The sequence below is a fragment of the Pantoea sp. M_10 genome, from assembly GCF_008631515.1.
GTDB lineage: Bacteria > Pseudomonadota > Gammaproteobacteria > Enterobacterales > Enterobacteriaceae > Pantoea > Pantoea anthophila.
The window spans coordinates 1-56063 of the sequence record NZ_VWUL01000001.1 but is presented as its reverse complement, the minus strand read 5'-3'; the positions used below and the strand labels follow the sequence as shown (position 1 = coordinate 56063).

The following is a 56063-nucleotide window of genomic DNA, read 5'->3' as shown; positions in this document are numbered from 1 at the left end:
ATAGAGGTAGCCTTTCGGAATATGGAAACCAAAGCCTTCTGCCACCAGCGACAGACCGATCATCAGCAGGAAGCTCAGGCAGAGCACCACCACCGTCGGATGCGCGTTAACGAAGTTAGTTAATGGTTTGGACGCCAGCAGCATCACACCCATCGCAATCACCACGGCGGTCATCATTACCGGCAGGTGGTTCACCATACCCACGGCGGTGATAACGGCATCCAGTGAGAAGACCGCGTCCAGTACCACAATCTGTGTCACCACGGCCCAGAAGCTGGCATAACCGCGGTTCCCGCCGCCCTCGAGCTGACGGTTCTCCAGCCTTTCGTGTAGCTCCATGGTCGCTTTGAACAGCAGGAACAGGCCCCCGGCCAGCAGGATTAAATCACGACCGGCAAAGCTGAAACCGCCGACGCTGAAGAGCGGCGTGGTGAGCGTAACCATCCAGGAGATCAGCGAGAGCAGACCCAGACGCATCACCAGCGCCAGCGACAGGCCGATCAGGCGCGCTTTATCACGCTGCTTCGGCGGCAGTTTGTCGGCCAGAATGGCAATAAACACCAGGTTGTCGATGCCCAGGACGATTTCCAGTACGACAAGCGTCAGTAAACCCGCCCAGATTGAGGGGTCGAATAAAAATTCCATTATTTATGACTCCTGAACAGGGAAAAGAGTAAGCCGGTGGCTGTCGGCGCAGCGAGGCGTGACATCCGGTTCGTCGGGAAAACAGAGAAAACGCCGTCAGGCGAAAGGTGACGCGCCAGCAGGCGCAAAGAACAGATTAAGCGACGTCGGTGACGATCCATAAAGGTGGGCTGAAGCCCGACACTCCTGAGTAATAAACAGAAGGCTAATGTATCAGGTCGGTAAATGGCGTCAAAAAATTTTCTTATTTTTACAATCTGCAATGAGGTTGATCGTATGCATAAAACGATTCACTCGTTCTGCCGTGGGGTAAATAACTGACCAATGTCACAAAATTTATTTTTTCGATCACTAAAATAAATCGCGACCTAACCGCCTTAACGGTGTTAACCGATGATTTCTGGCGCTCAGCCAGTCATCGCCAGCACCCTGTTAAAAATAACCGAAACGATTCTGACAGGGCCATTTACTCAGATGAGCTTCTTTAGTGAACGGAGGTAGCACGTGACCATTGCGATTGTAATTGGTACTCACGGCTGGGCAGCGGAACAACTGCTTAAAACGGCAGAAATGCTGTTAGGTGAGCAGGAGAACGTCGGCTGGATAGACTTTGTGCCGGGTGAAAATGCAGAAACACTGATCGAAAAATATGAAACGCAGCTGGCAAAACTGGATACGACGCAGGGGGTACTCTTTTTAGTCGATACCTGGGGTGGCAGTCCATTTAATGCGGCCAGCCGTATCGTGGTGGATAAACCGCAGTATGAGGTCATCGCCGGGGTCAATATCCCGATGCTGGTCGAAACGCTGATGGCGCGCGATGACAACCCGACGCTCGACGAGCTGGTGGCGGTAGCGGTTGAGACCGGCCGTGAAGGCGTTAAAGCGCTGAAAGCCAAAGAGGAGGCACCCGCGCCCGCCGCCGTGAAACCGGCTGCGCCCGCACAGCCGGCTACGCCGATGGCCCCCGGCGACCATATGAAGATCGGGCTGGCGCGTATCGATGATCGCCTGATCCACGGCCAGGTCGCGACGCGCTGGACCAAAGAGACAAACGTTCAGCGCATTATTGTGGTCAGCGATGAGGTGGCAAAGGATCACGTCCGCAAAACCCTGCTGACGCAGGTCGCGCCGCCCGGCGTGACGGCGCATGTGGTCGATGTCGATAAGATGGTTCGGGTGTGGAATAACCCTAAGTATGGTCAGGATCGGGTGATGCTGCTGTTTACCAACCCCACCGACGTTCTGCGCGTGGTGGAACAGGGTGTCGATATCAGGACCGTCAACATCGGCGGGATGGCGTTCCGTCAGGGAAAAACCCAGGTCAATAATGCGGTTTCGGTGGATGAAAAAGATATCGCCGCCTTCCGCAAACTGAATGAACGCCATATCGAACTGGAAGTGCGTAAGGTTTCCAGCGATCAGAAACTGAAAATGATGGATCTGATTGCGAAAGTAAACGCGTAACAGAAGAGCTGCTGCGCCTGCGTTTCCGGGCTCATTTTCGCTATCCTGCTGAGGACAAGAAGTATGATGGAAATAACCTCGCTACAAATTATTCTGATTTTTATTGTTGCCTGTATTGCCGGCATGGGATCGATTCTGGATGAGTTCCAGTTTCACCGTCCGCTGGTGGCCTGTACCCTGATTGGTATCGTGCTGGGAGATATGAAAACCGGCATTATCATCGGCGGGACGCTGGAGATGATTGCGCTGGGCTGGATGAACATCGGTGCCGCCGTGGCCCCCGATGCCGCTCTCGCCTCCATCATCTCTACCATTCTGGTGATCGCAGGCGGTCAGAGTGTGGGAGCCGGTATCGCGCTGGCCATCCCGCTGGCCGCAGCCGGACAGGTGCTGACCATCATCGTGCGAACCCTGACCGTCGCCTTCCAGCATGCCGCGGACAAAGCCGCAGAGAAAGGCAACCTCACCGCTATCTCCTGGATCCATGTCTCTGCCCTGCTGCTGCAGGCGATGCGTATCGCTATCCCGGCGCTGATTGTGGCGATCTCCGTCGGCACCAGTGCGGTTCACGCCCTGCTCAGTTCGATCCCTGAGGTAGTCACCAATGGTCTGAATATCGCGGGCGGCATGATTGTGGTGGTCGGTTACGCCATGGTCATCAACATGATGCGCGCGGGCTACCTGATGCCCTTCTTCTATCTCGGCTTTGTCACCGCGGCCTTTACCAACTTTAACCTGGTGGCGCTGGGGGTCATTGGTGTGGTGATGGCGGTGCTCTACATTCAGCTCAGCCCGAAATACAACCGTGTAGCGGGGGCCCCTTCCGGCCCGGCGACCGCGAAAGATCTTGATAACGAACTCGATTAAGGAACAGGTGATCACATGGTTGATATTACGAAAGTCGAAAAGAAACTGACACCCGGTGACGTCCGCGCCGTCTTTATGCGCTCGAACCTGTTTCAGGGATCGTGGAACTTTGAACGTATGCAGGCGCTGGGCTTCTGCTTCTCAATGGTGCCGGTGATCCGCCGTCTCTATCCGGAGAATAATGATGAGCGCAGGCAGGCAATCAAGCGCCATCTGGAGTTCTTCAACACCCACCCTTATGTGGCCGCGCCGGTGCTCGGCGTTACCATGGCGATGGAGGAGCAGCGTGCCAACGGCGCGCCTATCGACGACGGTGCCATCAACGGCCTGAAAGTCGGTCTGATGGGCCCGCTGGCCGGTGTCGGCGACCCGATCTTCTGGGGCACCGTGCGTCCGGTGTTTGCCGCGCTGGGTGCCGGCATCGCGATGAGCGGCAGCCTGCTGGGCCCTCTGCTGTTCTTTGTGCTGTTTAACCTGGCACGCCTGCTGACCCGCTACTACGGCGTGGCGTATGGCTATCGCAAAGGGATCGATATCGTCAGCGATATGGGCGGCGGATTTCTGCAGAAACTCACGGAGGGCGCCTCGATTCTGGGCCTGTTTGTGATGGGCGCGCTGGTGAATAAGTGGACGCACGTCAACATCCCGCTGGTGGTGTCGCGTATCACCGACTCCACCGGTAAGACCACCGTCACCACGGTGCAGTCGATCCTCGATCAGCTGATGCCAGGCATCGTGCCGCTGCTGCTGACCTTCGGCTGTATGTGGCTGTTGCGCCGTAAGGTCAACGCGCTGTGGATTATCGTCGGCTTCTTTGCCATCGGTATTTTTGGTTACTGGATCGGCCTGCTCGGTCTGTAATCTCACCCGGCCGGGCGCGCTGGCGCCCGGCTTTTAAGCGTAGTGAGCTGAGCCACAACCGGCTGAGCTCACCCCGTTTGAGGCCAGATGTTATGTCATTAACTGATGCGCTGATCGCGCTCTGCATTGCCGCCCTGCTGCTGTTTGCCCTTTATGACGAGGTAATTCTGCCGCGTCGACGCGGGCCCGTCCGCTTGCGGGTCGCCCTGCAGCGACGGCACAAAATCGACAGCCTGATTTTCATCGGGCTGCTGCTGATTCTGCTGGGAAACAACATTAGCCATCACGGCCCGCAGCTCACCACCACCCTGCTGATGGTGCTGAGCTTTCTGGCGTTCTGGCTTTTCTGGCTGCGCAGGCCCACGCTGCTGATGAAAGCCGAAGGGTTATTTTATGCCGGTGTCTGGATTGATTACCGGCGGATTCAGGGCATGAATCTCTCTGAAGATGGCATTCTGGTCATTCAGCTGGAGCAGCGCCGGCTGCTGATTGCGGTGCAGCAGCTCGACGATCTGGAGCGCATCTATAATACGCTGGTTGAGGCGCGCTAGTCGCGCTGCCACTGCGTCAGGGTAAAGTCGGCATCACAACTGAACGACTCGCTCTGCTGCAGCGTCTCCCAGACCGCCTCCCGCGCCCGCCACGCAAAAGGCGTCATCTGCAGCAGAGTCGTTGCGGCCCCGCCCGTCAGCGCCATCGGATAACGCAGCGTATGCTGCGCCACCTGCCGGAAGCCCGGGTAGTTTTTCTGCTCTGGCGCATGCAGCTGCACGTCGCGATAGATCAGGGCTTTGAACTGCTGCAGATGATGCGGTCCCGGCGTTACCGTCAGTACCGTGCCGCCGGGCTTCAGGACGCGGGCCAATTCCGCTTCATTGCAGGGCGCGTAAATCCGCACCACGGCATCCAGCGAGCCATCGGCAAAAGGCAGACGCTGGCTGGAGGCCACGCAGAACCGCACCGCGGGATAACGCTTAGCGGCGAGGCGGATAGCCATTCTGGCCACATCCAGGCCATACACCTGTCCGCCTTCCCCTGCCGCCTCTGCCAGCGCAGCGGTGTAGTAACCTTCACCACAGCCGATATCCAGAATCTGGCTCTCCGGCAGGTTCAGCACCGGTTGCAGCAGCGCGACGACCTGCTCACGCAGCGGCTGATAGTAGCCCGCCTGCAGGAATTCCCGTCGAGCCTGCATCATCTCTGCACTGTCACCTGGCTCGCGCGACCGTTTATGCTGAACGGGCAGCAGATTGACATACCCCTCTTTCGCCTGATCAAACTGATGGCGATTCTCGCAGGACCAGCTGCGGGCATGGAAAGACAGAGGAGAGTGGCAAAGCGGGCAAATCAACGACATAGGGGACTCCGGCATCAGATAACGCGGCGCAGTGTAACCTTATCGTTTACGCATCGGAAGCATAAAGAAAGCCCCGGCCGACCGGCCAGGGCTTTGAGAATCCATATCAGGGTGCGATGCACCGAGGCGGAGTCGAATCAGATAGCAGTGACGTTAACAGCTGCCGGGCCTTTCTGGCCATCCTGAATTTCGAACTCAACGCTCTGGCCTTCAGCCAGGGTTTTGAAACCATTGCCCTGGATGGCAGAGAAGTGTACGAACACATCTTTGCTGCCGTCTGCAGGGGTGATAAAACCAAAACCTTTAGACTCGTTGAACCACTTAACCTGACCTTTAATCTTTGCCATTTTGCAAATTCCTTTAGATGTTTATTTAGCCCGAAGGCTGTCTTACAGAAAAACCAGAGACGTTACTGCATGAGGCACTAATTAAGGTTCGGCAAGGAAGCGGTATTCAACGTCAACGTCTTTACTCGTACTTCTTCACTGAAGATGCCATGCATAAACAGAACTGTACCTCGTTTAACCCACGAATTGTTATCACATATCCTAAAAACAATGGCAAGCCATTTTTAAAGTCTCAGAGAGGCAGCACGCACAATTGCCAGAAGGCTCACACAGCCTGTTCTGTCACGGCGCTAAAACCCGGCATAAATATAATGAACCCGCAGGTTCATTTCCTCCGGATGCCTTCTCGTCCGGGCTAACTCAATGGATACCATAAGAAATTAATATTTCACAAATATGGCAGTAAGCGAATTGATAAGCGAAGCGACAGGAAAGCGAAGCAGCAATAACCTGACGTTAATCCTGTACGACACTTTTTATTTGGTACAGGTATCTTCTCTCCTGCACCAAAAACAGGAAACTGCCCTGAGCTCTGCTCCAAATAAAAGCAGCCGCACGAATCCGGCTTATTAAAAATTTAACCATTAATGTGATAAAAAAAGATTTCTGTTAAAAAAAGCCGGTGTAACCGTCTTCCCCGGCTCCAGGATTATTCCTGGGGTGGATTATTCAGGCTGCGGCTTTCGCCTATTCGCCAGGGCGCGAAGCTGCCCTGCTCCTCCTCTGCCCGCCGCAGTGCCGCAGCCAGTTCCTGCGGAGGCGCATCCAGTGCCTCATCAGCCAGTTCAAATACGCCCCAGTGGATAGGCAGCGTCAGCGGTCTGCCCGCCGCCTGCCAGAGTGCCACGGCCTGATCGGGGTCCATATGCTGGCCTGCCATGAACCATTTCGGTGCATAGGCACCAATCGGTAAGGCTGTCACGCTGAAGGGGCCAAGCCGGGCGGGGATCGCCAGCAGGCTGTCGCTGTAGCCACTGTCACCGGAGAACCAGAAGCGCACGGAGGATGATCGTACGACCCAGCCGCACCAGAGCGAACGGTTGCGATCGCGGGGCGACCGCATACTCCAGTGACGCGCCGGAACCGCATCAAAACAGAGATCGCCCACCCTGACCTGCTGCCACCAGTCAGCCTGATGTACCTGCTGCACTCCCCGGGCGCGGCACCACGCCGCCAGGCCCAGCGGTACAACAAAGGTGGCCTGCGGGAAACGCCGGACGATCGCTTTGACCGTCGGCCGATCCAGATGGTCGTAATGATTGTGAGAAATCAGCACGACATCCAGATGCGGCAGGTCAGCAATGCTGAGCGGCGCAGGGGTTTTGCGCTGCGGTCCGGCAAAAGAGAACGGCGAGGCGCGGGATGAGAGGGCGGGATCGATCAGAATGTAACGCTGATTGAGCCGCAACAGCACGGCGGCATGGCCCAGCCACCAGAGGCGATCGTCACTGCCGCTGAGATCGGCGGGTTGCCACCACTCTTCAACAAAAGCGTCATAGCCCTGTTGCGGTGGCATCGGAAGACCCTGCGCTTTTCGCTCCCGACGCCAGCGCCGGAGATCGCCAGGCTGACGCTCTTCCGGCTCCGGGTTACGGAAACCCTCTGGCGTATGGTGCGCTTTGCTGCTGTCATACCACGGATTCTTCCCGCTCATCCCGCCTCTCTGTTCTGATTAACGTTCCGGGATTAACCGGATAAAGTCGCGCTTCTCCCGCTCATCCTCGGGTTTTTTACTCTCCGCGCCAGGCTGCAGCTCAATCAGACGGCGCAGCAGCTGATTCTGTTTTTTCTGCTCTTCCAGCAGCGATTCCAGCAAACGGATCTGCTCACCGGCTCGAACGCTGGCACGATTAACGAAGAACCAGGCGATAAACGCCACAATCAAAATGATGACCAGGAGGCCATAGCTGACCAGGGGGCCCGGATTTGCGGCTAACTCATTCATAACTGCCTCATAAAACAAAGTGAAAACGCCAGAACACGACAACCGCGTATTCTACCTGTCGCCATCACAAAAGATAATGGGGTTAACGGCAAAGCAGAATTTGCCGTTTCAGTTATCTCTGATCGATTCCCGCCGAAAAGCCAGGCATGCTGCTATCATTCTGACCGGCAGCACCAGGTGGAGCGCTGAGTTACCTTTCACAAGGAGATACAATGAAACTGTTTATTCGCATGGTAGGCTTGCTGGCGGTGATCTGGCTGGCGATGCTCTTTACCGGTTATGGCGTGTTAACCGGCAGCACTAAGAATGCAGCAGGACTGGGCCTGCAGTGCAGCTATCTTACCGCACGCGGTGTGATTAACGCCCAGTATCTGCACACGGACAGCGGCGTGGTCGGCGTAACCGATTGTCCGCTGCTGAAAAAAAGCGGAGAAGTGATCGATAACTGATGAAAACGCGGGCCGCATGGCCCGCGCTGTTCAGAAAGGATAGGCGTGAAAGCCCATTTCCGAGGAAATCGTACGCGCCGCCCGCTGCAGCATCTCCACATAATCCTGACGCGCCTCTTCTGAAAAACGGATCGTGGGAAAAGAGAGGCTGAGGCCGGCAATTACCACCCCGAAGCGATCAAAGACCGGCACAGCGAGGCAGCGTAACCCCTCCTCCTGCTCTTCATTATCTTCGCCATAACCCTGCGCCTTCACCTCGTCCAGCGCCGCCAGCAGGGCGTCCGCGCTCATCAGCGTATTCGGCGTGCTGCGTCTGAACTCTACCTGGCGCAGAATCTCTTCCGTTTCCTCGCGGTCGCGCCAGGCGAGCAGCACCTTGCCAATCGCGGTGGAATAGAGCGGATTGCGGCGACCAATGCGCGAATACATGCGCAGGTTATAGAGCGAGTCGATTTTATGGATGTAGACAATGCTCTCCTCTTCCAGCGCGCCCAGATGCACGGTCTCACGGGTCAGACGCGACAGCTCCCGCATCTGCAGATCCGCGCTGCGGATCAAATCGACATTCTGCAGCGCTTTCGCCCCCAGCTCGAACAGTTTGAGCGTCAGGGAGTACTTTTCGCTCTCACCTTCCTGGGTGACATAGCCCAGCGTTTTCATGGTTTGCAGAAAACGGTAGACCGTGCTTTTTGACATCATCACGCGCTGCGCCAGCTCAGTGATGCTGTGGTCGCGCTCTTCACCCAGCGCCTGCAAAATGCCAAACACTTTCAGCACGGAGGAGACGGAATCGGGCTGTTTGCCATTTTCAGCAGAGGACATCGCGCACCTTGTTCAATCAGTTACAAAAATAAGACAGAACGCCAGTATAGAGTGACGCAGCGGAAAGCGGCAATGATTTCACCCTGGTGTCGCCGGTCACGCGATCTTTTTCACCTCCGGACGCTGCAATTTCGCGTCAACTTCATTAGCATGATGATATTCACCCTCTTTAGTAATTAACCTATGACACTCTCTCCTCCTCAGGATGGTTTACCCGGCGCTCAGCGCTATATGGCGATTATCACCATCGCGCTCGGACTCACGATGGCGGTATTAGATGGCGCGATCGCCAACGTGGCGCTGCCCACCATCTCACGCGAACTGAACGCCAGCCCGGCGCAGTCCATCTGGATAGTGAACGCCTATCAGATTGCGATTATCGTCTCGCTGCTGTCGCTCTCCTTCCTCGGTGACATGCTGGGCTATCGTCGCGTGTATCAGACAGGTCTGGCGCTGTTTATTGTGACGTCGGTCTTCTGCGCCTTCTCCACCTCACTCACCATGCTGACCTGCGCCCGCGTTCTGCAGGGGCTGGGCGGCGCGGCGCTGATGAGCGTCAATACCGCCCTGATACGCATTATCTATCCGCAGCGCTATCTGGGGCGCGGTATGGCCATCAACTCGCTGGTGGTGGCGGTTTCGACGGCGGCGGGCCCGACGGTGGCGGCCGCCATTCTGTCGGTGGCGAGCTGGAAATGGCTGTTTCTGATTAACGTCCCGCTGGGTGCCGTGGCACTCTGGCTGGCGCTGCGGACGCTGCCCGATAATCCACAGAAAGCCACTACGCAGAAATTTGATGTGCCCAGCGCCATCATGAACGCCCTGTTCTTTGGGCTGATCATCTCCGCATTGAGCGGTTTTGCGCAGGGTCAGAGTCACCTGCTGGTGCTGTCAGAAGTGATCGGACTGCTGGTTATCGGGTGGTTCTTCATCCGTCGCCAGCTCGCGATGACGGTGCCGCTGTTACCGGTTGACCTGCTGCGTATCCCGATTTTCAGCCTGTCGATGGGGACGTCGGTCTGTTCGTTCTGCGCGCAGATGCTCGCCATGGTGTCGCTGCCCTTCTTTCTGCAAAACGTCCTGCAGCGTGATGAGGTGGCCACTGGTTTACTCCTGACGCCCTGGCCGCTGGCCACCATGGTGTTTGCGCCGATTGCCGGCCGGCTGATTGGGCGGGTGCACGCCGGGCTGCTGGGGGGCATCGGTCTGGCGATGTTCGCGCTGGGGCTGTTTCTGCTTGCCTGGCTGCCGGCGAATCCCGGCGACGGCGATATCATCTGGCGCATGATGCTGTGCGGTGCCGGTTTCGGGCTGTTTCAGTCGCCCAACAATCATACCATTGTCACCTCAGCGCCCCGCCATCGCAGCGGCGGTGCCAGCGGCATGCTGGGTACCGCGCGTCTGCTGGGTCAGAGTGCGGGAGCCGCGCTGGTCGCGCTGATGTTTAATCTGTTTGATGAGCAAGGCACGCACGCCTCGCTACTGCTGGCGGGCAGTTTTGCCGCCATGGCCGCGCTGGTCAGCGTGTCACGCATGACGCAGAACCGCGCCTGAGGGCCGAAAAAGAAAAGGCGACCCGGGGGTCGCCTTTTTTATGCCGCTCAGGGCTATTTCAGATACTGGCCGCTGCGCAGGGCTTCAATACGTTTGTCCAGCGGGGGATGCGACATAAACAGCTCGCTGAACGACTTGCCTTTGCCGTTGATGCAGAACGCCATCATGCTGCTCGGCTCCTGCGGTTCGTAGCTGGTTTTCAGACGCTGCAGCGCCGCAATCATCTTCTCACGGCCGACGAGCTTCGCTGAACCGGCATCGGCGTGGAACTCGCGGTGACGGGAGAACCACATGGTGATAATGCTGGCAAGAATACCGAATACCAGCTCCAGCACCATCGACACCGCAAAATAGACCAGCGGGTTGCCGTTGCTGCTCTCTTCGCCATCGTCACGGTTGCCGGACATGAAGCCCGCCGCGATCTGCGCCAGAATACGGGACACGAAAATCACGAAGGTGTTCACCACACCCTGAATCAGGGTCATGGTGATCATGTCGCCGTTCGCGATATGCGACACTTCGTGCGCCAGGACCGCTTCAGCCTCATCGCGGCTCATGTTCTGCAGCAGACCGGTTGAAACCGCTACCAGCGAGGCGTTACGACGTGCACCCGTGGCAAAGGCGTTGATGTCAGGCGCGTGATAGATCGCGACCTGTGGCATCGCAATGCCCGCCTGTTGAGCCTGACGGCCGATCGTCTCCATCAGCCAGCGCTCCGTTTCATTGCGCGGCTGTTCAATCACTTCACCACCCACCGATCGCAGTGCCATCCACTTCGACATCAGCAGTGAAACAAACGCACCGCCGAAGCCAAACAGGCCTGCCATGATCATCAGGCCCTGGACACTGCTTGACTGGATCCCTGTCAGGCTGAGAATCAGCCCGAATACCAACATCACAGCCAGGTTGGTCATCAGGAAAAGAGCAATACGCATCATAATCGTTAATCTTCCTCAGTAGTTCACGCGCCTATACGCGGATAGATATCCTATGTGCATTGGGCCGCTTTTCAAGCGACCTTAACGTTTAAGTGCCTAAAAAGACATAACTTTACATTTTGTCACGCCTGCTGCGCCGACCGTCACGCTGGCACGATTACAGCGGCTAATGATTACGGCGGAATGGCCCTCCCGCAGGCAAAAAAAAGCACCGCCAGGCGGTGCTTTTTCTCATCGCAGCGGGTTATTTCGCCGCGGGCGCTTCCGGCTGGGATTTCTCCAGCTGCGCCAGATCGTTCGCAATCTTCACCGTCTCATCGAGGTAAGGATCGGGCTCTTTATAATCTTTCGGCAGCTCGTCCAGGTTTTTAAGCGGTTTTTTGCCTTCAGCCTGATAACGCGCGTTGATACGCTCCAGACGTAACGCATCATCTTCGTGATTCTCTTTCTCGCGCTGAGCAAGGTTGAGCGACACAATGTTGCGTTTATCTTTCAGGGCATTGAAACGCGCAATGTCCTTCATGATGTACTGGAACTCACGATCCTGGGCAATACGTTCAGCGTGCTGCTTCGTCAGCTGCGCCACCAGCGGTTTGACGTCGCCGGTTTTGACGTAGGTCGCCGCTTTGATGCTGTCCCACGGCAGTGCGTTATCTTCGAACTTCTCACCGGTTTCAGCCGCTTCCACCCCGGTTGGCATCAGCAGATCGGGCGTGACGCCTTTACGCTGAGTACTGCCACCGTTAATCCGGTAGAACTTCTGAATGGTATAGGAGACGGAGCCTAACGCCGGCCACTCCGGACGCAGCATCTGATCGTAGATGCGGTTCAGAGAGCGATACTGCTGCACGGTGCCCTTCCCGAAGGTCGGCTCGCCGACGATCACTGCACGTCCGTAATCCTGCATCGCCGCAGCGAAGATCTCAGAGGCGGAGGCACTGAAGCGGTCAACCAGCACCACCAGCGGCCCTTTGTAATAGACTACGCCGTCGTTGTCGCTGTCTTCACGCACCCGACCATTGTTGTCGCGCACCTGAACAACCGGACCACTCGGAATAAACAGACCGGAGAGCGAAACCGCTTCGGTCAGCGCACCGCCGCCGTTGGTCCGCAGATCGATCACGACACTGTCAACGTTCTGCTTCTGCAGCTTCTGCAGCTGAACCTTCACGTCATCGGTGAGACCGACATAGAAACCAGGAATGTCGAGCACGCCCACTTTCTGTTTATCGACATTCTTGATGCTCATTTTGACGGCGCGATCTTCCAGACGGATTTTCTCACGCGTCAGCGTCACGGTGCGGGTTTTGGTGCCCTTACCGGCTGGCAGGATCTCAAGGCGCACTTTGCTGCCTTTCGGTCCTTTGATTTTCGCCACCACGTCATCCAGACGCCAGCCAATCACATCTTCCATCGGCTTGCCGGGCTGACCGACGCCGACGATGCGATCGCCCACCGTGATGGATTTACTTTTCGCTGCCGGTCCACCCGCAACCATCGAGTTGATGACGGTGTAGTCGTCATCCATCTGCAGCACGGCACCGATCCCTTCCAGAGACAGGCTCATCTCGGTGTTGAACTGCTCGGTGTTACGTGGCGACAGGTAGCTGGTGTGCGGATCGATTTCGCGGGCAAAGGCGTTCATCACCAGCTGGAAAACGTCCTCACCGTTGCTCTGGGCGAGACGGCGAATCGCGAAGTTATAACGCTTGGTCAGAACGTCGCGAATCTCCTGGTCGGTTTTACCCGCCAGCTTCAGGCTCAGCTGGTCATATTTGACCTTGGCATCCCACAGAGCATTCAGCTCGGCTTCATCTTTCGGCCAGGGAGCCTTGCCGCGGTCAATGTCGATAGTGTCATTGCCGCTGAAGTTCATCGGACGCGCCAGCACCGTCAGCGCATACTGATAGCGCTCAAAACGGCGTTTCTGCGCCAGATTATAGAGATCGTAAAAGAGATCCAGCTTGCCACTGCGCAGCTCATCGCCGACGGTGGTTTTTTTGCTGGCAAACTGCTCCACATCCGACGCCAGCAGCACATTGTGGCTGTAGTCGAGCATGTTCAGATAGCGATCGAAAATCTTCGCTGAAAAGTTCTGATCCAGGTCGAACTGGCGGTAGTGGGAACGGGTGAAGCGTGAGGTGACACGCTCACTGACCGTCGGGTCCTGCGGGTCTTCGTGAAGCTGGGGGATCTGATCGGCGCGGGTGATATTCTCCGCGCCGAACGTTGGGCCTGCTAACAGCAGGCCCGCAATAAGTCCAACTTTGAAAAGGGTGTTCATGCCGGGGTTAGCCTCCGTTTCAGAACTGCAAGTGTTCTGCGCGCACAATCATTGCCATGCCGGAAGCGAGCTGGACCCGAACGCCGTCTTTCGATACTTCAAGAACGGTAGCGTCCATCGCACTTTTGCCTGCTTTAACTTTAATACTCTGGCCGGGTTGCAAAGTTGAGGTATCAGTGATGGGTCGGGCTTCCTGCTCCGGACGTGGGGCTGGTTTGCGATGCTGTGAGGCGGTCGCACGCGGTGCAGCAGTCTGCGGACGCGGTTTGCGTGCGGCGTCGCCCTCGGCAGGCTTACGTGCAGCAGGCTTGCGCGCACGACGCGGTGCCGCGCCCTCTTCGCTTTCACCCGCTTCACGACGGGCGGCACGCTGCTGATCGCGCTGTGCCTGAACACGCGCTTTCGCTTCTTCAAGCTGCTTACGCGCATGCTCGACGTGCTGCTCATCCAGCACGCCACAGGCGTTACCGTCGAGATCGACACGGATAGCACCGGCTTTGATGCCGTAGAGATAACGCCAGCTCGACGTATAAAGACGCAGCGCGGAACGCAGCTGTGTTTTGCTCAGGCTCATTTCGCCCTGAACACGCTCGACCAGATCCTGAAAGATACCGATTTTGAGCGGACGCGCTTCACCTTCAGCGCTAAAGCAGTGCGGAAAGCGCTCCGCCAGAAAAGTGATGACTTCTTTACTGCTATTCAACTTAGGTTGATTTTCCATGAAATTTCCTGATTACAACGGGTTTGCCGACCAGCGCAGGCATGAACAGGCGACATTATAATGACAACATCGCTAAATGCCATGTGATCCAGTCGATTAGCTGCGCGTCAGCTGCAGATATTTTTCTAAGTCGCTGTTCGCAAGCACTTCACAAAGCCCATCAGTCAGTGTGACCAGCCCTGATTCGTCATCGCTGTCAAAACGATTGTAATCCACGCTGTCGATGTCCAGCACCCCAACCACAGTGCCATTCACTTTCAGAGGAATCACAATCTCAGCGTTGCTGGCAGCGTCGCAGGCGATGTGGCCCGGGAAGGCATGCACATCATCCACGCGTTGCACTTTCTCTTCTGCCAGCGCCGTGCCACACACACCTTTACCGACCGGAATGCGCACACAGGCGATTTTGCCCTGGAACGGGCCCAGCACCAGCGTATCGGCTTCCGTCAGCAGGTAGAAACCTGCCCAGTTCACGCCATCGAGACGTTCATACAGCAGCGCGCTAAAGTTTCCCATCGCGGCGAGAAACGCCGTTTCGCCCGCCAGCAGGGCTCGCATATCGCGATTTAGATCGGCGTAAAAGGCAGTTTTGTTCATTATTCAACCGTTACCAATGACATCTGAACGGGTTTATTGAGACCGTTCGTTAAAAATAAGTTTTAATTATCCAGAGCGACAAGGTGAATCATAGCGTTAGTTACTATAACCTTAGCATTCTGTGGATCGAAGCGTGATGCCCGAGACAGGCACACAGACAATGTCTTAATGACCGATATCTGTTACTTCTGACGAGCGAAAATTGCACCACCCTATGAAAATTCACGCTATCAGCCAGACATTGCCTCACGCACGTTATCAGCGTTGCCCGCAATGCGATACCCTTTTTTCCTTACCGGATGTGAAATCGCATCAGGCGGCCTACTGTCCGCGCTGCAACGCCCGGATAGTCAGCGGTCACGACTGGTCGATGACACGTCTGATGGCCATGGCCGCCACCATGATGGTGCTGATGCCGTTCGCGTTTTCCCTGCCGCTGGTGGATATCCGTCTGCTGGGGATGCGCATCAATGCCAGCGTGCTGGAGGGCGTGATTCAGATGACGCAGCAGGGGGATGTCCTGACGGCGTCAATGGTGGCCTTCTGCACCCTGGGCGCGCCGATCACCCTGGTGGCCGGCATCTGCTATCTCGGTATCGGTCACCGGCTGGGCATGAACCTGCGGCCTGTGCTGCTGATGCTGGAGAAGCTGAAAGAGTGGGTGATGCTCGATATCTACCTGATCGGCATTGCCGTGGCGTCGATTAAGGTGCAGGACTATGCTTCGCTGGAGATTGGGTATGGGCTGGCGGCTTACATCGCCCTGACGGTGCTGAGCGTGCTGACGCTGATCCATCTCAATATGGAGCAGCTGTGGGAGCATTTCTACCCGCAGCAGCCCGGCAATATGGCGCGTGACGAGATGCAGGTCTGTCTGAACTGTCACCATACCGGCCTGCCGGACGAACGGGGGCGCTGCCCGCGCTGTCACACGCCGCTCGACTTCCGTCGCCGCCACAGCCTGCAAAAATCCTGGGCGGCGCTGATTGCCTCGATTGTGCTGCTGATCCCGGCGAACCTGCTGCCTATTTCCGTGGTGTACCTCAACGGATCACGGCGTGAGGACACCATCTTCTCGGGCATTCTGTCGCTGGGTGAAGGCAATGTGCCGGTCGCCGCGATTGTGTTTATCGCCAGTATTCTGGTGCCCTTTACCAAAGTGCTGGTGATGCTGACTCTGCTGCTCAGCATCCATTTCCGCTGTGAACAGGGGCTGCGCACCCGCATCCGGTTACTGCGGTTTGTCACCTGGGTTGGCCGCTGGTCAATGCTGGATCTGTTTGTCATTTCGTTAACCATGTCGCTGGTCAATCGCGATCAGCTGCTGGCTTTTACCATGGGACCGGCGGCGCTCTTTTTTGGCGCCGCCGTTATCCTGACCATTATGTCTGTTGAGTGGCTGGACAGCCGCCTGCTCTGGGATGCACATGCAACAGGAAACGCCGACTACACCGACTAACGCCACGCTGCGCAATAAGCGTAAAGTTTCGCCCTTCTGGCTGCTGCCGATAATTGCGATGCTGATCGCCTGCTGGCTGCTCTGGACCAACTACCAGGAGCGCGGCACCACCATCACCATCAATTTCCAGACGGCGGATGGGATTGTGCCGGGCCGTACCCCGATCCGTTATCAGGGTGTGGAAGTGGGCACCGTGCAGGGCATTAATCTCAGCGACGACTATCGCCGCATTCAGATCAAAGCCAGTATCAAGAGCGATATGCGCGACGCGCTGCGCGAAGACACCCAGTTCTGGCTGGTGACGCCGAAAGCCTCACTGGCTGGCGTGTCGGGACTGGATGCGCTGGTCGGCGGTAACTATATCGGGATGATGCCCGGCAAAGGGAAACCCAGCGAGGCCTTTACCGCGCTCGATACCCAGCCGAAATATCGGGTGAACACCGGCGAACTGCTGATCCATCTGCATGCCCCCGATCTCGGCTCGCTTAACACCGGTTCGCTGGTCTACTACCGCAAGATTCCGGTTGGCCGGGTCTATGACTACAACATCAACAGCAAATCCGACGGGGTGGCAATTGATGTGCTGATTGACCGTCGCTTCACCCATCTGGTGAAAACCAACAGTCGCTTCTGGAACGTCTCCGGCGTCAATGCTGATGTCAGCCTGAGCGGTGCCAAAGTGCAGCTGGAGAGTCTGGCGGCGCTGGTGAATGGCGCGATTGCCTTTGACTCCCCGGAAAATGCCGGAGAGGCCAAAGCGGAGCAGAACTACCGGCTCTACCCTGACCTGGCGCACAGTCAGCGCGGCGTGCTGATTACCCTGGATCTGCCCAACGGCAATAACCTTAAAGCGGGCAGCACGCCGCTGATCTATCAGGGACTGGAGGTCGGCACGCTGACTAAGCTCAACCTGCAGGATGGCGGCAAGGTGACCGGCGAGCTGACGATTGATCCGTCGGTGGTCGGTCTGATGCGCAGCGGCACCCGCATTGAGATGCACAGCCCGAAAATCAGCCTGACCGATACCAGCCTCAGTGCGCTGCTGACCGGTAACACGCTGGAACTGGTTCCCGGCGAAGGTGAGCCGCAGCAGCACTACACCGTGCTGGCGTCAAATGAGACGCTGCTGCAGAAACCCAACGTGCTGACGGTCAGGCTGAGTGCGCCGGAGAGCTACGGTATCGATCAGGGGCAGCCGCTGATGCTGCACGGCATGCAGATTGGTCAGGTGATGTCGCGCTCTCTGGATGAGAATGGCGTCAATTTCGTGGTCGCGGTGAATCCTGAGAATCGCAGCCTGGTGCACGGGGACAGCAAATTTATCGTCAACAGCCGGCTCGATGTGAAATTTGGTCTCGACGGAATGCAGGTGTTAGGTGCCAGCGCCCGTGAATGGGTCGATGGCGGCATCCGGCTGGAGCCGGGCAGGAAAGGCGAGCCGAAAACCGCCTATCCGCTGTTTGCCGATGCGGAAAAAGCGGAAGAAGGCATTACCGGTGATGGCCCCTCCACTACCCTGACGCTGACCGCCAACAGTCTGCCTGACGTGCAGGCGGGGTCGGTGGTGCTGTACCGTAAGTTTCAGGTCGGTGAGATTGTGAAAGTCACGCCGCGCGCTGACGCCTTTGATATCGCGGTGCACATCCAGCCGGAGTATCGCAAGCTGCTGACCAGCGAAAGCGTCTTCTGGGCCGAGGGCGGCGCCCGCGTCAGTCTTAACGGCAGCGGCCTGACAGTTCAGGCATCGCCGCTTAACCGGGCGCTGAAAGGTGCAATCAGCTTCGACAACATGACCGGTGCAAAGTCGGCCAAAGGGGTCAAGCGTGTGCTCTACCCGTCTGAAACCGCCGCCCGCGCGGTGGGCAGTCAGATTACCCTGCACACCTATGACGCCAGCAAGCTTTCAGCCGGGATGCCGATTCGTTACCTGGGCATCAATGTCGGCCAGGTGGAGTCGCTTTCGCTCAGTAAAGATAACAATCAGGTCGTCGCCAAAGCGGTGCTCTATCCCGAATATGTGGATGATTTTGCCCGCCTCGGCAGCCGTTTCTCGGTGGTCTCTCCAGAGATTTCCGCAACGGGGGTGAATCATCTGGAAACGCTGTTGCAGCCTTACGTTAACGTGGACCCGGGCAAAGGCGGTGCCGTGCGCACCTTTGAGTTGCAGGAGAGCACCATTACCGATTCGCGCTACCTGAATGGCCTGAATATTTACGTTGATGCCACCGAAGCCGGTTCCCTGTCGCTGGGCACGCCAGTGCTGTTCCGCGGCGTGGAAGTGGGCACCGTGACCGGCACGTCGCTGGGCAATATGGCGGATCGCGTGCAGATTGCCCTGCGTATCAGCAAGAAGTATCAGCATCTGGTGCGGAATAACTCGGTGTTCTGGCTAGCGTCCGGCTACAACCTCGACTTCGGTCTGATTGGCGGCGTGGTGAAAACCGGCACCTTCCAGCAGTTTATTCGCGGCGGCATCCAGTTTGCCACCCCGCCAACAGTGCCGCTGGCTCCGCAGGCGACGCCGGATAAACACTTCCTGCTGCAGGATGAAGCGCCGAAGGATTGGCGCAACTGGGGAACGGCGATTCCGTCTCCGCGCTAAGTCAGGTTAGGCGGGCAGTCTGATGCTGCCCGCCTGGTTGCTTTGCATCGAGCAGGCTCAGGGAGCATACGCCCTCCGCAAAGACGCAAAAACCGCCATCCCTGGCGGGCTCAGCGCGGACCATCCCTGGCCCGCTATGCTTTACTCCGGGCGTATGCTCCCATCGCTTCACGTTTTCAGCGGCCTGTATGCCTCTGCGCAAAACCGCGCCAGACTTATTCATCCTGAGACGGGCAGCCTGGCTGCCCGTTTCCTTTCTGCATGGTACACTGCCGCCTTTGCCTTAACTGGAATGTGCCCGTGTCAGATGCTGCTTCGCTTTTCCCCGCCGATTTTCTCTCTTTAATGCGCCAGAGCCTGCCCGATGAGGCCAGCTTCGCGCAGTTCCTCGCCATCAGTCAGCAGCCGCTGCGCCGCACGTTGCGGGTGAATACCCTGAAGATCAGCGTGGCTGACTTCCTGCGTCTCACCGCTGACTATGAGTGGCAGCTTACGCCGGTGCCATGGTGCGAAGAGGGATTCTGGATCAGCCGGGAAGATGAGAGCCTGCCGCTGGGCAGCGTCGCGGAACACCTCAGCGGCCTGTTCTATATTCAGGAAGCCAGCTCCATGCTGCCGGTCACCGCCCTGTTCGACGCGCAGACAGCGGTCAGCGCCGTGATGGATATGGCGGCGGCACCAGGTTCAAAAACCACCCAGATTGCGGCCCGGATGGGCAATCAGGGGATCATTCTGGCCAATGAGTTCTCCTCCAGCCGGGTGAAAGTCCTGCACGCCAACATTACCCGCTGCGGCGTCACCAACAGTGCGCTGACACATTTCGACGCCCGGGTTTTCGGTCCTGCGCTGCCGGAACAGTTTGACGCCATCCTGCTTGACGCCCCCTGCTCAGGCGAAGGGGTGATGCGGAAAGATCCCGATGCCCTGAGAAACTGGTCGCTGGCCAGTACAGAAGAGATTGCCGCCACCCAGCGCGACCTGCTCGACAGCGCCTTCCATGCCCTTAAACCGGGCGGCACGCTGGTCTACTCGACCTGCACCCTGAATCAGATTGAGAATCAGCAGGTCATCGCCTGGCTGCTGCAGCGTTACCCCGACGCCGTGGAAATCCTGCCGCTCAACGAACTGTTTGCGGGGGCGGAGCTGGCCGCTACGCCAGAGGGCTATCTGCACGTTTTCCCGCAGATGTTCGACAGCGAAGGCTTTTTTGTGGCCCGGTTGCGCAAAACCGCGTCGGTCGATCCGCTGCCTGCACCGGGCTATAAAGTCGGCAAGCTGCCCTTCTCGCACGTCAGCCGCAAGCTGGAGAGCGACATCATTCAGGCCGCCGCCGCCGTCTCACTCCGCTGGGACGATTCGCTGGTGCTGTGGCAGCGTGATAAAGAGATCTGGCTGTTCCCGGCGGCCGTCACCCCGCTGCTGGGCAGAGTGCGTTTCTCAAGAATTGGCCTCAAGCTGGCTGAAACCTTCGCGAAAGGCTATCGCTGGCAGCATGAGGCGGTCATCACGCTGGCGCAACCGGATGCGAAGCACGCCTTCGAACTGACGGCAGCCGAGGCAGAAGAGTGGTATCGCGGGCGGGATATCTATCCGGAAAGCGAACCCGCCGGTAGTGAGATGATTGTCACTTATCAGCAGCAGCCGCTGGGGCTGGCAAAGAAAGTCGGCAGCCGTATCAAGAACAGCTACCCCCGCGAGCTGGTGCGGGACGGGCGTCTGTTCCGCTGAAATTACTGCAGCTGAACCATCGTCAGATGATGGCCAAACACCGCACCGGTATCGATATAGTGCAGGTTAGCCACCGTCAGCGGCTCCTTCAGCGGGGTGTGACCAAAATAAAAGGCATCTGCCCCGTGGATGCCGCTTTCTGCGCCGGACTGAAGCGCCTCCAGCCGCTGACGGCTCCAGACCACCTCCTCCCAGTCCAGCGGTTTATCCAGGGCGTACTCCGCGGCGGGGTAATCCGCATGGGCAATCACCACGGTGCGCGCCCCCAGCTGTAAATGCAAAATCAGCGGCAGATCGCGACAGCGCAGCAGCGCGTGACGCGCCGAAATAATGGCACTGCCGCGCAGCCGCCAGAACCAGTCGCCGCCGTTCATCTGCCAGCGCTGCTTTTCGTGACCCTGTAACACCGACCGGGCCATCTCCTCATGGTTGCCCCTCACGCTGCGAAACCAGGGCTGCTTCAGCAGCGCCAGGCACCCCAGGCTGTCGGGCCCGCGATCGATGAGATCACCCACAGCAATCAGCAGGTCCTGCTGCGGATCAAACTGATGCTGCTGTAACCGCGCATCCAGTTCAGCGCGGCAGCCGTGCAGATCGCCCACGACCCAGATATGCCGCCACGCTGACCCCTCCAGAAACTGGTAAGACATTGATCCTCCGCCTGCGTCGCTAAAGCCTCTGCACAGTATAGCCAGATCCGCCTCTGCACCGACACAAGCAACGGCAGCGCAGTGGGAAAGCGGGCAGGCCCCGCGGCAGATCAGGGGCGCGTTTTCGCCGGATACGCCTCCAGTTTCTCCGCCGGACGCACCGGGCGACGCACCATCTCTCCGCCGCAGTTGGGGCAACGATGCTGCAGGTGTTCGGCACATTCCGCGCAGAAGGTGCATTCAAATGAGCAGATCCGTGCCGCCAGGGAAGATGGCGGCAGGTCACAGTCACAACGTTCACAGCGGGGGCGAAGTTCAGGCATGGCGGCACTCCTGTTAGAATGATGCGTCAGCTTCGCGCGTGGCGTCCCGGCTGTCGAGTCAGCGGAGAGACAAAGTCGGGTCAGATCGGGACATTCTGCCTCAAGGGTGCAGACCGCGGCCCGGCTTTAGAGTTGCGTCTTATCCGTGGCGCGGTCGTCCGGCTCTTCCCCGGCTTCTGGCTGCTCTTCAGATTCATCGCTCTCCTCTTCCGGCTCCTGACCGCCCATTGACGCCTGGATCACCTCCTCTTCCAGCGTCGGGTTCAGGGCTGCACCCAGCGGTGAGGTTGCCAGGCTATCAGGCATCACCACATGCGGCAGCGGCACTTCGGTTGTCGGCAACGGACGTGGCGTTCGCACATAGCTCAGCCCGCCCGTCACCAGCGCGCAGACGGCGAAGAAGAGATAGAGCATATTGCTGCCCAGCGGCTGCATCAGCGCCCCTACCACCAGCGGCCCGATACTGGCACCAATCCCAAACGCCATCAGCAGACAGGCGGTTAACGACACCCGTCGCTCGGCGGCAACCTGATCGTTCGCCAGCGCAACCTGCAGCGGATAGAGCGCGAACTGCATCATGCTGGCCACAAAGGCGATGCCTATCATCCAGTGGAAGGTAAGATGCGGCAGCATAATCAGCGGCACACAGGAGACGGCAAACAGCAGCGCGATGATAAATAACAGCCGCTGACGGTCGTAGCGGTCGGAAAGCCAGCTCAGCGGGAACTGTGAAACCAGACCGGCAAAAATCGTCAGGCTCATAAAGTAGCCGGTCTGACTGGTGGTGAAGCCTTTGCTGCTGCCGTAAACCGGCGCCAGCCCGTAAAACGCCCCGATCACCATGCCGGTTACCAGCGTGGTGCCGAGCAGTTTGGGAATGGTGCGGATAAAGTAGCCCAGCTCCATCGGCGCGGGGGTCATGGGCCTGACGTGGGTACGGGTGGTCAGCGCAATCGGCACCAGACAGAGCGCGAAGCAGAGTGCCACGATCAGCAGCGTACTCACGCCAAAGCCACTCTGCAGGCTCAGCACCACCTGACCGCCGCTCAGCCCCAGATAGGTCGCGACCATATACAAGCCGAAAATCATGCCGCGCTGAGAGGATTCCGCCTGGTCGTTGAGCCAGCTCTCCAGCACCATGTACTGGCACATCATGCAGAGCCCGATGATCAGACGCAGAAACACCCACAGCGGAATAAAGTCGGTCAGCCCGTGGCCAATCACCGAGGCGGTAATGATCCCGGCACAGGCGACATAGGCGCGGATATGGCCGACGCGGGCGATCAGGTTGTGCCCGACTTTGCCTCCAATCACCAGACCAATATAGTTTGCCGCGATGATGGCACCGATAAGTGCCCCGTTCACCTGCTCGCTCGCCAGCCGGAGTGAAACATAGGTGGTCAGCAGACCGGAGCCCAGCAGCATCAGCAGCGTGGTGGTATAGAGCGGCAGAAACGTACTGAATATTTTTCCCATATGACTCCCTGTCTACACCTTCAGGCATCAGGCCAGTTAAGCCCTAAAGATAGTCGATATCCGCGTCCGGCGCGGCATTGCCTGCCGCTGACGGCAAAAAAAAAGCCCGCCCGCAGTGTGCGGACGGGCCTGGCATCAGGCGCTCGGGAAACTGATATTGCTGCCCGGTGCCTCACGGTTGAGATGGATGAAGTTCAGGTGCCGCTCGTACTGATCCAGAATGTCGATGATCACCTGCTCTTTGCTGTAGTCCATCAGGTCGTTACCCTGGCTGCCCTCCATCAGGAAGGTTTCCAGCCGGTAGTAAGTCGATTTACCGCTGCGGGCGCGATAGGTAAAGCCCGGAATCGAGTACTGCTGCGGCCAGACCTGATAGATGAAGTCCTGCTCCTCGCCCAGATGCACGCGCAGATCCAGATAGCCGATCGGGTTGGCCGCATCCGGCGCGACGCTCTCCAGCGACACCCGGCCACCCCGCAGCTCCAGCTCTTTCGCGACCTCTTCCATCGCCGGATAGATGGTTTTTTCCATCATCTGCTGGGTATAACGCGACCCCGGATAGTTCATCAGCCGCGACAGGCGCTTTTTCCAGGTGCGGCGATCCGTAGCGTGGGCCAGATAGGGCGCGGTGTCACGCGTGGCGCTGGCGCGACGGTGATCTTCAATCTTCAGCGATTTATAGAGCCCCGCCATCACAAAGAAGATCACAAAGCTGAACGGCAGACCCATGATCACGGTGGTGTTCTGCAGGGCCGAGATGCCGTTCGCCATCAGCATACTCAGGGTCAGAACCCCGATCGCCACCGACCAGAAGATACGCAGCCAGTTGGGCGCATCGCTGTTGATGTCTTTGAGACGTGAGGTGAAGTTCCCCAGCACCAGCGATCCGGAGTCTGCAGAAGTGACGTAGAAGAGCATACCGGTGATCGTCGCGACAGAGGCGCTGAGTTTAAAGGCCGGATACTGCGCCAGCAGGCTGTAGAAGCCACGCTCTGCATGATTCATCACCTCCTGAGCGAAGCCCGCATTGCCGTGAATAATCTGATAGAGCGCGGCGTTACCAAACACCGACAGCCACAGCAGCGTAAAGGTGAAGGGAATGATCAGGGTGCCGAGCACGAACTCGCGGATGGTACGACCGCGTGAAATACGCGCCAGGAAGAGGCCGACAAAAGGCGACCAGGCCACCCACCACGCCCAGAAGAAGAGCGTCCAGCTGTTCATCCATTGCGTCGGACGATCAAAGGCAAAGGTGTTGAGCGTCATGCCCATGAAGCGGTTGATGTAGTCCCCCACGTTCAGCACCAGCGCATTCAGCAGAAATTCGGTGTTGCCGAAGAACAGCACGAAGAGGATCAGCCCCAGCGCCATCACCACGTTGAGCTCGGAGAGGATACGGATACCTTTATCCACGCCGGAGGTCACCGAAATGGTGGCGATCACCACCGAGAGGATGATCAGCGCGGTCTGCGCGGTCAGTCCTTCCGGAATATCAAACAGCACCTTCAGGCCATAGTTAAGCTGCACCACCCCGATGCCGAGCGTGGTCGCAATACCGAAGATCGTACCCACCACTGCGGCGATATCGACGGTGTGACCAATCGGGCCATTGATGCGTTTGCCGAAGATGGGATAGAGCGCGGAACGAATGGTCAGCGGCAGGTTATAGCGATAGCTGAAGTAGCCCAGCGCAATGCCCATCAGCGCATACATTGACCAGCCGGTCAGGCCATAGTGAAACAGCGTCCAGACCATCGCCTGACGGGCCGCCTCCAGCGTCTGCCCCGCCCCTTCCGGCGGCTGCATATATTGCGTCACCGGTTCAGCCACCGAGAAGAACATCAGGTCGATCCCGATCCCGGCGGCAAACAGCATGGCGGACCAGCTGAGGATGCTGAATTCCGGTTTGGCGTGCTCCGGCCCCAGCTTGATTGAGCCAAAGCGCGAACAGGCCATGTAGAGCACAAAGACAATGTAGAGCGTGGCAGCCAGCATGTAGTACCAGCCGAAGGTGGCGGAGACCCAGTTAACCGCCTTGAGGATCCAGCTCGCGGCCAGTTCACTGTAGAGAATCGTCACAAGTGAAAACGTCAGAATCAATCCGGCAGAGGTATAAAATACAACGGGATTGAGTCTGTCTTTTTCACCGGCAGGTGGATTATTCATCGATTACCTCTGGTTAATATCCTGAAAATACGCAATGGATAACATTTGCCGCTCACGGGGTTTTCAGGCCGTGCGGCCTCCTATCGTTCTGTCACTTCCTGTTTAAGCGTAACGGCTGACAGTGAGCTTAGCACTCATTGCCGTTTCGCTTACGCTACATTTAAAGAACACTACACTAACAAAATTTCTTTTTATATTGAACGTGCAATCAAAAAAAGTTTAAATAGGGGTTCAATTTGAGGGCGGAGCCGGAGCGGAGCTATGCCAAAAGTAGGGATGCAGCCGATACGACGTCGGCAACTGATTGATGCGACCCTGAGTACGATTAACGAAGTTGGAATCAATGATGCCACTATCGCCCAGATCGCCCGGCGGGCGGGGGTTTCTACCGGCATCATCAGTCACTATTTCAAAGATAAGAACGGCCTGCTGGAAGCCACGATGCGTGATGTGACGCGGCAGCTGCGCGAAGCGGTTCTGACGCGGTTACGGCCGCTGGCCGATGCCCCGGCTGAACAGCGACTGTGTGCCATCGTTGACGGGAATTTTGATGAAACCCAGGTGCACAGCGCCGCGATGAAAGCCTGGCTCGACTTCTGGTCAAGCAGCATGCATCAGCCCCAGCTCAACCGCCTGGAGCGGGTCAGCAGCCGGCGGCTCTACTCCACCCTGGCGGTGGAGTTCCGGCGTCAGCTGCCGCTGGAAAAAGCGCGTCTTGCCGCGCATGGCCTGGCCGCCCTGATAGATGGTCTGTGGCTGCGCGCAGCGCTGAGCGGTAAGCCTTTTGACCCGGTCATCGCCCGCACACTGACCACCCAGTTCATCCGTCAGCAACTGGCTGGCGAGCACGAATAACGGAAGGAGAAAACATGTCCCGATTCAACGAGCAGAAACTCTACATCGATGGCGCTTATGTGGCCGCAGCGTCTGGCGAAACGTTCCAGACGATCAATCCGGTCAACGGCGACGTACTGGCAGAGGTTCATGCCGCCGGCCTGGAAGATGTCGATCGCGCCGTTGCTGCCGCCAGAAAAGGCCAGAAGGTCTGGGCCGCGATGACCGCGATGGAGCGTTCGCGCATTCTGCGCCGCGCCGTCGATATTCTGCGTCAGCGTAACGATGAGCTGGCAGAGCTGGAGATGCTCGACACCGGTAAACCTTACAGCGAAACCTCCGCTGTCGATATCGTCACCGGTGCAGACGTACTGGAATATTACGCCGGGCTGATCCCCGCCATCGAAGGCCAGCAGATCCCTCTGCGCGACACCTCTTTTGTCTACACCCGCCGCGAACCACTGGGCGTGGTGGCCGGGATTGGCGCCTGGAACTACCCGATTCAGATCGCCCTGTGGAAATCCGCGCCTGCACTGGCCGCGGGTAACGCGATGATTTTCAAACCGAGTGAAGTGACCCCGCTCACCGCCCTGAAACTGGCGGAAATCTACAGCGAAGCGGGCCTGCCGGATGGGGTCTTCAACGTGCTGCCAGGCCTCGGCGCGGTCACCGGTCAGCTGCTGACCGAACATCCGGGTATCGACAAAGTCTCCTTCACCGGTGGCGTCGTCAGCGGCAAAAAGGTGATGGCCAATGCCGCAGGATCAACCCTGAAAGAGGTCACCATGGAGCTGGGCGGTAAATCTCCGCTGATCGTCTTTGATGATGCCGACCTCGATCTGGCCGCCGACATCGCCATGATGGCGAATTTCTACAGCTCCGGTCAGGTCTGCACCAACGGCACCCGCGTCTTTGTTCCCGCGTCGCTGAAAGCAGCTTTCGAGGAAAAAATCAGCGAGCGTGTTGCCCGCATCAGGGCTGGCGATCTGCGCGACCCGGCCACCAATTTTGGTCCGCTGGTCAGCTTCACTCATCGCGACAACGTGATGCGTTATATCGAATCGGGCATCGCTGAAGGCGCACGTGTGCTGTGCGGCGGCAAACGCCTGACCGGCGGCGACTTCGATCAGGGGGCCTGGGTGGCACCCACTGTCTTCACCGACTGCCGTGATGAGATGAAGATTGTGCGTGAAGAGATCTTCGGACCGGTGATGTCGATCCTGAGCTATGACAGCGAAGAGGAAGTGATCCGCCGCGCCAATGACACCGAATATGGCCTGGCTGCCGGACTGGTGACGCAGGATCTCAACCGTGCGCACCGCGTCATCCACCAGATTGAAGCCGGCATCTGCTGGATCAATACGTGGGGTGAATCGGCCGCAGAGATGCCGGTAGGAGGCTACAAGCACTCCGGTATTGGCCGTGAGAATGGCCTGATGACCTTACAGAGTTACACCCAGGTGAAGTCAGTGCAGGTTGAGCTGACGCGTTTTCAGTCAGTCTTTTAATCACCCTTAACCTGAGGAACGATGAATGGAATTTGATTACATTATTATCGGCGCCGGATCCGCAGGAAACGTTCTGGCTACCCGTCTGACCGAAGAGAGCAACATCAGCGTCCTGCTGCTGGAAGCGGGCGGCCCGGATTATCGTTTTGATTTCCGCACCCAGATGCCTGCCGCGCTCGCCTATCCGTTACAGGGCAAACGCTACAACTGGGCCTATGAAACAGAACCTGAGCCTTACATGAACAATCGCCGCATGGAGTGTGGCCGTGGTAAAGGCCTGGGCGGTTCGTCACTGATTAACGGGATGTGTTACATCCGTGGTAACGCCATGGATCTCGATAACTGGGCCAGCGCGCCAGGGTTAGAGGATTGGAGCTATCTGGACTGCCTGCCCTACTACCGCAAAGCGGAGACCCGCGATATCGGTCCGAACGATTTCCACGGCGGTGACGGCCCGGTCTGTGTCGCAACGCCAAAAGCGGGCAACAACGTGCTGTTTGAAGCGATGATTGAGGCGGGCGTGCAGGCGGGCTATCCGCGCACGGATGACCTCAATGGCTATCAGCAGGAAGGATTTGGTCCGATGGACCGTACCGTGACGCCGCAGGGACGCCGCTCCAGCACCGCGCGCGGCTATCTCGATCAGGCTAAAGGCCGCGCCAACCTGAAGATCATTACGCATGCCACCACCGACCGTATCCTGTTTGACGGTAAGCGTGCGGTGGGCGTGGAGTTTCTGCAGGGCGACAGCAACACCCTGAACAAAGCGACCGCACGCCGTGAAGTGCTGCTCTGTGCCGGGGCTATCGCCTCGCCGCAGATCCTGCAACGCTCTGGCGTCGGTTCGCCCGAACTGCTGAAGCAGTTTGATATTCCGCTGGTTCATGACCTGCCAGGCGTGGGTGAAAACCTGCAGGACCATCTGGAGATGTATCTGCAGTATGAGTGTAAAGAACCGGTCTCCCTCTATCCGGCGCTGAAGTGGTGGAATCAGCCTAAAATCGGCGCCGAGTGGATGTTCAATGGCACCGGTGTCGGGGCCAGTAACCAGTTTGAAGCCGGTGGCTTCATCCGCAGCCGTGAAGAGTTCAGCTGGCCGAACATTCAGTATCACTTCCTGCCGGTGGCGATTAACTACAACGGCTCCAATGCCGTTGATGCCCACGGCTTCCAGTGTCACGTCGGTTCGATGCGTTCGCCCAGCCGCGGTCATGTGCGCCTGAAATCACGCGATCCGCGCCGCCATCCGGCGATTCTGTTTAACTACATGTCGCATGAGCAGGACTGGCATGAATTCCGCGATGCGATTCGCATCACCCGCGAGATCATCAACCAGCCCGCGCTGGATAAGTATCGCGGCCGCGAAATCAGCCCGGGCATTGAATGTCAGACGGATGAGGAGCTGGACGAGTTCGTGCGTAACCACGGCGAAACCGCTTATCACCCGTGCGGCACCTGTAAAATGGGTAACGACCAGATGGCGGTCGTCGATGGCGAAGGTCGGGTGCATGGCCTGCAGGGATTACGCGTTGTGGATGCGTCCATCATGCCGCTGATCATCACCGGTAACCTGAATGCCACCACCATTATGATTGGTGAGAAGATTGCCGATAAGATCCGTGGACGCGAACCGCTGCCGCGCAGCACTGCGGCCTACTACGTGGCTGGAGAGGCGCCTGTGCGCACCACCCCACAACGCAGCGACTAAATCGTGACAGTGTCACTTTAAATCTCGCCGGACATCTTATTGTCCGGCTTTTTTTATTCCCCATCTCTTGCCACACATTGTTTTCCGTTAGCCTGCATCTGCAAATCATCAAACCTTAATTAAAATCAAACAAAGCAGCATCTGCTGTTGATTTTACGATATGCCGGATGCTATAAATCCTGCGTGTAGATAACCGGAGGCACTTTCCGTCCACTGATGAGAAGCAACAATGTGGATGCGTTGTAAACTTTATGCGCAAACTTTTTGTGTTTTATTCCCTGATTTCCCCTGCTTTCCTTTCCGCCCGGAACGTCGCTGATAAGCACTGGCGTAACGCCCTGTAGCCCCCTTCCGCTTCGATATGGTTCTGAGTCTGCGCGCAATCACGCGTGGCAGGTCGTCATTAATTCGTTGCTGGAGATCCCCATGTACGCCTGGGTTTTATTATCACTTGCTATCGTGACTGAAATAATCGGTACGCTGTTTATGAAATGGTCCAGCCTCAGCGGCAGCCAGTATGGCTACCTGATGATGCTGGCTATGATTGCCTGTTCTTATATTCTGCTGAGTTTCGCCATCAAACATATCGCCCTGGGCGTGGCTTATGCCCTGTGGGAAGGTATCGGCATCCTGCTGATTACGCTGTTCAGCGTGCAGCTGTTTGGCGAGTCGCTGTCACCGCTGAAAATTGGCGGCCTGATGACACTAATTGCTGGAATCGTCCTGATCAAAACTGGCACCGAATCATCAGCGGAGGTTAACCATGGTCATCACTGATTTTGTCCATGCGGCCTGGCTGGCACTCGCCATCCTGCTGGAGATTGCCGCCAATATATTCCTTAAATATTCTGATGGATTCAAAAAACGTCTATTCGGGCTGCTTTCGCTCTGCTGTGTGCTACTCGCGTTCAGCGCGCTTGCTCAGGCGGTGAAAGGGATCGACCTGTCGATAGCCTATGCGGTCTGGGGTGGCTTTGGCATTATCGCCACCGTCGCGGCGGGCTGGGTACTGTTTGGTCAGCGACTGAACCGCAAAGGCTGGGCTGGCCTGAGCCTGCTGCTGGCCGGTATGCTCCTGTTAAAACTGCCCTGACAGAGGTCCCGGGCTGTAATAATGGTTAAGGGTGTGCGGCTGCGCGCCCTTAACTTTCTGTGCGTTTTTACCCTTTTCAAGTTGATTTTTTCAGCATTCTCTTCTTCAGATTCCTCTTACTTTTGTAAAGGGCCGTTTACATATCTGTTGCCTTGAGGCTTAGTGAGCGCCGAAGGTCGGATAAAAACGAGGAAGAGTTATGTCTGCAACACGAGGTTGGTCAACTGAGCTTGAGGGATTACGCGGCATCGCCTCTCTCTGGGTACTGGTAGGTCATATCAGCCTGCTGATTCACTGCCATATCACACTGATTTCATCCCCTGGCATCGGTGTCGATCTGTTTATTCTGCTTTCGGGCTACCTGATGGCGAAAAACTATGTCGAGCGACAGCAGAAAGAGCCATGGCAAAGCGCCGCAACGATCAAAAAGTTCTGGATCCGTCGCTTTTTCCGCATCGCGCCGCTCTACTATCTGCTGTTAATCATCGCCCTGATTTACGGGCCGTGGTTTGGCGAGATGCGTGACACCATCGCGCATTTCTACTCCGGCACGGCAACCGAGTCGTCACGTTACACCGACCAGTCGCTGGCAAATGTGCTGACCCACTTCAGTTTCCTGTTCGGCATGCTGCCCGAGTACGGCTTTAACACCGTACTGCCTGACTGGAGCATCGGACTGGAGATGCAGTTCTATCTGCTGTTCCCGTTCATCATGCTGGTGACGATGCGGTTTGGCTATGCCGCCTCCCTGATCGCTATCATGGTGCTCTGCTGCGCCGGACGCTATCTGCTGGCCGATTATTATGAGGCATTTGAGATGCCTTCGATGATTCTGATTAAGCTGAACATGTTCCTGTCGGGCATGCTGCTGGCAGAAGCCATCCGCCGCAAATCGCTGCTTTACGTCGCCTTTGCGCTGCTGGGACCGGTTGCCAGCGTGGCAATGGGTCTGGGGTTCATCAAGCTGCAGGTGATTATGGAAGCGCTGATGATCGTCGGTATGACAGCCATTCTCTGGCAGTATCCACAGGGCAGCCGGATGGCGCAGCTGATTGCTCTGCCGCGTAAGCTGCTGAACAACCGTCTCAGCACCTGGCTGGGCGACGTCTCGTTCTCGGTCTACCTGCTGCACCTACTGATTGTCATTCCATTGATCGCGCTGCTGCTGAATCACACGGATATCGAATTCAAAAGCGATCTGACGCGCTTTCTGATTGTCTGCGTCTCTGCCATCCCGGTGACCTATGCGCTGGCGTCGCTGCTCTACAAATATGTTGAGAAGCCCGGCATCCGCATGGGTAAACGCGTTCTGGCCCCGAAGCTGGCTGACCAGACCAGCTGAGTGACAGATGGATTCAGAAGCCCCGTTCGCGGGGCTTTTTTATGGCCTGCGATGTCGCGACCAGCAGGGAACCACGTCTTACGCCCTGCACTCCTGCCGGAGTGAACTACACTTTCCCGGTCAGCAATCCGACGGAGAGGAAAATCTATGCGCATTCAGCATCTGTTGTTGTCCAGCGACGGTGGCGCGTTAATCATTGAAGCCGATCAACTTGAAAGTGAGCTGGTGATCCCGCCCCATCTGCAGACCGCCACCGGCGGCGAAGCGGACAGCGATACCGGCCACCGCGTTGCGGTGACCCGGCACTACTGCAAAGGACGCTACTACGCTGTCGCCCTCGATCGTCATGCGGCCAGTAACGAGATCGATGATGTGATCGACCTGCTCCATCCCGCACCGCTGGATTAAACCCTGTCATCAGCCCTGACAAGCGCGGCAGCACGCTGTTCGCCATGCCGGACAGCACGCGACCGATTGCCCGCTCTTAACGCGTTATAGCATCAGAAGGAGAAGCATCATGCAGAAGAAAAAGTGGTTTGTGTCTTACGTCATTAAGCCGGAAGGTGAACATCATGTCACCACGCACGCCTTTATCGAAGGGGATGATGTGGAAGAGGCGCTGGAACAGTTTATGTTCGAAACGAAAAAAAGTCTGTCACTGGACACGGAAGAGCTCACGCTGCTTTCGGTCAGTCTGGTGTAACCCGGTATTCCGCCTCACAGGTGTGGGCTGGGGGTTATCTGTTTATAATATTGATGATTTTCCCTGGTGCTGCATTCAGTTACTTAGTGGGGTAAGGCCAGGCGTGGTCCATACCTGTTGAGGACAAAATCCCGGTGATCGCCAGATACGCCAGTATCAGGACAAACAGCACAATGGCTGCAATTTCAATGGATTTAAGCAGATGGTGTTTCGCCATAAATAACCCTCCTTCAGTTGTGTGTAATCCGACATCACCTCTTAAACTATAATGTTACCGGTAAAGTGCAAGCCAAAAAAACATCATGAAACATAAAGCAGTGCTTATTAATGTTTTAACCCAGGCGGTAACTGCACAACCCGTGGCATTTAACACTTCAGTCACAAAAAAGCCCGCTCAGGGCGGGCTTCAGCATCAGGTAAGGTGCTTCTGATCAGGCAGAGTGACCGGTGAAGTCGATCACCATCCTGCCGCGAATTTTGCCGTGAATCATCTCATCGAAGATGTCGTTCACCTCGCCAATCTTTCTTTTGGTGACTTTAGGCACCACTTTTCCTTCCGCCGCAAACTGGAAGGCTTCCGCCAGATCGTTGCGGGTGCCGACCAGCGATCCCACCACCTGAATGCCATCGAGTACCAGACGCGGGATATTCAGGCTCATCGCTTCCGGCGGAAGTCCGACTGCCACCACCCGTCCCCCGGCTCTGACCGCATCTACTGCCGAGTTAAAGGCCGCTTTGGCCACGGCGGTCACGACGGCCGCGTGCGCCCCGCCGGTTTTTTCCTGAATAAAGCGCGCCGCGTCTTCACTGGCGGAGTTCACCACCAGGTCGGCACCCATCTCTTTCGCCAGCGCCAGCTGGCCGTCGCTCACATCAATGGCGATCACTTTGGCGTTAAAAACATTTTTGGCATACTGCAGGGCGAGATTACCTAACCCGCCGAGACCATAAATCGCCAGCCACTGGCCCGGTTTGACCTCAGAGACTTTTACCGCTTTATAGGTGGTGACGCCGGCGCAGGTTACGCTGCTGGCGGCAAAAGGGTCCAGCCCCTCGGGAACCTTGACCGAGTAGTCTGCAACCACGATACACTCTTCAGCCATACCCCCATCGGCGGTATAACCCGCATTAACCACCTCCCGGCAGAGCGTTTCATTACCGGAGTTACAGTATTCACAGTGACCGCAGCCCTTGAAGAACCAGGCCACGCTGGCGCGGTCGCCCGGCTTGAGAGAGGTCACATCCGACGCAACCTCCTCAACAATCCCGATACCTTCGTGACCCAGCGTGACACCGGTTTTATCGCCGAAGTCCCCGTTCTTCACATGTAAATCGGTATGGCATACACCACAGCATTCCATCCTGAGCCGTGCTTCGCCGGTTTTGAGAGGACGTAGTGTCTTCTCAACAACTTCAACCTGGTGTTCACTATTTGCTATTGCCGCTTTCATAAACGTTCCTCCATTTGATTGAACGTTCAGAATAAGCCAAACGGCCGTGATAACAAGCTAGCCGTTGAGCTTTGGGTGCGAGCCAGTGAGGTTGTGTTGCATTCTGTGAAGGCGGTGCCACATGCGTGGCGCTTATGCATGCCAGCGATGGATGCCGCTGTCAGAGGACGGTGCCGGCGGCGGGCCCATATGCTGAGAGGGGTTCCGGACAGGCGGGGGGCCCATATGCCGGGATGCCGCAGGCGCAGGCGGCGGCCCCATGTGCTGCGACGCATCTGGCATAGCCGGTCGGCCATGATGATGCCAGTCAGAAGCGTGACCATAATGATGACGACCACCTTCCGCCATCACACAGCCGGACAAAGCTGAACTTGCCAGCGCAAAAATCAGACAGGGTATAACTTTTTTCAAAAACATAACGCATCCTGGTTGAATATCACCGCCTCAGGGTACGTCTGCTTTTTTATACGCGGGATAAACGTATTTACGCGTTTGCGGAGGCTCGCAGAGTACATTGACTATGGTCAACGTGAAGCGATTACGGATGAGATTTTGCGGTGCTTCTGACCCTGTTACGTTACGACAGTGTGTCCTCTCCGGGTGGTTCCCGGGCTAAGAATCAGAGCGGATTACCCGCAGGACGTCATCACTATCCGCGGCTGTATCGGATATAGAGATAAGAAATGGTGATAACCCATGCAACACTGAGCAGCGTTGCATGCTGCGGCACAAAGCTAATGAAGAGATAGATGCCCGCCACAATAACGGCAATAGCAATCCAATCTGAAAAAGAGTGAAGCAGCCATAATAATGCACGTTTCATGGGTGTCTCTGATTGCGCTGAATAACGTTCCTCTGATAATGACTGAGCCTTTTTTGCCCTGTCGCTTCATTTAACGCCCTGCCCTGCACGGAAATATCTCACCCTGGGTGACAGCCTGTCTGAAAGGGATCTGAGAGCGTTGCTCAACGAGAAATGGAACTGAAAAGCCCGCGCGCGGCGGGCCAGAGGCAACGAATCAATTATCTTCCTGAAGAAGCTGTGCGGGTGAGGTCACCCCGGCCAATTCATTGAGTGCCTCATGATTGATTTCTTCATCTGCGCCATCAACCGCGCGGGAGATAATCAGTAAATCCTGAAGTTCGCTTAAAAGAAGCGCCGCATCAGACTTGAGCATTTCATCTGAGTCTGCGGAGTCAATTACCGTGTTGATCGCCTTGTTCGCGCCCTCAATCATCTCCGTTACGCCGCCCTGCTTACTTACCGCGAGCACCAGCGCACTGATCAACAGAGACTGCGCCTCAACGCGCGCGGTGAGTTGTTTGGTGCTTGCATCTATTTGTGAAATCTTGGCAAGCATACTTAATACAACATTCTTCATGGTATATCTCCCTGTTAAACCAGCATTTTATAATTCCGCGGGCAGGCTGAAAATATCATTATTCTGAAAGTTGGTGATTTTAACAGCGGTAATGCCTGTGAGTTAACGGTGTTTCTGGTCTGCCGTGCGCACATTGAAAACTGAAATCCACGTGCAGCAGGACGGGGCTGGCTGGAAAAAACGCATGACAGGCAGACTGAATAGCGTAACCTTCTGATCAGCGCGATTACTTTTGCAGAGGATGATATGGAGAGAGCTGATTGCTTAAAAAGATCGACAGGACAGGATTAGCTACGCCGTAATTCAGATCGACTATCGTAAATGACCTAAAACCCGTCCGCCACATACCAACATTTTTTTGCAGCATCTGGACCTCTTCTCAGCGGCACCCGCTTTGATGCCCTTCCGAGGCCTCTGACCACATGGCTTACAAACATTGTGCAACGCTGGCAGGCGTGGGGGTTATAGCATTGCGCGCGCTGGGTGCAAACATGTATGCGGAGGCCGCGCCAGCGGCCCACACACGCGTGCAATTATTTAGTGAGGCATCAACACAGCAGGGCTAAAGAGCTTCGTGAAATGGGTCTGAGAGCAGCAGTTGATGTATGGCACTGGCCGGAATCAATATGGTAAAGTTTTGACCAGTACGGCTAACCATGTAAGGGAATAATATAGATACAACTGAGCAGTTAAACGGGACTTACTTCTATGGCGGGCTTACCAACCTTTCCCCCGGAGAGCTTTATTTCTGGATTATGATTGATATGACCGCCGAGCACTTCATCGGTGCAAAAGATATCATCGCGATAGCTGCCATTTACTCGGGACAAAATACGATTGACGTATCAGGGAAGCTAAAAGGGGCGTGGAAAGGCACCTCTTATGCTTCGGTCTATTCGCGTAAACTGTTACGCGATTACCGTCTTCCTTTCAGATTACCCACATGGATACAAAACCCAAAAAAACCTCTTCAAATTAGAATGTTAATGACTCACAAATTGGGTACGTTCGTCGGTCGCACAATTCTGGTTTTGGGATGGGTAATTATGGCCGCTGATGTAGCGGAGATAGGCTGGAAAACTACGGTAGAATACAACCTTATTGCTCATAAGGACGACAGGATATGGTAGGTGAGGATATAGAGAAGGTTGTGTTTGCGCTGGTTGAAGATTATAACGGCAGAAGTTTGTTCACATTAAGACGTTATAAGCTTGAACTCGACACTGATCTGAACAATGACTTTCGCATGGATCCCATTGACGCTTATGAATTGCTTGAGCGATATGCTGACAGTTTTAGCATTGACCCCGGCACCATCACTTTTACCAACTATTTTCCGGAAGATTTCACCGCACCACATGATCCGCTTACTATCCGCCTGCTAGTTGAGTCTGCACAGGCCGGAAGATGGTTAGGTAAATAACTAACGCCTGCATATGCAGGCGTTATATCTTTAGTTTGTTGCTGCCGCTTCCAGCGAATAAGGGCGAAACGTGAACACCTCTTCTCCCGGCCAGTTATTAATTTCCTTCATTCGTTTCTGCAGCGGTTCATAAACACCTGCGCCGCCTTCACTGCATCCCTGAATCCACCTGAGTTGTCCGGAATGATTCCCATCATCTGAGGCGGCACGCGGTGCTCACTCAACAGGTCGTCGCGGCTGGTTTTCCTGATGTTAAAGAAATCGTTTCTCGTTGCGACTTCACTAAGCGGCAGAATCTTTATGCCGTTGGGTGCGTACATGAACAGGTTGCGGATGTTACCCAGCCTTTTAGTATCGCGCATCGCCTGACGCATCCGGTCGACATCGCTGCTGCTCTGCGCCGCTGAGGTCATGTAGATGATGTAACCGGCATGCGCGCAGTTCTGATAATACTTGCAGCGGAACAGCGTCGCCGCCTCATATTGCTAGGCAGAGTTAAGCGCGCTGAGATATTCTGGCAGGTCGTACAGCTTCCGGTTAATATCCGGCTCCAGCAGTTGAAACGCGGGCTGAAGATTTTTTGAGTGAATAACCTCGGAACATTTATAGGCAGGGCCGTGCTAGTTGTGGGATGGCTGATTCTGGCAAATAATGTGGCACAAATCAGTTTCCGCACCGTCCATCGCTATAACCTGATTGTGAGGCAGGAGGATAAAATCTGGTGAATAATATTACATCAACTCCTGATGCGGTGCGTGAATACATTCTGCGAGAGCTGCCGCTGGTGACAACGCTCTTCTTAAAAAAGATTCAAATTGGTGACGACGACATTCTGCAGGAACTGTTTGAAGCAGACGATATAGCAGATATGGCAGAATCGTTTTTTCGCGTTTTTAATATTCAGCCAGCTGGTTTTACGCCCGCCGCTTATTTCCCCTGGAAAACCCGTCCTTTTTTCTCCCGCGCACCGGTAGAGCAGGATAAATCCCCGCTGACGATACGCATGTTTATGGAGTCGGCCGCTGCCGGGCGCTGGCTTTTTTAGTCCCTGCCAGCGGGCAGCAGATTTGCTCGTTGCGTCAGAGTCCACACAGTGACAGCGGCGTGATTTCCTTCCCAGGCACCTGACTGTAGCTGCCCCCTCAAAGGAGAACCGCTACATGGCATAGGATTACCATTACGGCGTTCGGATTGCCTGAGGAAATACCATCGTGTTGTAACGTATTCCCGGGCATTCCGGCATCAGAGTGACGATTCGTTATATGCACTTCGCGCACGACCATCTTTGGATGCAATATGCTGCAATCCGCTGGCGTTAATGGCAAAGAAAAATGGCGACACAGAGTGCAGCTGAGCAGGAAAGAATAAAACAGGGTTGTGCTCATAGTCGCGGTAGTAACGGTCAAAATCCAGTTCGTTTGGATAACCAAACTCTTAGTAGAGCTTCGTTCGCTTGGTGTTGCCATGATGACCAGCGTACAGCATGCGCTGTCGGCCCATAGCATCAGCAAGGGCGTTAACGAGGAATGTGACCTCGTTGCTTTGTTCACTCACTGATTAGCTACTCAGAAGAAGACTGCGCCGGTCTGTTTGTGCTTGATGTAACCGTCGAGGCCATAGCGTGCGGCATCCCAGCAGTGGTTGTGCTTATCCTCAATGACGGGGAGCACGTCAAAGGATTACACCGCTTCTGCCGCTTTCTGCTGTCTCATACGCCTTTACTGCGCTCATAAGCGCAAACGTTCTGGTTTTTGCAGATCCACAACCACCATGCGCGACGCGATATCGTATGTCTGGTGTTGCAAAGACAGGAACTAACTTGGCGGGAATTTGGAGATCAACTTGGCTTTCCATCTGCTGGGTCAACTCATACCAGGCGAATCGTCGTAGGTTTAGTAGCCATACTCCCATCCGAAGACTTGTGGTCGATTTCTTGGCTCACCTTGTCACCATATTTCTTCGGGTTCATGTGGGCTAATGCCCACTTACGGGTGTCGATGCGCAGTAGTACTTTACTTACCGCTGCGGCCTCTTCGGCAACACTGTCGGCTATGTCGAACATCTCCTCGAAAATTGCGTCGCCGCGGGTCTCGGTGGCTTTCGCGTATTGGTCTCTAAACTCTTGATATTGTGCCAGCCAGTGAAATACAGTCGCCTTTGCAGGCATCCCTGGACGTTCACAGACTTTGCGCAAGCTTTCATTATCGACAAGCAATGAACAGATGCCAGCAGCTACCTCTGGTAGATAATCAAAAGGGCAGCCAGTTTTAGCTTTGGTCGCCATATTTCACCTTAAAGTTTTCTTGCAGCCTACCGATATGGAAATAAAGGAGGCATTATGATTTACGTTCAATTGATACTTATCTTGTTGGCGGGGATTCTGGTGTTCAAGTGGCTACACATCAGGAGCAGAACTATTTACTTTCATCTGTATAGTGTTGCCAGCCACGGTTCAAAGCCAGCGACTATTCATATGCGATTTAAAAACTGTCCAGTTGGCAAAAACGCTGTATTTGAAATCTATGAAGAGCTGCAGAGCACACTGATAGAACTACAAAAAAAGGGATATGATCGCGTTAAATTTGTTTCACACCTATTTCGTAAAGGGGGAACGCACGAGTTACTTAATTTCCTGAACTCTCATGGCATGGTGTGTGAACAAAAGGCTTTCCGTCCTACACCGTGGACCCACTCTTTATCGAACAAGGTCTTGATGCGTTATCATAAAAAGCGCGGAATAAAGGTCTCGCCTAAGTCACTGGATATCACTATCAGACTACAATCCCATTCATCAACCAGCACTTGCTGTTGACCTGAGAGGGGCAGGCTGGTTAGACAGGGCCCCTAACGCGATTTTACTATACCCACTCCAAGAAAAACCCGCCCGTGGGCGGTCATTTATCAGGGTGGGATTCGAACCCACGTTCATGCAGTATCGGCCACGTGCACCACTGCCTGATGTAGCTCATGTCACGCTTTGTCCCGTCAGAGCTTTCGCTCGGCCATCTCGCGCACCTGACTTACAAATCATAACCCAGTCCAGTGAGTTATCAAAGCACGGTAAGCCGACTCAATGGCCCACCAATCTGGTATCGCCATATTTACTCCAATAAAAAACCGCCCGTGGGCGGCTTGCTAAAACGTTCTGTACTCATCCATGTGGTAAAGGTCGATAAATTTCTCGTCTGTACCACCAAATATTTGTGTGATTGACTCACCAACCCTATCAACAACGATTACATGGTTTCCATTCGTTCCTGGCATGTAAGATGCTTTCACAACATGAGTTAAATGGTGTCTGAACTGTGCGCGTAAATAACTATCATTGAATGATTCCCACAATTTGGCGATGCATCATCAGGCGCACTCGCAAATGCGCCTTGTGATGACTACGCCTTGAAATCGGCCAGTCCCTGACCTTTGCGCCACTCTCTCACTGTCGTAACAACCTTCTCGGGATTCAGGTCGTCGTCAAAATTGTAGTAAATCAGGTCTGAACCCTCTGGATGCTCACTGACAGCAATAAAATTCTCCAGCAATTCGTCTTGGTACTTTTCACCACCTTGGGCACTGAAAATTTCCGCTACTAACGCTGTAAACTCGACTTCCATGTAATCCTCAAATTTTGTCCTTAACTTCATTGCGACCTACTCCTATGTGGTGGAGTTCATCTTACTCTTTTTGCTCTGGAACGTACTCTATCTTGAGCACGTCATCCGGCGCGAGGTATACCCAAGCACTATTTTCCTGAGCAATACCGATAAAGCCATTCATCATCTCCGGCTGAGACCTGCTCATCAGGCCTTAATGCATTTCACCGGATTTAAGGTGACGGTGATGCGCTAGTTGTCTGACATTGAGAGCCTCTTTATCCCCTCGGATATATTGCTATCAAATAATATAGTCCGTGGTGATGGCAATACTATGTTTACCTTAGCAAAACCAAGGAGGTGATATTTTTTCCTTTCTCAACACATTCAAGCGGCTCATAAGCAATCAGCAGACGGCGCTGACCGTCGAGCCAGAGTATTCAGATGAACAGCTTTTGCAGTGGGCCAGTGGTTGCATGTTAGAAGGTTTGCCAAATGAATTAATGAGGCGAGAGTTTCTTGCTTCCGTAACATTATAAGCTGGCAGTTCCACTTAGCCTTAAGCTGAAAGAAACGGGACTTACGCTTGAAGCTGTAATAGAAGAGTGCCGGAAGGGTAATCCATCAGACAGCCTGATTTACTCATCAGTCCGTCGCGGTCGCAGAAAGCCTGGAGCGGTTTCACCAGATGCGCTCACAGGTGCATTTGCAGAAGCGCGTGAAATGAGCGGAATTAAATTTGGCCCTAACCCACCAACGTTTCATGAGATAAGAAGCCTTGCCAGCCGACTATATGAGGTGGAGAATGGAGAGGATTTTGCGCAACGACTACTCGGTCATAAAAACCTTTCTATGACTAAAAAGTACCTCGATTCACGCGGTCAGGAATATGTGATGGTTTAGATTGGATATGGTGATTTCGGGAATTTTTCGGGAAATTTCGTTACCATCATTAAAAATGCTATACAAATCAACACGCTAAAAAAAGACCGAATACCATGCAACCTATTTAAAATCAATAAGTTATTAACCAAAGTGGCGATAAGGTGGCGCTTAAGGTAGAAACTATGCTTCAACAATAATTACCCTATCGCTTTTCAAGTCTATCAACTGACATTATGAATTCTAAATTCTCTTAGCTCTAGTGTGTCAGATTTTTTTAGCTGTAACCTTCAATTTGTCATTGATTTCTTGTGTATTACAGATGTATACAATATCTTCTAAACTTCCAACTTCAAGTCTAAATTCTTTACATTCGGAGTTTTCACGCAAAACTGCGATCCTGAATTCTGATTGATGCGAATATTTGCTGTTTTTCTTAAATGCGCTCTCAAGCGAAAATTCATCTATTGAAAATGAAACGGCGCTTTCATCATAATAATCAACAGGCTTAAAATCATAATCTTCGACTTGATTAGCATCAATCAATCGTGTCAAAGCTAGTTCAACTCTCTTTAAGAACTCCTGAACATTTATAATAACAACGGCATAATCACCTAAATTATAAGACTCATCAGGTAATTTGTAATATGATTTCAGCAACTCATACTCATTATCATTAAATACTTCTTTATTTAAAATGCCATGCGAATGCAAAAAAGTCATACAAAAAACATTAATCTGCTCCATCCATTTCATGCTAAATATTACAGGGCCAATTATATTTTTCGAGTCTATTGGCTTGCCATTTACAGTTAGTTTTAGTTCAGTAGGCTGATTAACTCTGTATGCCCCTTCGTGTTTATCAGCGATATTATTTTTCTTATCCTCTTTTAATCCCCTAAAGTATTTTAGTGTATTCATGTATAACGAGCCATTAATAAACTCATCACGAAATTTAACTTCATTAAATACTTTAACAAAAACAGGTATATCCCTTTTCATCCCTCACCTCTTTTATATGCAATCCACTTAATTAAAATATTTAAATCGCTGCTAGTGCGTATTGTATCTTTAACGCACGTTTCTTTGCGATTTCAAAACTATTTATTCGGTTTTTAAGTTGCTCATCAATACTAATAAAATCATTGAATCCATGTATTGATACCCCTTCAAATAGACGTCCTACTGCGATCATCATTCCCTTCTCGCCAGGTTTTTGGTAGTCACCACCCGCAGGAATCTTTCCTTTAAGGTCGATATACTCAACGAAATTGTTGATTAGCGATTGAGTAAAGGAATCAATCTCATTCGAATAAATAGTAAAAAAAGCACCACTATATCTCCCATCCAATCCAGGATAGTAATACTCGATTTCCCATGTTTTTTTACTGACTTTAAGCTTACCACCGCACGGAAGCTTTTCTTGATAAAATTCATCATACATTTATCATTCTCCTTTATTTAAAATAAGTCTTTCATTTTTCAATTAGTGCCCCCCATTCATAAGGCTCTAGAGATTCACCTGTTTCTCTCATGATGATTTCACCTTCAATTCTATCGATCCTAAATGTCTTAAATTTACTGGGAGAGTGACAATATCATTTTATGTAATGTCCGTCGAAACCTTTAACATCAACATCACGAAAACTATTTTCGTCTTTACTATTTAACTATGCAAAGGCAATTTCTTTTAATGCTAAGTCTTTATCTTTGGCGTAATTATTTGAGCTGGATTTATATTTAACCTCATAACCTTCTCCCAACCCAAAATTCCTTTCCGCATTCTTATAATCACTAATAACATCCTTATTAACATTCTCTTTCTCTTCATATTTACGGTTACAGAACCATACAACCGTCGCGCCTAGAACCAGCATAAAAAATGATGCTAGAGCTGAATTTGAGGGTTCAATAGCCAGACCGCAGGCGGTTAAGAAATATAAAGCAGAGAAGATAGATTTAAAAAATTTTTTAGCAAAAATTTGCTTTTTTAAACATATACTGCATATAGACCATATACCTAAGACCATATAAAAAAACACATATATCTTATCCATTAAGAATCCTTATTAGAAATTGTAATCCATTGTTAAAACCACCTTTCCCGCAGTTTTCACCTCTTCTGCGCCGCAAGTAAAGTTTGTTCCCTTGTTTGTGACGCTAATTTTACGGCCCGGCAACAGGGCAACGTCATAAACATCGTATTTATCGTCAATTCCCAGCAGCCAACGCCCGTTGCTAATCTCACCAATATTCATGTCAACGATCCAGGCAGCATTGCTGCTCGAAATGAACATAGGTTCCGCAACGTCATGTGGGATGAATTGTAAGTTAACTTCCCACATTCCAGAGTCATGCAAAGTACCTGTCACAAGATTTTTACGAGGAATTAATTCATTTCCGGATTTTTTAGAAACTTCTTTTCGCTGCTTACCCTTCCCTATAGCCAGCCATTGCAGATCAACACCTGTATCAAGCGCACACGCCACAACTACATCACCAGGAAAATAATTCCTTCTTACCCAAGTGCTGACCGTGCCAGATGAAATATTTAATAATTCACAGAGTTGCTTTTGCAGTGTGAATCCATATGCATCAAGGATACGGCGAAGCACAGGTTTGCCACCATTCGCCATAACTTCATCGTAAACAGCCTTACCGGTTAGGTTTGACAGTTCATGTAGTGAGTTTGCTTTTTCAAGTTCACCTGTCACTAACCAATTAAGATCAGCGCCAGTATCCAAAGCACACTGCACGATAGCATTACCTGGAACCTGCCCGCGCTGCACCCAGCCGGCAACATTGCTTTTAGCTATTCCCAGATGCTCGGCCAGCTCCTTTTGCATACTAAAGCCGTAAGCAGAAAGCATTCGCTCCAAAACTTCAGACCCAACAGCTTTTTCAATTCGCATCCATAACCCTTAGGTTTGATTTTCTTATTTACAGATAAGAAAAACGGATCTAAAATGTTAGCACACCACATACAACACCATAGAACACGTTTAACTAACAGGAGATACTGCGTTATGCATACTGAAAATGCAAACAGTCAGAACGCATTTGACTTAGTGCAATCTCAAGATTTTATTGCCAATGTCGCAGCGATTTTGATGCCAGCCATCAGCGAAGCGGTAAACGACGCCGTAAACAAAGCCGTCACGCTCGCCACATCCCCAACAATGTCCAAACAGGACTTTGCTGCAGCTAACCGCATTAGCCTGTCAGTGCTGGAGAAATGGATTGCTAACGGGGTTGTGCTGCTCGCCCCTACCCCATCTTTCACCTATACGCAGAACCGTACCAATCGTAAGACAGGCGAAGTGGTAGAAACCACCATGACCAAACATGGTAACCCGCTTATCAATGTCGCTGCATGGCGTGAAAAGAACCGCCAGCAGGCAATCAAATGCCGCTACATCAAACCATAACTTGATTTTGCAAGTTAAGAAGGATCTGAGCATGTTTGATTTCAAGGTTTCTACCCATACCCATTACGACGATGCCTGTCGTAAATTCGCGTTAGCTCACAATATGGAAGATGTAGCTAAGCAGTCCGGGATGCGTGCGCAAACTCTGCGTAATAAGCTGAATCCAGACCAGCCGCATCAGCTTACCGTCTTAGAGGTTTTAGCTCTTACCGATGTCACTGAGGATGCAACGTTAGTTGATGGCCTGCTGGCGCAAATCCAGTGCCTCCCCTGTGTGCCGGTAAACGAAGTCGCAGATGAAAAATTCCCCCTGTATGTCATGAAAGCCACCGCAGAAGTAGGCCAGTTAGCAGCTGGGGCAACCTCTAAAGAACCTATGACAGCTAACTGTAAACGTGGCCTTCTGCAAAACGTTAATAGCGGTATTCGCTGCTTAACACTGGCTGCAATGGCAGTACAGGCGCGTATTCAGGCTAACCCTGCTCTGTCCTCAACTGTCGATGCTATCAGCGGCATCGGTGCATCATTTGGCATGAGTTGAGGGGTAATCATGATCTCATTTGCAGCAAGGCTTAAACGCCAAAGCCCATCCATGTCATACGGACACGGCTGGATCATGGGAGAAAACGGTAAGCGCTGGAATCCAGTAACGCCATTATCTTCAGAATTAAAAGCACATGCATTCCCTAAGAGAGGCAAATCATGGCTATCGAAGGCGATTCCATGTTGGTCGAACTGACAGCCGGTCAACGCGTTGCAGCACTGAATCATGTCGCTCTACTCCGTGCGCAACTGATGGGTGGTAATTGCGAAAAAGATGTAGCCCGTTTTATTGATGAAATGCGCGATGTGACTGACAACAATTATCAGGATAACAAACGAGCATTAAGCGCTATCTTTTTCCTGGCGAATATCGGCAAAGATCGGCACTCAGCCGATTTTACTGATCTCACTAATGAAGAAAGAAACGCACTGATTCGCGCAATGAACCACCTGAAAGCCGTTGTGAGTTTGTTTCCCAAACGAATGACTCTTTTAAGCTAAATAACTCAAAGCAATTAATTGGCGTAAACCCGCCGGGATTCGCTTTACATGAAGAAAGGAAAATTACATGCTGAATAAATCATCAGGTACCAGTAAACCTGCTTCATATATTGAACTCGATATGATGCTGAATGATGCGCGTCGCGAGGAACGCCGCGGTCGTGCTGACCTCATGATATCCCGCCTTAACATCCTGGCCTCGAAAATTCGCCGGGAAGAATTAACTTGTGTCGAAGCAGCCGAGCTGCTTAATCAGGAAGCGGAAAAAATCCAAGCTCATATTGAGGAGGCGCACTAATGGCTGACTCAATGGACATCGTACAGCAGCGCACTGACGAAATGTTGGCTCGCAACATTGCGTTAATCACTAATCGCCCTGTCGGTGTATCTGCATTTTTCTGTGAAGACTGCAACGCTCCTATCCCTGAAAAACGTCGCCGCGCCATTTATGGAGTTACACGCTGCGTTAACTGCCAAGACATCGAAGAAAGATTCGGCAATTCACGCAAAGGCGGTGCGGCATGAGCAATTCTAAATCTCACGTTCAGCATAAATCGGATGCAGCCCATTACGGCATCCCGGTGTCATTTCGCTGTCAACCGTTGCGATCCATGCCGGACTCACAGTGCCGGCAACAAGTGAGCAAAGAAATTTCCCGAAGTGATCAGGGACTAAAAACAAGTCTGTCGGCATTGGCAGAAATCGCGGGTCGCCCGCGCAGAAAAACTCAACAGTCTTGCGAGTCGCTTGAAGCGAAATGTGAATATCTGACTGTAGAGATTCCCAATCGTCCCACTCATCGAATTCGTGTCTACGGTTGCTCATTAGCTGTTGGCGCACGCTATTCAATGCGCGCTGAACTGAGCCTTTCCATTCTCCGTGAGGTAGCCACTCTGCTCCAAAACTCCATACGAAAAGACGAACAAGATCGTCTCGACTGGATTTTGAGCCAAGCCAGCGCTCTGGTCGGTAGTTTTGTGTCTGACCCAAAAACGCGTCGCAAGCAGCATACATGTCGTGCGCTGATAAAAGTCTTACAGCGCGTAGAGGTGCTCTCACGCCATCCAGAAAATGAATATTTTCGGCGTAATAAGGGCGTTGAGTAGATGATTCCGGTTCCATTGGATGCCTCCCTTTTTAATATTAGCGAAGAAACTAATACCATTTCTGATATGCCGCAAGCATACGCTTACCCGTGGAATGCTCCACGGGAAGCCATTGCCAGCCCGTACCCTACCTATGAGGAAACGCACAGCCGCAGTCAGATGATTGCGGCTTTAGTACGTGCGCAGGAACTACTCGAAAAGCAGCCGACTCTGATACAGCTCGACGTAAAACACAGTGTCAGTGATCTGGAAAAAACGCAGGGAACAGCTCGCGCCAATGCGTACTTAACAAAAACATTTGTTGAGCGCACATTGCCACGCGCTGAAACCGTTAATGCTCAATATCGCCTAGGTGATATGAGTCACGGCACTTTTAACCTGCTGGCCGGAAACTCCGCGAAAGGAGCTGGCGCGGCCAGTGCAGGTGGTCAGCTATGGGAGCTGATGCGCCGCTTTAACCGCCTGCCTGACATGGCGCGCGCCGATGTCGATCTACTGGCCGGGGATGTTGCTAATTTCATCCTCGCCGAGCTGGTACAGGCACACGCGCAGGCCAGCGCCGAGTCAGATTACAAATACATGCACCGCGTTTACATGACTGCCGCCACTATTACCCGCGAGCTGAACCAGATGCCGCCATTATGGGATAAAGTCACGTCCCGGCTGTTTGACCCGGAGGAAGTTACCCCGGCGATCATGCGTATGCAGACGGAAAAATGGTGGAAAGGCCGACTGCGCCGCGTGGCCGCATCATGGCGTGAGCACCTTCAGATTGCCCTGGCTAACGTCAGCAAAAAGCATACCCCCTATGCCAGCAGTATGACCGTTTCAGAGTGGCGCGAGCAGAAGCGCCGCACCCGTGAGTTTTTAAAGGGAATGGAGCTGGAAGACGAGGAAGGCAACCGCATCAGCCTCATCGAGAAATACGACGGCAGCGTGGCTAACCCGGCGATCCGCCGCTGCGAGCTGATGACCCGCATTCGTGGCTTCGAAAACATCTGCAACGAAATGGGCTTTATCGGCGAGTTCTACACCCTGACCGCCCCGGCTCGCTATCACGCCACAATCAAAACCGGGCATCGTAACCGCAAATGGAACGGTGCCAGCCCGGCCGACACGCAGCGTTATCTCTGCAGCGTCTGGCAGAAAATCCGCGCCAAGCTGCACCGCGAAGAAATCCGCATCTTCGGGATCCGAGTTGCTGAGCCTCATCATGATGCGACCCCGCACTGGCACATGCTCATGTTTATGCGCCCGGAGCAGGCTGAGCGCGTGCGTGAGATTATGCGCGACTATGCCCGGCAGGAAGACGGCAGCGAGCTGACAACTGACAAGGCCCGTAAGGCTCGTTTTCACGCCGAGGCTATCGACCCGAATAAAGGCAGCGCAACGGGTTACATAGCTAAATACATTTCCAAAAATATTGATGGTTATGCACTGGATGGCGAGAAAGATGACGAGAGCGGCAAAGATCTGAAAGAAACCGCCTCGGCCGTTTCTGCCTGGGCGGCACGCTGGCACATCCGCCAATTTCAGTTTGTGGGCGGTGCGCCGGTCACGGTTTACCGCGAGCTGCGCCGCATGGCAGACAGCGAAACCGCGCACGGCCTGAGCGTTGAGTTTGCTGCCGCGCATGACGCAGCCGACGCAGGAGACTGGGCCGGATACGTTAACGCGCAGGGAGGCCCGTTCGTGCGCCGCGACGAGCTGGCTGTGCGCACCTGGTATCAGGCAAGCGAAGACTTTAATGAATACGGTGAGGAAACCGTGCGCATCAAGGGCGTTTACGCAACTGAAGTTGGCGACGACACGCCGATCTTAACCCGCCTGATGCAGTGGAAGATTGTTCCGAAACGTGCCGTTGATTTGGGTTTGGAATTTAAGGACGCGTCCGTGTCCTCTCGGAGTTCTGTCAATAACTGTACGGAGCCGACAGGCTCTGAAACCACTATCGATTTCACAAAGCCCCTTACTCGCGCCGAGCGAAGAAGGATTATTAAGCGATTAAGAGAAAAGCCAGCGCCGGAGCAACCTGAGCCGGACAAATACCTACCTGAAGTGAGTCATTGCACAGAACGGGAGGCGTTGAAAAAGAGTTTCTTCGAGATCTCCAGGTTAACACTATCCGACGGCGAAGCTGTGCGCATGATTAAAGGCTATACAATCAAGGTTGGGGAGCTTTCTTACTGGAGCGGTACAAGCGGCTATCTGTTCCATAGACGGAACAAGAATCCTACTCCCTTAAAAAGATTTAATGCTCTTGCGAAAAAAAGCGGCATACCTGTGCCTGATTAATAAAACGGCAGTCGGACTAATCTGAGCCGCACGATTCTTTACGATTCCAAAACGTCATGATACTGTTTATACATACAGTGCATTTTGACTAAAAGGAGTTAATCATTTGATGGAAATAGATAATCTAAGCGAGACGGTTGCACGCATCCAGTTCATTGCTGACGTATCACTGATCGCACACTGCAAAGAAGATGAATTAAAAATGGCACTGTCGATGATCAGCGACATGGCAGGGACAATCGACACATCTGTTTTCGAAGCTGCCATATACCGCCAGGCTGAATGATTAATTGCCCCTTCCCTACCGTTCACTAGCCACCTTTCAGGTGGCTTTTGCTTCTGCATCAAAGTGCATATGCTTGCATGAATCCGCATGATCCAAATTGGATCGCTAAGCATGTGTGAGGCCGGTGCTGGCGCGTTCAGAGGTAACACATGCACCTGCATGAAAAGCGATGCATAAAGCGGGTAGGCGTGGCGGGGATAGCATTGCGCGCAAGGTCTTAAACATGTATACAGAAGATGCACATGCCTCTCGTGGGCTGACGTGCATGATTGCTTCTAATACATGGGGGTTGCACGCAGTGATCCTGACAAAGCGTGGACTTGAAGCGTCTTAATGCATTGGATAGATTGTCCTTTTTGAAAATGCCGAGTTATAGTTTTAAATATGCAAAAGTGCTCTCTGGCCCTTACAAGATGGTTGCTCTGATCTGGTGCATAAAGCATGTAAGATTATATTGCGCAACCATGATCATCTTAAAAATTTACGTGAAATGACCTATAGCATATTAACTATAAACTTTATTCAATAAGCGCTCTTTAGGTGGAATTATGGACATAAAAGACCTTGCAGGTTTGAGTAAACCTTTAACGAAATTAATTGAGGTCGTATCTTCTGGTGTGGGAGCTGTATCAAAGCCATATTTAATCCGTAAAGAGGCTGAAGCTAAAGTCGAAGAGATACAAATGATCTCTGCAGCACTTAAAAAAGCAGCTGACGAAAGTGGACTTCCTATCATTTATAAAAAAGGTGATATTGAAATGTGGCAGAGGCCTGAGGATGGCACCCTTAATTTCAATGAGGTTTCCCAAGAGGAGAACATTGAAAGTCGATTGGATTATTTAAACAGGAAAAAACAGGGCAATCTTGAAAAAGTAACTACGTATGCAGCTCGTGAGTTAATATCAGAAGAATTAGTGTCAGAAAAGGCGGTCGATGAAGATTGGATTACAAGTTTTTTTAACAATGCTGAGAATATTACTTCGGACTCAATGCAGCAGCTATGGGGGAGGATATTAGCAGGGGAAGTAAAAGAGCCAGGGACTTACTCATTAAGAACAATCGATTTTGTTAGAACGTTGAGTCAGGCGGATGCTAAAATTATACAGAAGGTTAGTCCGTTAATAATCACTTTCAACGGCATATCGTGCTTGCCATTTGATGATTTGGATTGGAAGCGGAAAAATAGAAGTATAAATGTAGCCGAAATGTTAGACCTAAGTGGCTTAGGTGTGCTCCATGAGAGTGACATGCATCTTAAATTGTTTACATCTTTAGATGTTCATGAGGAGCATTTCTTTCAAGGGGAGCATGTGCTAGAAATAAAGAGAGGCAGCGTGAGTTCCGAGATTTTACTGCCCGCTAAAATTGTCACAACCATTGGTGAGGAGATACTTTCACTTTTGCCTCCTCCTGATGATTTAGAATACCTCAAGATTGTTGGTGATGTTTTAATAAAGAAAGGAGCAGAAATTAGATTTGGACAGGTAATTGAAAGATTCGAAGATGGACGGATACAGTATCAATATTTATAAATATTTATTTTATGAGGCAGCAAATAATACTGCCTCTACATCTTTAAAGTATATAGTCACTAAATGAGATTACATGTTCCCCTATCCATGCATTCATTTCCTTCATCCTCTCTTGAAGCGGCGTCAGTTCATTTCGCACAAACACCTGCGCTGCCTTCACCGCATCCCCAAATCCCCCGGAGTTGTCCGGGATAATCCCCATCATCTGCGGCGGCACGCGGTGCGCGCTTAGCAGGTCATCGCGGCTGGCCTTCTTGATGTTAAAGAAATCGTCTTTCGTCGCGACCTCGCTAAGCGGCAGAATCTTGATGCCGTCCGGCTTTCCGTTTGGCGCGTACATAAACAGGTTGCGGAAGTTACCCAGCCCTTTCGTGTCGCGCATCGCCTGGCGCATCCGGTCAACGTCGCTGCTGCTCTGCGCCGCGTCGGTCATATACAGGATGTAACCGGCGTGCGCGCCGTTCTGGTAATACTTGCGGCGGAACAGCGTTGCCGCCTCATTCAGCCAGGCGGAGTTAAGGGCGCTGAGGTATTCCGGCAGGCCGTAAAGCTCCTGATTGATATCCGGCTCCAGCAGGTGAAACACGCTGCCGGCCGAAAATTCATGCGGCTCTTTCCAGTCATTCACAAACCAGTAAACGCCATCTTTCACGCCCCTGCGGGTGAATTTGGCTGGGGTGGTTTCAAGGCGCAGCGGCTTACCCAGGCTGTTACGGCGCAGCTCGGCAAAGGCGTTGCCGAAGACCAGATAATCTAGCGCAAATTTACTGAACTCCTGCTGACTCATCATCGGGTGAGGAATAAACGTTGAGGCCAGAATGTTGCGCTTCACGTAAATCGGCGAGCTGTGATGCACGGCCGAGCGCAGGCTTTTCGCCAGCCCGCTAAAGCTGACCGGCGGCTCAAACCAGCGCCCGTTACCGATGCACTCGGCGTAATCCAGAATGTCGCGCTTATCCATGACCGGCGTAGGATCGCCAAATGTAAACGCCTCGGCGTGCTGCTGCGGTGCGGTTGCCTGTACTGGCTGCGCGTTGGTGGAGTGAGCCTTGCGGCCTCTGCGTTTGCTCATCAGTAAAATTCCAGAATTGAGGGATTAGCGCCGCCGCTGGCTGCGGTAAGCGGTTCGTTTAACAGTGCGTGCATGATGGCCCAGGCGACGTCGGCGTGGCTGGCCTCTTCGCTGCGGCTCGCCTCATAGGTTGAGCGGTTGCCGCTGGCCGTCATGGTTTTGCGGATAGCCATAAAAGACTGCGTGATATCCGTCGCCCCGGCGTCATACTCAAGCCGCCCGCTGCTGATGGTGTCTTTCGCCTTGAGTACCATTGCGGTTTTCACTTCCGGCGAGTATTTGATCTCGCGCGCGGCCGGGTAAAACTGGCGTACCAGCTGGAAAACGCCCTGGCCGATGCCGGTTGCATCCACGCCGATATATTCCACGGTGTATTTTTTCGTTAAGTCCTCAATTGATTTCGCCTGCGCGGCAAAGTCCATGCCCCGCCACTGGTGACGCTCCAGCACGCGGAATTTACCGCCCGCAACGAGCGGCGGCGCGATAACCGCACAGCCTGCGCTGTCGCCGGTATGCGACGGGTCATAACCGATCCAGACCGGCCGGTAAGCAAACGGGCGCGGCAGATAGGGGTTAAAGTCCTCCCACTCCTCCAGGCTGTCGATCATGCAGCTCTGCAGCTCGGCGAACGGGAACACGCTTGCCTCGTCGTCGACAAACTCACACATCAGCAGGTTCTGATATTCCGCCGGGCTGTATTCAAGCTGCAGCTGGTCAATGTCGAACAGGTTGCAGCCGCCGGTCAGCGCATCCTCAACCGTGACAATCTGCCGCCACTGTCCGTCACCGCACAGCGCGCCTTTCGCCAGGTGAGAATGCGACAGGTCTATCTCGATGCGATCATCTTTGCTGCGTCGCCCTTTGTTAAACAGCTCGCCTGACCAGAACGGATAGGCGCTGTGCGACAGGGCCGACGGCGTGGAAAAGTAGGTCGTGCGCCACTTCTTGTGCAGCGACATGCCGCTGGCAACTTTGCGCAGCTCCTGGAATTTCGGGATCCAGAAATATTCATCCAGATAGAGGTTGCCGGTGTAGCTCTGCGCGGTACGCACGTTGGTGCCGAGGAATATCAGGCGCGCGCCATTCGGCAGCACGATGGGATCGCCTTTCAGGTCAACGTCAGCCTGGCGGGCAAAGTCGATGATGTAGTTTTTAAAGACGTGCGCCTGCGCCTTACTGGCTGAAAGAAATATCTGGTTGCGGCCGGTGGTCAGCGCATCGATCAGCGCCTCGCGGGCAAAGTAGAACGTTGCGCCAATCTGGCGCGACTTCAGGATATTGCGGATGCGGTGAGTCAGCCCGGCTTTATGCCAGTTGAGCTGATATTCAAAGCAGTTATCCATAAAATAGCGGGTCAGCTTGTCTGTCTGCTCGTCGCTGAACTCATTTTTAACAACCGGCTGGCGCTCGCCTTTGTTACGGTTGCGCACGTTGGGGTTTAAGTCGGCCTCGTTGCCGCTGCTGCGGTAGCGCTCAACGCGGGCAAGGCGCTCAATCTGACGGCCGAGCGCGTCTATCTCTTTGTAATCACCATTCCCCTTTACCTCTTTCATGATGAGCTGGATCAGCCGGGCTTCCATGCTGGATTCAACGCGACTGATGGGCGCAACGTCGTCCCACGCGTCGCGCAGCTTCCAGCTCTGCACGGTTGGCGTTTTCTGTCCGAGCGTCTCCGCAATCTGGCGCACGGAATAACCCTGCCAGTAAAGCAGCGCGGCCTGACGGCGCGGATCGCTGATGATGGTTGTCGGTGTCGTTTTCATACCGGCAAGGCTACCGGTGCCGAAAATGGCGCGCCTGCTGTCCGTGTTTGCTGATGTACCAGCGGGCTGGCATTCGTTGAGGGATTGTGTGGCGACGGGGAAACTGGCCCCGAACCGACCCAACACCTGACCGGAGCCTGATTAATGGCAGCAATCAAAGCAAAGCGTTTTCGTATCGCAGTTGAAGGCGCAACCACTGACGGCCGTGTCATTTCCCGTGACTGGATTTCGCAGATGGCGAAAAACTACAGCCTAGAAATGTACGGCGCACGCATCAACATGGAACACATCCGGGGCTATGCCGCTGACAGCACTTTCCGCCGCTTTGGCGACGTGACCGCCGTCGAGGCTGAAGAAATCGGCGACGGCCCGCTCAAGGGCAAGCTGGCGCTGTTCGGCTGGATTGATCCGACCCCTGAGCTGGTTGAGCTGACCAAAGCACGTCAGAAAATCTACACCTCCATTGAAGTTAACCCTGAGTTCGCCGACACGGGCGAGGCGTATCTGGTTGGCCTGGCCGTCACCGACGACCCGGCAAGCCTCGGCACGGAGATTCTGAGCTTTAGCGCCACGGCCAGAGTTAATCCGCTGGCATCCCGCAAGCAGGACAAAGACAACCTCTTTACCGCCGCCGAAGAAACGGTGATCGAGTTTGAAGAAGTGGCGGAGCCGTCACCGTCCCTGCTGGCGCGCATCTCGGCGATGTTCTCTGCCAAAAAGAAAACCGATGGTGAGCAGTTCGCCGACGTCAGCGCGGCGGTAACGGCCGTCGCTGAGCAGGTGCAGCTGAATGCAGAGAGCCAGACGCAGGTGCTGTCGGCACTGGAGCAGTCCGTCACTGCACGTCTGGAGGCTATCGAGCTGCAGGCCGGGGAAGACCGCGCCGCTTTCGCTGCGCTGCAGGGCCAGCTTTCGCAGACCGACGGCAGCTTTACCCGCCGCCCGGCGGCAACCGGCAGCGATCCGAAGTCCGGCGCGCAGACCGACTGCTAATCAGGCGTTGCCTGAACGTTAAAACCCAACACAGAGATAAACAGGAACGCCAATGCGCAAGAATACCCGCTTTAAGTTTAACCAGTTCATGACCCGCCTTGCCGAGTTGAACGGCGTCGAAACCGACGACATGAACAAGAAATTTACCGTTGAGCCGACGGTCACGCAGACCCTGATGAACCGCGTGCAGGAGTCTTCCGACTTCCTGACGCGCATCAACATCGTGCCGGTGTCCGAAATGAAGGGCGAGAAGATCGGGATCGGCGTATCCGGCTCGATTGCCAGCGTGACCGACACGGCAGGCGGCGATGAGCGCGAAACTGCTGATTTTGCCGCGCTGGATAAGCAGGGTTACGAATGTGTGCAGGTCAATTACGACTTTCATATCCGCTATAACACGCTCGACCTGTGGGCGCGTTATGAAGATTTTCAGGCCCGTCTGCGTGACGCCATCGTGAAGCGCCAGGCGCTTGACCGCATCATGATCGGCTTCAACGGCGTGACCCGCGCCAAAACCTCGAACCGCGCCAAGAACCCTATGCTGCAGGACGTGGCCGTGGGCTGGCTGCAGAAGTACCGCAACGATGCACCGGCGCGCGTGATGAGCAAAATCACCGAGGAAGACGGCACCGTCGTCTCTGAAAAAATCCGCGTCGGCAAAAACGGTGATTACGCCAACCTTGATGCGCTGGTGATGGATGCCACCAACACCCTGATCGAGCCGTGGTATCAGGAAGACCCGGAGCTGGTTGTTATCGTGGGCCGTCAGCTGCTGGCTGATAAATACTTCCCGATCGTCAACCAGTCGCAGGCCAATACCGAGCAGCTGGCCGCTGACGTCATTATCAGTCAGAAACGCATCGGCGGCCTGCCAGCGGTGCGCGTGCCTTACTTCCCGGCCGACGCGATGTTTATCACCCGCACCGATAACCTGTCGATTTACTGGCAGGAAGGCACGCACCGCCGTCTGATTGACGAAGTGCCGAAGCGCGACCGCATCGAGAACTATGAGTCCATCAACGAGGACTACGTGATCGAGGATTACGCGGCCGGTTGCCTGGTTGAAAACATCGAAGTCGGTGAGTTCAGCGCGGCTGCAGAAACCCCGGCAGCAGAAACCCCGGAGGCGTAACGCATGTTAAGCCCTGCCCGACGTCACCGCATGCGCCAGCAGGCTATCGAAGCCTCGCAGAACGCCGACAACCCGCTGCGCCACGCCAGCGGCTATGAGCAGATGCTCATTAAGCTCAACGACGACAAGCGCCGCCTGAAGAAAGTGCACTCTAACGAGCGCAAGGCGGAAATGAAGCGTCAGCTGCTGCCTGAGTACCTGCCGTGGGTGTCCGGCGTGCTGGAGAAAGGCAAAGGCG

Annotated in this window: 60 protein-coding genes and 4 pseudogenes (1 of these 64 running past the window's edge); 35 read left to right on the top strand and 29 right to left on the bottom strand. The window is 54.1% G+C overall.

Going from position 1 to position 56063, the window contains the following annotated elements:
• Positions 1-645 carry the 5' end (the start) of a TerC family protein gene (locus tag F3I47_RS00315; RefSeq protein ID WP_046101951.1) on the bottom strand. The gene continues 936 nt to the left of window position 1, outside the view, so only the first 645 of its 1581 coding nucleotides appear in the window; its start codon is at positions 643-645; its stop codon lies beyond the left edge, outside the window.
• Positions 646-1149: 504 nt separating this feature from the next.
• Here F3I47_RS00315 and manX point away from each other — a divergent pair.
• The 4 genes from manX (at position 1150) to F3I47_RS00290 (ending at position 4391) form a co-directional block, all read left to right on the top strand.
• Entirely contained in the window at positions 1150-2112 is a 963-nt protein-coding gene (gene manX, locus F3I47_RS00305; protein ID WP_150029508.1) for a PTS mannose transporter subunit IIAB, read from the top strand.
• A 66-nt stretch (positions 2113-2178) separates the two neighbouring features.
• Positions 2179-2979: a PTS mannose/fructose/sorbose transporter subunit IIC gene (locus tag F3I47_RS00300; RefSeq protein ID WP_150029627.1), complete on the top strand. Its 801-nt coding sequence runs from the start codon at positions 2179-2181 to the stop codon at positions 2977-2979.
• 15 nt (positions 2980-2994) lie between these two features.
• Complete coding sequence (locus F3I47_RS00295) at positions 2995-3840, top strand: PTS mannose transporter subunit IID (RefSeq protein ID WP_009089819.1); 846 nt, start codon at positions 2995-2997, stop codon at positions 3838-3840.
• 92 nt (positions 3841-3932) lie between these two features.
• Complete coding sequence (locus F3I47_RS00290) at positions 3933-4391, top strand: DUF986 family protein (protein WP_009089817.1); 459 nt, start codon at positions 3933-3935, stop codon at positions 4389-4391.
• On the opposite strand, the gene rlmA is transcribed toward F3I47_RS00290, so the two are convergent.
• From rlmA to F3I47_RS00265, 4 genes are all read right to left on the bottom strand, one after another.
• The gene (gene rlmA / locus F3I47_RS00285) at positions 4388-5197 is read right to left on the bottom strand and encodes a 23S rRNA (guanine(745)-N(1))-methyltransferase (RefSeq protein WP_150029507.1); all 810 of its coding nucleotides are present in this window, start codon (positions 5195-5197) and stop codon (positions 4388-4390) included. The genes F3I47_RS00290 and rlmA overlap by 4 nt on opposite strands.
• Positions 5198-5334: 137 nt before the next feature.
• A complete protein-coding gene (gene cspE / locus F3I47_RS00280) occupies positions 5335-5544 on the bottom strand; it encodes a transcription antiterminator/RNA stability regulator CspE (RefSeq protein ID WP_003852684.1) in 210 nt (69 codons plus the stop codon).
• A 649-nt stretch (positions 5545-6193) separates the two neighbouring features.
• Positions 6194-7198, bottom strand: a complete 1005-nt coding sequence (locus F3I47_RS00270) for an MBL fold metallo-hydrolase (RefSeq protein ID WP_150029506.1) — start codon at positions 7196-7198, stop codon at positions 6194-6196.
• Between the two features lie 18 nt (positions 7199-7216).
• Positions 7217-7489 carry a YebO family protein gene (locus F3I47_RS00265; protein ID WP_009089811.1) on the bottom strand — a complete coding sequence of 91 codons (273 nt, stop codon included), beginning with the start codon at positions 7487-7489 and terminating at the stop codon, positions 7217-7219.
• Between the two features lie 212 nt (positions 7490-7701).
• Here F3I47_RS00265 and F3I47_RS00260 point away from each other — a divergent pair, with 212 nt between their 5' ends.
• Positions 7702-7938: a YobH family protein gene (locus F3I47_RS00260; protein ID WP_009089809.1), complete on the top strand. Its 237-nt coding sequence runs from the start codon at positions 7702-7704 to the stop codon at positions 7936-7938.
• Between the two features lie 30 nt (positions 7939-7968).
• Here F3I47_RS00260 and kdgR read toward each other — a convergent pair whose 3' ends face one another.
• On the bottom strand, positions 7969-8760 hold the full coding sequence (gene kdgR / locus F3I47_RS00255) for a DNA-binding transcriptional regulator KdgR (protein WP_046101956.1): 792 nt from the start codon (positions 8758-8760) through the stop codon (positions 7969-7971).
• Between the two features lie 183 nt (positions 8761-8943).
• Between kdgR and F3I47_RS00250 the strand changes: the two genes are divergently transcribed.
• Entirely contained in the window at positions 8944-10314 is a 1371-nt protein-coding gene (locus F3I47_RS00250; RefSeq protein ID WP_150029505.1) for an MFS transporter, read from the top strand.
• Positions 10315-10367: 53 nt separating this feature from the next.
• Here the strand turns inward: F3I47_RS00250 and htpX are convergent, their stop codons facing one another.
• The 4 genes from htpX to F3I47_RS00230 form a co-directional block, all read right to left on the bottom strand.
• Entirely contained in the window at positions 10368-11252 is an 885-nt protein-coding gene (htpX, locus tag F3I47_RS00245; RefSeq protein WP_009089804.1) for a protease HtpX, read from the bottom strand.
• A gap of 244 nt (positions 11253-11496) precedes the next feature.
• Positions 11497-13536, bottom strand: coding sequence for a carboxy terminal-processing peptidase (gene prc, locus F3I47_RS00240; RefSeq protein WP_150029504.1), 2040 nt, complete (start codon positions 13534-13536; stop codon positions 11497-11499).
• A 19-nt stretch (positions 13537-13555) separates the two neighbouring features.
• Entirely contained in the window at positions 13556-14257 is a 702-nt protein-coding gene (gene proQ, locus F3I47_RS00235; RefSeq protein ID WP_009089801.1) for an RNA chaperone ProQ, read from the bottom strand.
• A 96-nt stretch (positions 14258-14353) separates the two neighbouring features.
• A complete protein-coding gene (locus F3I47_RS00230) occupies positions 14354-14854 on the bottom strand; it encodes a GAF domain-containing protein (RefSeq protein ID WP_009089799.1) in 501 nt (166 codons plus the stop codon).
• A gap of 214 nt (positions 14855-15068) precedes the next feature.
• On the opposite strand from F3I47_RS00230, the gene yebS reads away from it, so the two are divergent.
• From yebS to rsmF, 3 genes are all read left to right on the top strand, one after another.
• Positions 15069-16313 carry a membrane integrity lipid transport subunit YebS gene (gene yebS / locus F3I47_RS00225; protein ID WP_009089797.1) on the top strand — a complete coding sequence of 415 codons (1245 nt, stop codon included), beginning with the start codon at positions 15069-15071 and terminating at the stop codon, positions 16311-16313.
• On the top strand, positions 16282-18915 hold the full coding sequence (locus F3I47_RS00220) for a PqiB family protein (RefSeq protein ID WP_009089795.1): 2634 nt from the start codon (positions 16282-16284) through the stop codon (positions 18913-18915). The genes yebS and F3I47_RS00220 overlap by 32 nt, the downstream gene beginning before the upstream one ends.
• Before the next feature lie 294 nt (positions 18916-19209).
• Positions 19210-20643 carry a 16S rRNA (cytosine(1407)-C(5))-methyltransferase RsmF gene (rsmF, locus tag F3I47_RS00215; RefSeq protein ID WP_150029503.1) on the top strand — a complete coding sequence of 478 codons (1434 nt, stop codon included), beginning with the start codon at positions 19210-19212 and terminating at the stop codon, positions 20641-20643.
• 2 nt (positions 20644-20645) lie between these two features.
• Here rsmF and F3I47_RS00210 read toward each other — a convergent pair whose 3' ends face one another.
• The 4 genes from F3I47_RS00210 to F3I47_RS00195 form a co-directional block, all read right to left on the bottom strand.
• Positions 20646-21293: a metallophosphoesterase gene (locus F3I47_RS00210; RefSeq protein ID WP_150029502.1), complete on the bottom strand. Its 648-nt coding sequence runs from the start codon at positions 21291-21293 to the stop codon at positions 20646-20648.
• Positions 21294-21403: 110 nt separating this feature from the next.
• On the bottom strand, positions 21404-21616 hold the full coding sequence (locus F3I47_RS00205; RefSeq protein WP_111207558.1) for a DUF1272 domain-containing protein: 213 nt from the start codon (positions 21614-21616) through the stop codon (positions 21404-21406).
• 126 nt (positions 21617-21742) lie between these two features.
• Entirely contained in the window at positions 21743-23092 is a 1350-nt protein-coding gene (locus F3I47_RS00200) for an MFS transporter (RefSeq protein ID WP_150041118.1), read from the bottom strand.
• Positions 23093-23227: 135 nt separating this feature from the next.
• Positions 23228-25258, bottom strand: coding sequence for a choline transporter (locus F3I47_RS00195; RefSeq protein WP_009089785.1), 2031 nt, complete (start codon positions 25256-25258; stop codon positions 23228-23230).
• A gap of 261 nt (positions 25259-25519) precedes the next feature.
• On the opposite strand from F3I47_RS00195, the gene betI reads away from it, so the two are divergent.
• From betI to F3I47_RS00155, 8 genes are all read left to right on the top strand, one after another.
• Positions 25520-26113 (top strand): transcriptional regulator BetI, encoded by a 594-nt coding sequence (gene betI, locus F3I47_RS00190; protein ID WP_009089782.1) that lies wholly within the window; start codon positions 25520-25522, stop codon positions 26111-26113.
• 14 nt (positions 26114-26127) lie between these two features.
• Positions 26128-27600 carry a betaine-aldehyde dehydrogenase gene (gene betB, locus F3I47_RS00185; protein WP_150029501.1) on the top strand — a complete coding sequence of 491 codons (1473 nt, stop codon included), beginning with the start codon at positions 26128-26130 and terminating at the stop codon, positions 27598-27600.
• 25 nt (positions 27601-27625) lie between these two features.
• Entirely contained in the window at positions 27626-29308 is a 1683-nt protein-coding gene (betA, locus tag F3I47_RS00180) for a choline dehydrogenase (protein WP_150029500.1), read from the top strand.
• A gap of 426 nt (positions 29309-29734) precedes the next feature.
• On the top strand, positions 29735-30085 hold the full coding sequence (gene mdtJ / locus F3I47_RS00175) for a multidrug/spermidine efflux SMR transporter subunit MdtJ (RefSeq protein WP_009089777.1): 351 nt from the start codon (positions 29735-29737) through the stop codon (positions 30083-30085).
• Positions 30072-30401, top strand: coding sequence for a multidrug/spermidine efflux SMR transporter subunit MdtI (gene mdtI, locus F3I47_RS00170; protein WP_150029499.1), 330 nt, complete (start codon positions 30072-30074; stop codon positions 30399-30401). Before mdtJ ends, mdtI begins: the two co-directional genes overlap by 14 nt.
• Before the next feature lie 199 nt (positions 30402-30600).
• Positions 30601-31743 (top strand): acyltransferase, encoded by a 1143-nt coding sequence (locus F3I47_RS00165; protein WP_150029498.1) that lies wholly within the window; start codon positions 30601-30603, stop codon positions 31741-31743.
• Between the two features lie 147 nt (positions 31744-31890).
• Positions 31891-32151, top strand: a complete 261-nt coding sequence (locus tag F3I47_RS00160) for a hypothetical protein (RefSeq protein WP_009089772.1) — start codon at positions 31891-31893, stop codon at positions 32149-32151.
• Positions 32152-32260: 109 nt separating this feature from the next.
• Positions 32261-32446 (top strand): hypothetical protein, encoded by a 186-nt coding sequence (locus F3I47_RS00155; RefSeq protein ID WP_009089771.1) that lies wholly within the window; start codon positions 32261-32263, stop codon positions 32444-32446.
• 79 nt (positions 32447-32525) lie between these two features.
• Here the strand turns inward: F3I47_RS00155 and F3I47_RS22240 are convergent, their stop codons facing one another.
• From F3I47_RS22240 to iraP, 4 genes are all read right to left on the bottom strand, one after another.
• Positions 32526-32663, bottom strand: a complete 138-nt coding sequence (locus F3I47_RS22240) for a hypothetical protein (RefSeq protein WP_009089769.1) — start codon at positions 32661-32663, stop codon at positions 32526-32528.
• Positions 32664-32877: 214 nt separating this feature from the next.
• On the bottom strand, positions 32878-33897 hold the full coding sequence (gene adhP, locus F3I47_RS00150; protein WP_150029497.1) for an alcohol dehydrogenase AdhP: 1020 nt from the start codon (positions 33895-33897) through the stop codon (positions 32878-32880).
• 649 nt (positions 33898-34546) lie between these two features.
• Positions 34547-34720, bottom strand: a complete 174-nt coding sequence (locus F3I47_RS22235; RefSeq protein ID WP_190311337.1) for a hypothetical protein — start codon at positions 34718-34720, stop codon at positions 34547-34549.
• Positions 34721-34916: 196 nt separating this feature from the next.
• The gene (iraP, locus tag F3I47_RS00145) at positions 34917-35279 is read right to left on the bottom strand and encodes an anti-adapter protein IraP (protein ID WP_033736214.1); all 363 of its coding nucleotides are present in this window, start codon (positions 35277-35279) and stop codon (positions 34917-34919) included.
• 671 nt (positions 35280-35950) lie between these two features.
• On the opposite strand from iraP, the gene F3I47_RS00140 reads away from it, so the two are divergent.
• Both F3I47_RS00140 and F3I47_RS00135 read left to right on the top strand, forming a co-directional pair.
• Positions 35951-36409 (top strand): STM2901 family protein, encoded by a 459-nt coding sequence (locus F3I47_RS00140; protein WP_150029496.1) that lies wholly within the window; start codon positions 35951-35953, stop codon positions 36407-36409.
• Positions 36403-36702, top strand: coding sequence for a DUF1493 family protein (locus tag F3I47_RS00135; protein ID WP_150029495.1), 300 nt, complete (start codon positions 36403-36405; stop codon positions 36700-36702). The genes F3I47_RS00140 and F3I47_RS00135 overlap by 7 nt, the downstream gene beginning before the upstream one ends.
• A gap of 30 nt (positions 36703-36732) precedes the next feature.
• Here F3I47_RS00135 and F3I47_RS00130 read toward each other — a convergent pair.
• A pseudogene (locus F3I47_RS00130) lies at positions 36733-37265 on the bottom strand (Presumed portal vertex protein); the annotation flags it as partial.
• On the opposite strand from F3I47_RS00130, the pseudogene F3I47_RS22670 reads away from it, so the two are divergent.
• Positions 37266-37427: pseudogene (locus tag F3I47_RS22670) on the top strand (STM2901 family protein); the annotation flags it as partial.
• Entirely contained in the window at positions 37424-37747 is a 324-nt protein-coding gene (locus tag F3I47_RS00125; RefSeq protein ID WP_150029494.1) for a DUF1493 family protein, read from the top strand. The pseudogene F3I47_RS22670 and the gene F3I47_RS00125, both read left to right, overlap by 4 nt.
• Positions 37748-38070: 323 nt before the next feature.
• Here F3I47_RS00125 and F3I47_RS22665 read toward each other — a convergent pair.
• The 4 genes and pseudogenes from F3I47_RS22665 to F3I47_RS00105 form a co-directional block, all read right to left on the bottom strand.
• Positions 38071-38256: pseudogene (locus tag F3I47_RS22665) on the bottom strand (DUF1073 domain-containing protein); the annotation flags it as partial.
• 120 nt (positions 38257-38376) lie between these two features.
• Positions 38377-38556: pseudogene (locus F3I47_RS22405) on the bottom strand (PBSX family phage terminase large subunit); the annotation flags it as partial.
• A gap of 13 nt (positions 38557-38569) precedes the next feature.
• Complete coding sequence (locus F3I47_RS00115; RefSeq protein ID WP_150029493.1) at positions 38570-38986, bottom strand: ubiquitin carboxyl-hydrolase; 417 nt, start codon at positions 38984-38986, stop codon at positions 38570-38572.
• A gap of 1105 nt (positions 38987-40091) precedes the next feature.
• Entirely contained in the window at positions 40092-40343 is a 252-nt protein-coding gene (locus tag F3I47_RS00105; RefSeq protein ID WP_150029492.1) for a bacteriocin immunity protein, read from the bottom strand.
• Positions 40344-40832: 489 nt separating this feature from the next.
• On the opposite strand from F3I47_RS00105, the gene F3I47_RS00095 reads away from it, so the two are divergent.
• The gene (locus F3I47_RS00095; protein ID WP_150029625.1) at positions 40833-41195 is read left to right on the top strand and encodes a tyrosine-type recombinase/integrase; all 363 of its coding nucleotides are present in this window, start codon (positions 40833-40835) and stop codon (positions 41193-41195) included.
• 246 nt (positions 41196-41441) lie between these two features.
• On the opposite strand, the gene F3I47_RS00090 is transcribed toward F3I47_RS00095, so the two are convergent.
• The 4 genes from F3I47_RS00090 to F3I47_RS00075 all read right to left on the bottom strand — a co-directional run bounded on the left by F3I47_RS00090 (position 41442) and on the right by F3I47_RS00075 (position 44086).
• Positions 41442-42176 (bottom strand): hypothetical protein, encoded by a 735-nt coding sequence (locus tag F3I47_RS00090; protein WP_150029491.1) that lies wholly within the window; start codon positions 42174-42176, stop codon positions 41442-41444.
• Positions 42177-42216: 40 nt separating this feature from the next.
• On the bottom strand, positions 42217-42618 hold the full coding sequence (locus F3I47_RS00085) for a hypothetical protein (RefSeq protein WP_150029490.1): 402 nt from the start codon (positions 42616-42618) through the stop codon (positions 42217-42219).
• A 226-nt stretch (positions 42619-42844) separates the two neighbouring features.
• Positions 42845-43231, bottom strand: coding sequence for a hypothetical protein (locus F3I47_RS00080; RefSeq protein ID WP_150029489.1), 387 nt, complete (start codon positions 43229-43231; stop codon positions 42845-42847).
• Between the two features lie 12 nt (positions 43232-43243).
• Entirely contained in the window at positions 43244-44086 is an 843-nt protein-coding gene (locus F3I47_RS00075; protein ID WP_150029488.1) for a phage repressor protein CI, read from the bottom strand.
• A 114-nt stretch (positions 44087-44200) separates the two neighbouring features.
• Here F3I47_RS00075 and F3I47_RS00070 point away from each other — a divergent pair, with 114 nt between their 5' ends.
• From F3I47_RS00070 to F3I47_RS00030, 10 genes are all read left to right on the top strand, one after another.
• The gene (locus F3I47_RS00070) at positions 44201-44602 is read left to right on the top strand and encodes a hypothetical protein (protein WP_003854592.1); all 402 of its coding nucleotides are present in this window, start codon (positions 44201-44203) and stop codon (positions 44600-44602) included.
• Positions 44603-44633: 31 nt separating this feature from the next.
• Positions 44634-45143 (top strand): phage regulatory CII family protein, encoded by a 510-nt coding sequence (locus tag F3I47_RS00065; RefSeq protein ID WP_150029487.1) that lies wholly within the window; start codon positions 44634-44636, stop codon positions 45141-45143.
• A gap of 9 nt (positions 45144-45152) precedes the next feature.
• Positions 45153-45341 carry a phage filamentation protein Fil family protein gene (locus F3I47_RS00060; RefSeq protein WP_150029486.1) on the top strand — a complete coding sequence of 63 codons (189 nt, stop codon included), beginning with the start codon at positions 45153-45155 and terminating at the stop codon, positions 45339-45341.
• Positions 45305-45646 (top strand): DUF5347 family protein, encoded by a 342-nt coding sequence (locus F3I47_RS00055; protein WP_150029485.1) that lies wholly within the window; start codon positions 45305-45307, stop codon positions 45644-45646. Before F3I47_RS00060 ends, F3I47_RS00055 begins: the two co-directional genes overlap by 37 nt.
• A gap of 67 nt (positions 45647-45713) precedes the next feature.
• On the top strand, positions 45714-45944 hold the full coding sequence (locus F3I47_RS00050) for a DUF2732 family protein (RefSeq protein ID WP_150029484.1): 231 nt from the start codon (positions 45714-45716) through the stop codon (positions 45942-45944).
• Positions 45944-46171 carry a TraR/DksA family transcriptional regulator gene (locus F3I47_RS00045; protein ID WP_150029483.1) on the top strand — a complete coding sequence of 76 codons (228 nt, stop codon included), beginning with the start codon at positions 45944-45946 and terminating at the stop codon, positions 46169-46171. The genes F3I47_RS00050 and F3I47_RS00045 overlap by 1 nt, the downstream gene beginning before the upstream one ends.
• Positions 46168-46752, top strand: coding sequence for a hypothetical protein (locus tag F3I47_RS00040; protein WP_150029482.1), 585 nt, complete (start codon positions 46168-46170; stop codon positions 46750-46752). Before F3I47_RS00045 ends, F3I47_RS00040 begins: the two co-directional genes overlap by 4 nt.
• A 66-nt stretch (positions 46753-46818) precedes the next feature.
• Positions 46819-49047, top strand: a complete 2229-nt coding sequence (locus tag F3I47_RS00035) for a replication endonuclease (RefSeq protein WP_150042052.1) — start codon at positions 46819-46821, stop codon at positions 49045-49047.
• A gap of 109 nt (positions 49048-49156) precedes the next feature.
• Entirely contained in the window at positions 49157-49333 is a 177-nt protein-coding gene (locus F3I47_RS22230) for a hypothetical protein (RefSeq protein WP_176442666.1), read from the top strand.
• Positions 49334-49881: 548 nt separating this feature from the next.
• Complete coding sequence (locus tag F3I47_RS00030) at positions 49882-50865, top strand: DUF2806 domain-containing protein (RefSeq protein WP_150029481.1); 984 nt, start codon at positions 49882-49884, stop codon at positions 50863-50865.
• Positions 50866-50908: 43 nt separating this feature from the next.
• On the opposite strand, the gene F3I47_RS00025 is transcribed toward F3I47_RS00030, so the two are convergent.
• Both F3I47_RS00025 and F3I47_RS00020 read right to left on the bottom strand, forming a co-directional pair.
• Positions 50909-51937, bottom strand: coding sequence for a phage portal protein (locus tag F3I47_RS00025; protein WP_150029480.1), 1029 nt, complete (start codon positions 51935-51937; stop codon positions 50909-50911).
• Positions 51937-53700, bottom strand: coding sequence for a terminase ATPase subunit family protein (locus F3I47_RS00020; RefSeq protein WP_150042046.1), 1764 nt, complete (start codon positions 53698-53700; stop codon positions 51937-51939). Before F3I47_RS00020 ends, F3I47_RS00025 begins: the two co-directional genes overlap by 1 nt.
• Positions 53701-53844: 144 nt before the next feature.
• Here F3I47_RS00020 and F3I47_RS00015 point away from each other — a divergent pair, with 144 nt between their 5' ends.
• From F3I47_RS00015 to gpM, 3 genes are all read left to right on the top strand, one after another.
• Positions 53845-54693, top strand: a complete 849-nt coding sequence (locus F3I47_RS00015; protein ID WP_150042044.1) for a GPO family capsid scaffolding protein — start codon at positions 53845-53847, stop codon at positions 54691-54693.
• 52 nt (positions 54694-54745) lie between these two features.
• On the top strand, positions 54746-55825 hold the full coding sequence (locus F3I47_RS00010) for a phage major capsid protein, P2 family (RefSeq protein WP_150042042.1): 1080 nt from the start codon (positions 54746-54748) through the stop codon (positions 55823-55825).
• Positions 55826-55828: 3 nt separating this feature from the next.
• Positions 55829-56063, top strand: a 235-nt coding sequence (gpM, locus tag F3I47_RS00005; protein ID WP_255474555.1) for a phage terminase small subunit, incomplete at its 3' end; no start/stop codon positions are given.

Coding starts and splice junctions, on each gene's coding strand:
- F3I47_RS00300 (WP_150029627.1), top strand. CDS start 2,179: ATGGAAATAACCTCGCTACAAATTATTCTGATTTTTATTGTTGCCTGT.
- F3I47_RS00295 (WP_009089819.1), top strand. CDS start 2,995: ATGGTTGATATTACGAAAGTCGAAAAGAAACTGACACCCGGTGACGTC.
- F3I47_RS00290 (WP_009089817.1), top strand. CDS start 3,933: ATGTCATTAACTGATGCGCTGATCGCGCTCTGCATTGCCGCCCTGCTG.
- rlmA (WP_150029507.1), bottom strand. CDS start 5,197: ATGTCGTTGATTTGCCCGCTTTGCCACTCTCCTCTGTCTTTCCATGCC.
- cspE (WP_003852684.1), bottom strand. CDS start 5,544: ATGGCAAAGATTAAAGGTCAGGTTAAGTGGTTCAACGAGTCTAAAGGT.
- F3I47_RS00270 (WP_150029506.1), bottom strand. CDS start 7,198: ATGAGCGGGAAGAATCCGTGGTATGACAGCAGCAAAGCGCACCATACG.
- F3I47_RS00265 (WP_009089811.1), bottom strand. CDS start 7,489: ATGAATGAGTTAGCCGCAAATCCGGGCCCCCTGGTCAGCTATGGCCTC.
- F3I47_RS00260 (WP_009089809.1), top strand. CDS start 7,702: ATGAAACTGTTTATTCGCATGGTAGGCTTGCTGGCGGTGATCTGGCTG.
- kdgR (WP_046101956.1), bottom strand. CDS start 8,760: ATGTCCTCTGCTGAAAATGGCAAACAGCCCGATTCCGTCTCCTCCGTG.
- F3I47_RS00250 (WP_150029505.1), top strand. CDS start 8,944: ATGACACTCTCTCCTCCTCAGGATGGTTTACCCGGCGCTCAGCGCTAT.
- htpX (WP_009089804.1), bottom strand. CDS start 11,252: ATGATGCGTATTGCTCTTTTCCTGATGACCAACCTGGCTGTGATGTTG.
- prc (WP_150029504.1), bottom strand. CDS start 13,536: ATGAACACCCTTTTCAAAGTTGGACTTATTGCGGGCCTGCTGTTAGCA.
- proQ (WP_009089801.1), bottom strand. CDS start 14,257: ATGGAAAATCAACCTAAGTTGAATAGCAGTAAAGAAGTCATCACTTTT.
- F3I47_RS00230 (WP_009089799.1), bottom strand. CDS start 14,854: ATGAACAAAACTGCCTTTTACGCCGATCTAAATCGCGATATGCGAGCC.
- yebS (WP_009089797.1), top strand. CDS start 15,069: ATGAAAATTCACGCTATCAGCCAGACATTGCCTCACGCACGTTATCAG.
- F3I47_RS00220 (WP_009089795.1), top strand. CDS start 16,282: ATGCAACAGGAAACGCCGACTACACCGACTAACGCCACGCTGCGCAAT.
- F3I47_RS00210 (WP_150029502.1), bottom strand. CDS start 21,293: ATGTCTTACCAGTTTCTGGAGGGGTCAGCGTGGCGGCATATCTGGGTC.
- F3I47_RS00205 (WP_111207558.1), bottom strand. CDS start 21,616: ATGCCTGAACTTCGCCCCCGCTGTGAACGTTGTGACTGTGACCTGCCG.
- F3I47_RS00200 (WP_150041118.1), bottom strand. CDS start 23,092: ATGGGAAAAATATTCAGTACGTTTCTGCCGCTCTATACCACCACGCTG.
- F3I47_RS00195 (WP_009089785.1), bottom strand. CDS start 25,258: ATGAATAATCCACCTGCCGGTGAAAAAGACAGACTCAATCCCGTTGTA.
- betI (WP_009089782.1), top strand. CDS start 25,520: ATGCCAAAAGTAGGGATGCAGCCGATACGACGTCGGCAACTGATTGAT.
- betB (WP_150029501.1), top strand. CDS start 26,128: ATGTCCCGATTCAACGAGCAGAAACTCTACATCGATGGCGCTTATGTG.
- betA (WP_150029500.1), top strand. CDS start 27,626: ATGGAATTTGATTACATTATTATCGGCGCCGGATCCGCAGGAAACGTT.
- mdtJ (WP_009089777.1), top strand. CDS start 29,735: ATGTACGCCTGGGTTTTATTATCACTTGCTATCGTGACTGAAATAATC.
- mdtI (WP_150029499.1), top strand. CDS start 30,072: ATGGTCATCACTGATTTTGTCCATGCGGCCTGGCTGGCACTCGCCATC.
- F3I47_RS00165 (WP_150029498.1), top strand. CDS start 30,601: ATGTCTGCAACACGAGGTTGGTCAACTGAGCTTGAGGGATTACGCGGC.
- F3I47_RS00160 (WP_009089772.1), top strand. CDS start 31,891: ATGCGCATTCAGCATCTGTTGTTGTCCAGCGACGGTGGCGCGTTAATC.
- F3I47_RS00155 (WP_009089771.1), top strand. CDS start 32,261: ATGCAGAAGAAAAAGTGGTTTGTGTCTTACGTCATTAAGCCGGAAGGT.
- F3I47_RS22240 (WP_009089769.1), bottom strand. CDS start 32,663: ATGGCGAAACACCATCTGCTTAAATCCATTGAAATTGCAGCCATTGTG.
- adhP (WP_150029497.1), bottom strand. CDS start 33,897: ATGAAAGCGGCAATAGCAAATAGTGAACACCAGGTTGAAGTTGTTGAG.
- F3I47_RS22235 (WP_190311337.1), bottom strand. CDS start 34,720: ATGAAACGTGCATTATTATGGCTGCTTCACTCTTTTTCAGATTGGATT.
- iraP (WP_033736214.1), bottom strand. CDS start 35,279: ATGAAGAATGTTGTATTAAGTATGCTTGCCAAGATTTCACAAATAGAT.
- F3I47_RS00135 (WP_150029495.1), top strand. CDS start 36,403: ATGGTAGGTGAGGATATAGAGAAGGTTGTGTTTGCGCTGGTTGAAGAT.
- F3I47_RS00115 (WP_150029493.1), bottom strand. CDS start 38,986: ATGGCGACCAAAGCTAAAACTGGCTGCCCTTTTGATTATCTACCAGAG.
- F3I47_RS00105 (WP_150029492.1), bottom strand. CDS start 40,343: ATGAAGTTAAGGACAAAATTTGAGGATTACATGGAAGTCGAGTTTACA.
- F3I47_RS00090 (WP_150029491.1), bottom strand. CDS start 42,176: ATGAAAAGGGATATACCTGTTTTTGTTAAAGTATTTAATGAAGTTAAA.
- F3I47_RS00085 (WP_150029490.1), bottom strand. CDS start 42,618: ATGTATGATGAATTTTATCAAGAAAAGCTTCCGTGCGGTGGTAAGCTT.
- F3I47_RS00080 (WP_150029489.1), bottom strand. CDS start 43,231: ATGGATAAGATATATGTGTTTTTTTATATGGTCTTAGGTATATGGTCT.
- F3I47_RS00075 (WP_150029488.1), bottom strand. CDS start 44,086: ATGCGAATTGAAAAAGCTGTTGGGTCTGAAGTTTTGGAGCGAATGCTT.
- F3I47_RS00070 (WP_003854592.1), top strand. CDS start 44,201: ATGCATACTGAAAATGCAAACAGTCAGAACGCATTTGACTTAGTGCAA.
- F3I47_RS00065 (WP_150029487.1), top strand. CDS start 44,634: ATGTTTGATTTCAAGGTTTCTACCCATACCCATTACGACGATGCCTGT.
- F3I47_RS00060 (WP_150029486.1), top strand. CDS start 45,153: ATGATCTCATTTGCAGCAAGGCTTAAACGCCAAAGCCCATCCATGTCA.
- F3I47_RS00055 (WP_150029485.1), top strand. CDS start 45,305: ATGGCTATCGAAGGCGATTCCATGTTGGTCGAACTGACAGCCGGTCAA.
- F3I47_RS00050 (WP_150029484.1), top strand. CDS start 45,714: ATGCTGAATAAATCATCAGGTACCAGTAAACCTGCTTCATATATTGAA.
- F3I47_RS00045 (WP_150029483.1), top strand. CDS start 45,944: ATGGCTGACTCAATGGACATCGTACAGCAGCGCACTGACGAAATGTTG.
- F3I47_RS00040 (WP_150029482.1), top strand. CDS start 46,168: ATGAGCAATTCTAAATCTCACGTTCAGCATAAATCGGATGCAGCCCAT.
- F3I47_RS00035 (WP_150042052.1), top strand. CDS start 46,819: ATGCCGCAAGCATACGCTTACCCGTGGAATGCTCCACGGGAAGCCATT.
- F3I47_RS22230 (WP_176442666.1), top strand. CDS start 49,157: ATGGAAATAGATAATCTAAGCGAGACGGTTGCACGCATCCAGTTCATT.
- F3I47_RS00030 (WP_150029481.1), top strand. CDS start 49,882: ATGGACATAAAAGACCTTGCAGGTTTGAGTAAACCTTTAACGAAATTA.
- F3I47_RS00025 (WP_150029480.1), bottom strand. CDS start 51,937: ATGAGCAAACGCAGAGGCCGCAAGGCTCACTCCACCAACGCGCAGCCA.
- F3I47_RS00020 (WP_150042046.1), bottom strand. CDS start 53,700: ATGAAAACGACACCGACAACCATCATCAGCGATCCGCGCCGTCAGGCC.
- F3I47_RS00015 (WP_150042044.1), top strand. CDS start 53,845: ATGGCAGCAATCAAAGCAAAGCGTTTTCGTATCGCAGTTGAAGGCGCA.
- F3I47_RS00010 (WP_150042042.1), top strand. CDS start 54,746: ATGCGCAAGAATACCCGCTTTAAGTTTAACCAGTTCATGACCCGCCTT.